This is a genomic window from Candidatus Eisenbacteria bacterium (assembly GCA_005893275.1).
GTDB lineage: Bacteria > Eisenbacteria > RBG-16-71-46 > SZUA-252 > SZUA-252 > WS-7.
The window spans coordinates 1-54,481 of record VBOW01000023.1; the positions used below are offsets into that span (position 1 = coordinate 1).

47 protein-coding genes are annotated in these 54,481 nt (G+C 66.5%); 16 read left to right on the forward strand and 31 right to left on the reverse strand.

Translation table 11 applies throughout. From position 1 onward, the window contains the following. Positions 1-1,068: 1,068 nt before the first annotated feature. The 8 genes from rsmG to E6K76_05260 are packed head-to-tail and all read right to left on the reverse strand — an operon-like array spanning position 1,069 to position 8,439. Entirely contained in the window at positions 1,069-1,806 is a 738-nt protein-coding gene (gene rsmG / locus E6K76_05225) for a 16S rRNA (guanine(527)-N(7))-methyltransferase RsmG (protein ID TMQ59250.1), read from the reverse strand. After that, on the reverse strand, positions 1,757-3,670 hold the full coding sequence (gene mnmG, locus E6K76_05230) for a tRNA uridine-5-carboxymethylaminomethyl(34) synthesis enzyme MnmG (GenBank protein TMQ59251.1): 1,914 nt from the start codon (positions 3,668-3,670) through the stop codon (positions 1,757-1,759). The genes rsmG and mnmG overlap by 50 nt, the downstream gene beginning before the upstream one ends. Then, positions 3,667-5,097, reverse strand: a complete 1,431-nt coding sequence (gene mnmE / locus E6K76_05235; protein TMQ59252.1) for a tRNA uridine-5-carboxymethylaminomethyl(34) synthesis GTPase MnmE — start codon at positions 5,095-5,097, stop codon at positions 3,667-3,669. Before mnmE ends, mnmG begins: the two co-directional genes overlap by 4 nt. 18 nt (positions 5,098-5,115) lie before the next feature. Beyond that, positions 5,116-5,928, reverse strand: a complete 813-nt coding sequence (locus E6K76_05240; protein ID TMQ59253.1) for a hypothetical protein — start codon at positions 5,926-5,928, stop codon at positions 5,116-5,118. A 30-nt stretch (positions 5,929-5,958) separates the two neighbouring features. Beyond that, the gene (locus E6K76_05245) at positions 5,959-7,671 is read right to left on the reverse strand and encodes a membrane protein insertase YidC (protein ID TMQ59254.1); all 1,713 of its coding nucleotides are present in this window, start codon (positions 7,669-7,671) and stop codon (positions 5,959-5,961) included. 18 nt (positions 7,672-7,689) lie between these two features. Beyond that, positions 7,690-7,935: a membrane protein insertion efficiency factor YidD gene (gene yidD / locus E6K76_05250; GenBank protein ID TMQ59255.1), complete on the reverse strand. Its 246-nt coding sequence runs from the start codon at positions 7,933-7,935 to the stop codon at positions 7,690-7,692. Continuing rightward, positions 7,932-8,279 carry a ribonuclease P protein component gene (rnpA, locus tag E6K76_05255; protein ID TMQ59256.1) on the reverse strand — a complete coding sequence of 116 codons (348 nt, stop codon included), beginning with the start codon at positions 8,277-8,279 and terminating at the stop codon, positions 7,932-7,934. The genes yidD and rnpA overlap by 4 nt, the downstream gene beginning before the upstream one ends. 25 nt (positions 8,280-8,304) lie before the next feature. Next, entirely contained in the window at positions 8,305-8,439 is a 135-nt protein-coding gene (locus E6K76_05260) for a 50S ribosomal protein L34 (GenBank protein TMQ59257.1), read from the reverse strand. A 407-nt stretch (positions 8,440-8,846) separates the two neighbouring features. Here E6K76_05260 and dnaA point away from each other — a divergent pair, with 407 nt between their 5' ends. The 8 genes from dnaA to E6K76_05300 all read left to right on the forward strand — a co-directional run bounded on the left by dnaA (position 8,847) and on the right by E6K76_05300 (position 19,239). Beyond that, positions 8,847-10,172 carry a chromosomal replication initiator protein DnaA gene (gene dnaA / locus E6K76_05265; GenBank protein TMQ59292.1) on the forward strand — a complete coding sequence of 442 codons (1,326 nt, stop codon included), beginning with the start codon at positions 8,847-8,849 and terminating at the stop codon, positions 10,170-10,172. 416 nt (positions 10,173-10,588) lie between these two features. Then, positions 10,589-11,746 (forward strand): DNA polymerase III subunit beta, encoded by a 1,158-nt coding sequence (gene dnaN, locus E6K76_05270; protein ID TMQ59258.1) that lies wholly within the window; start codon positions 10,589-10,591, stop codon positions 11,744-11,746. Positions 11,747-11,756: 10 nt separating this feature from the next. Next, positions 11,757-12,866, forward strand: a complete 1,110-nt coding sequence (recF, locus tag E6K76_05275; GenBank protein ID TMQ59259.1) for a DNA replication and repair protein RecF — start codon at positions 11,757-11,759, stop codon at positions 12,864-12,866. Then, on the forward strand, positions 12,710-13,222 hold the full coding sequence (locus tag E6K76_05280) for a DUF721 domain-containing protein (GenBank protein ID TMQ59260.1): 513 nt from the start codon (positions 12,710-12,712) through the stop codon (positions 13,220-13,222). Before recF ends, E6K76_05280 begins: the two co-directional genes overlap by 157 nt. A gap of 26 nt (positions 13,223-13,248) precedes the next feature. Further along, positions 13,249-15,162 (forward strand): DNA topoisomerase (ATP-hydrolyzing) subunit B, encoded by a 1,914-nt coding sequence (gyrB, locus tag E6K76_05285; protein ID TMQ59293.1) that lies wholly within the window; start codon positions 13,249-13,251, stop codon positions 15,160-15,162. A gap of 47 nt (positions 15,163-15,209) precedes the next feature. Further along, positions 15,210-17,648, forward strand: coding sequence for a DNA gyrase subunit A (gene gyrA, locus E6K76_05290; GenBank protein TMQ59261.1), 2,439 nt, complete (start codon positions 15,210-15,212; stop codon positions 17,646-17,648). Continuing rightward, on the forward strand, positions 17,649-18,302 hold the full coding sequence (locus E6K76_05295; protein ID TMQ59262.1) for a redox-sensing transcriptional repressor Rex: 654 nt from the start codon (positions 17,649-17,651) through the stop codon (positions 18,300-18,302). It abuts the gene before it with no gap. 19 nt (positions 18,303-18,321) lie between these two features. Next, positions 18,322-19,239, forward strand: coding sequence for a DMT family transporter (locus E6K76_05300; GenBank protein ID TMQ59263.1), 918 nt, complete (start codon positions 18,322-18,324; stop codon positions 19,237-19,239). Here E6K76_05300 and E6K76_05305 read toward each other — a convergent pair whose 3' ends face one another. The 8 genes from E6K76_05305 to rlmD form a co-directional block, all read right to left on the reverse strand. After that, positions 19,240-20,019, reverse strand: coding sequence for a hypothetical protein (locus tag E6K76_05305; protein ID TMQ59264.1), 780 nt, complete (start codon positions 20,017-20,019; stop codon positions 19,240-19,242). A 44-nt stretch (positions 20,020-20,063) separates the two neighbouring features. Next, complete coding sequence (locus E6K76_05310) at positions 20,064-21,350, reverse strand: aspartate aminotransferase family protein (protein ID TMQ59265.1); 1,287 nt, start codon at positions 21,348-21,350, stop codon at positions 20,064-20,066. Positions 21,351-21,371: 21 nt separating this feature from the next. Beyond that, positions 21,372-22,868, reverse strand: a complete 1,497-nt coding sequence (locus E6K76_05315; GenBank protein ID TMQ59266.1) for a M23 family metallopeptidase — start codon at positions 22,866-22,868, stop codon at positions 21,372-21,374. Between the two features lie 3 nt (positions 22,869-22,871). Beyond that, positions 22,872-23,822 (reverse strand): D-alanyl-D-alanine carboxypeptidase, encoded by a 951-nt coding sequence (locus E6K76_05320; protein ID TMQ59267.1) that lies wholly within the window; start codon positions 23,820-23,822, stop codon positions 22,872-22,874. Positions 23,823-24,172: 350 nt separating this feature from the next. Further along, positions 24,173-24,922: a PDZ domain-containing protein gene (locus E6K76_05325; protein ID TMQ59268.1), complete on the reverse strand. Its 750-nt coding sequence runs from the start codon at positions 24,920-24,922 to the stop codon at positions 24,173-24,175. Between the two features lie 104 nt (positions 24,923-25,026). Then, the gene (locus E6K76_05330; GenBank protein TMQ59269.1) at positions 25,027-26,337 is read right to left on the reverse strand and encodes a hypothetical protein; all 1,311 of its coding nucleotides are present in this window, start codon (positions 26,335-26,337) and stop codon (positions 25,027-25,029) included. Beyond that, positions 26,334-29,099 carry an insulinase family protein gene (locus tag E6K76_05335; GenBank protein TMQ59270.1) on the reverse strand — a complete coding sequence of 922 codons (2,766 nt, stop codon included), beginning with the start codon at positions 29,097-29,099 and terminating at the stop codon, positions 26,334-26,336. The genes E6K76_05330 and E6K76_05335 overlap by 4 nt, the downstream gene beginning before the upstream one ends. Then, positions 29,027-30,472, reverse strand: coding sequence for a 23S rRNA (uracil(1939)-C(5))-methyltransferase RlmD (rlmD, locus tag E6K76_05340; protein ID TMQ59271.1), 1,446 nt, complete (start codon positions 30,470-30,472; stop codon positions 29,027-29,029). Before rlmD ends, E6K76_05335 begins: the two co-directional genes overlap by 73 nt. Positions 30,473-30,622: 150 nt before the next feature. Here rlmD and E6K76_05345 point away from each other — a divergent pair, with 150 nt between their 5' ends. From E6K76_05345 to lon, 4 genes are all read left to right on the forward strand, one after another. Continuing rightward, positions 30,623-31,819 carry a hypothetical protein gene (locus tag E6K76_05345; protein ID TMQ59272.1) on the forward strand — a complete coding sequence of 399 codons (1,197 nt, stop codon included), beginning with the start codon at positions 30,623-30,625 and terminating at the stop codon, positions 31,817-31,819. Further along, positions 31,819-32,496, forward strand: a complete 678-nt coding sequence (locus E6K76_05350) for a hypothetical protein (GenBank protein ID TMQ59273.1) — start codon at positions 31,819-31,821, stop codon at positions 32,494-32,496. The genes E6K76_05345 and E6K76_05350 overlap by 1 nt, the downstream gene beginning before the upstream one ends. Further along, complete coding sequence (locus tag E6K76_05355) at positions 32,493-34,400, forward strand: HAMP domain-containing protein (GenBank protein TMQ59274.1); 1,908 nt, start codon at positions 32,493-32,495, stop codon at positions 34,398-34,400. Before E6K76_05350 ends, E6K76_05355 begins: the two co-directional genes overlap by 4 nt. A gap of 545 nt (positions 34,401-34,945) precedes the next feature. Continuing rightward, positions 34,946-37,597, forward strand: coding sequence for an endopeptidase La (gene lon, locus E6K76_05360; GenBank protein ID TMQ59275.1), 2,652 nt, complete (start codon positions 34,946-34,948; stop codon positions 37,595-37,597). Positions 37,598-37,614: 17 nt separating this feature from the next. Here lon and E6K76_05365 read toward each other — a convergent pair whose 3' ends face one another. The 3 genes from E6K76_05365 to E6K76_05375 form a co-directional block, all read right to left on the reverse strand. Further along, complete coding sequence (locus tag E6K76_05365) at positions 37,615-37,995, reverse strand: hypothetical protein (GenBank protein ID TMQ59276.1); 381 nt, start codon at positions 37,993-37,995, stop codon at positions 37,615-37,617. A 4-nt stretch (positions 37,996-37,999) separates the two neighbouring features. After that, on the reverse strand, positions 38,000-38,713 hold the full coding sequence (locus E6K76_05370) for a hypothetical protein (protein ID TMQ59277.1): 714 nt from the start codon (positions 38,711-38,713) through the stop codon (positions 38,000-38,002). 238 nt (positions 38,714-38,951) lie between these two features. Then, the gene (locus E6K76_05375) at positions 38,952-41,657 is read right to left on the reverse strand and encodes a hypothetical protein (GenBank protein TMQ59278.1); all 2,706 of its coding nucleotides are present in this window, start codon (positions 41,655-41,657) and stop codon (positions 38,952-38,954) included. Between the two features lie 72 nt (positions 41,658-41,729). Here E6K76_05375 and asd point away from each other — a divergent pair, with 72 nt between their 5' ends. Genes asd through E6K76_05395 form a run of 4 tightly spaced genes read left to right on the forward strand, consistent with a single transcriptional unit; the run spans position 41,730 to position 45,847 of the window. Further along, complete coding sequence (gene asd / locus E6K76_05380) at positions 41,730-42,839, forward strand: aspartate-semialdehyde dehydrogenase (protein TMQ59279.1); 1,110 nt, start codon at positions 41,730-41,732, stop codon at positions 42,837-42,839. Beyond that, positions 42,823-43,437 carry a histidine phosphatase family protein gene (locus E6K76_05385; GenBank protein TMQ59280.1) on the forward strand — a complete coding sequence of 205 codons (615 nt, stop codon included), beginning with the start codon at positions 42,823-42,825 and terminating at the stop codon, positions 43,435-43,437. The genes asd and E6K76_05385 overlap by 17 nt, the downstream gene beginning before the upstream one ends. 43 nt (positions 43,438-43,480) lie before the next feature. After that, a complete protein-coding gene (locus E6K76_05390) occupies positions 43,481-44,548 on the forward strand; it encodes a hypothetical protein (protein ID TMQ59281.1) in 1,068 nt (355 codons plus the stop codon). A gap of 48 nt (positions 44,549-44,596) precedes the next feature. Further along, the gene (locus E6K76_05395; GenBank protein ID TMQ59282.1) at positions 44,597-45,847 is read left to right on the forward strand and encodes a hypothetical protein; all 1,251 of its coding nucleotides are present in this window, start codon (positions 44,597-44,599) and stop codon (positions 45,845-45,847) included. A 48-nt stretch (positions 45,848-45,895) separates the two neighbouring features. Here the strand turns inward: E6K76_05395 and E6K76_05400 are convergent, their stop codons facing one another. The 12 genes from E6K76_05400 to E6K76_05455 form a co-directional block, all read right to left on the reverse strand. Continuing rightward, a complete protein-coding gene (locus E6K76_05400) occupies positions 45,896-46,360 on the reverse strand; it encodes a hypothetical protein (GenBank protein ID TMQ59283.1) in 465 nt (154 codons plus the stop codon). Next, complete coding sequence (locus tag E6K76_05405; protein TMQ59294.1) at positions 46,330-47,583, reverse strand: beta-ketoacyl-[acyl-carrier-protein] synthase II; 1,254 nt, start codon at positions 47,581-47,583, stop codon at positions 46,330-46,332. Before E6K76_05405 ends, E6K76_05400 begins: the two co-directional genes overlap by 31 nt. Positions 47,584-47,594: 11 nt before the next feature. After that, positions 47,595-48,065, reverse strand: coding sequence for a hypothetical protein (locus tag E6K76_05410; GenBank protein ID TMQ59284.1), 471 nt, complete (start codon positions 48,063-48,065; stop codon positions 47,595-47,597). Positions 48,066-48,069: 4 nt separating this feature from the next. Then, positions 48,070-48,549, reverse strand: a complete 480-nt coding sequence (locus E6K76_05415) for a hypothetical protein (protein ID TMQ59285.1) — start codon at positions 48,547-48,549, stop codon at positions 48,070-48,072. Positions 48,550-48,592: 43 nt separating this feature from the next. Continuing rightward, positions 48,593-50,344, reverse strand: coding sequence for a T9SS type A sorting domain-containing protein (locus E6K76_05420; protein ID TMQ59286.1), 1,752 nt, complete (start codon positions 50,342-50,344; stop codon positions 48,593-48,595). Positions 50,345-50,482: 138 nt separating this feature from the next. Then, positions 50,483-51,559, reverse strand: a complete 1,077-nt coding sequence (locus tag E6K76_05425) for an ABC transporter ATP-binding protein (protein ID TMQ59295.1) — start codon at positions 51,557-51,559, stop codon at positions 50,483-50,485. A 105-nt stretch (positions 51,560-51,664) separates the two neighbouring features. Further along, positions 51,665-52,222, reverse strand: a complete 558-nt coding sequence (locus E6K76_05430) for a hypothetical protein (GenBank protein TMQ59287.1) — start codon at positions 52,220-52,222, stop codon at positions 51,665-51,667. 17 nt (positions 52,223-52,239) lie between these two features. After that, a complete protein-coding gene (locus E6K76_05435) occupies positions 52,240-52,554 on the reverse strand; it encodes a cupin (GenBank protein ID TMQ59296.1) in 315 nt (104 codons plus the stop codon). 128 nt (positions 52,555-52,682) lie between these two features. Beyond that, positions 52,683-52,946, reverse strand: coding sequence for a hypothetical protein (locus tag E6K76_05440; GenBank protein TMQ59288.1), 264 nt, complete (start codon positions 52,944-52,946; stop codon positions 52,683-52,685). Beyond that, positions 52,943-53,482, reverse strand: coding sequence for a class D beta-lactamase (locus E6K76_05445; GenBank protein TMQ59289.1), 540 nt, complete (start codon positions 53,480-53,482; stop codon positions 52,943-52,945). Before E6K76_05445 ends, E6K76_05440 begins: the two co-directional genes overlap by 4 nt. A gap of 19 nt (positions 53,483-53,501) precedes the next feature. Then, the gene (locus tag E6K76_05450; GenBank protein TMQ59290.1) at positions 53,502-54,146 is read right to left on the reverse strand and encodes a dihydrofolate reductase; all 645 of its coding nucleotides are present in this window, start codon (positions 54,144-54,146) and stop codon (positions 53,502-53,504) included. Positions 54,147-54,182: 36 nt separating this feature from the next. Next, positions 54,183-54,404, reverse strand: coding sequence for a hypothetical protein (locus E6K76_05455; protein ID TMQ59291.1), 222 nt, complete (start codon positions 54,402-54,404; stop codon positions 54,183-54,185). Positions 54,405-54,481: the final 77 nt, after the last annotated feature.

Sequence of the window (54,481 nt, forward strand, 5' to 3'; positions counted from 1 at the left end):
TTGCCTAAAGCGGCGCGTGGCCCGCGCCGCAGGGCTATACATCCCTGTCGGGGTCGCGGCAGTGTACGGGATTTCTAAACTCAAAATCCATCCCCAAAATGTTTCACGTGAAACATACCTGCAACTCACTGCAAATAGGCGAATTCATCCCCCGGTAGGCAGGGAAAGCGGCTCTAGCGGGGCTTCCGCGTGAGGTGGGCCGCACAGTCCTTCCAGGGAATCGCCCCTTGCCGGGCGTCGCGGATTGTTGGCTGCCCAGGGGCACGCCTCGATGCGGGGGGCGGCGGCCAGAGGGGCCCAGATGGGGAGCGGCGGTCCGGGGCACGCCTCGAATTGGGGGACCGCTGCGGGCAGGAACCGGTCGGTGCCCCGATGGGGAGGCCGCAACGGAGAGGGCCACCCCTCGATTGGGGCGGCGGCCCAGGCAGATCTCGATGCCGCGGATCGCTTCGGCCAGGCCCAGGCCCCGATGGGGGGCAGCGGCCAGGGGCACGCCTCGAATTGGGGGACCGCGGCGGGCAGGAACCAGTCGGTGCCCCGATGGGGAGGCCGCGGCGGAGAGGGCCACCCCTCGATTGGGGCGGCGACCCAGGCAGGTCTCGATGCCGGGGATCGCTTCGGCCAGGCCCCGGGCCCCGATGGGGGGGCAGCGGCCAGGGCACGCCTCGAAGTTGGAGGCGGCGGGCAGGGTCACGTCTGGATGGGGGGGGTGGTGGCCAGGCCCAGGCCCCGATGGGGGGCAGCGCCCGGGGGCACGCCTCGCGAAGCCGGGGGCCGCAGCGGCCGGGGGTCACACCTCGAAGCCGGAGGCCGCCGCGGGCAAGGACAGGGCGGCGTCTCTCCGGCGAGCGAGCACGCCAGCCAGATTGGCCCGGAACGCGCCTAATCCACCCCCGGCACCTAGCCAAAGCCCCACGGTTTGGGAGGTCAGCACCACTTTCCTGCGGCCGATAAGATTAAGCGACGTACTTGGAGCCCATTATGGGCATGTTTCACGTGAAACATGCCCTGACGGGGGCCCGTGAGCCGGACGGGGGCCTGTGGGCCCCGCGCCCCATGATGCGTGGGTCACCTTGGCCTGCGCTGGTCTACCCCGCTGGCCGCCTGGGGTGGGCCGGGGGGGAAGTATCCCCGAAGCAACTTCCCCCCGAACGCGCCCTCATGAACGGCAGCCCACCCCCCTAGCACACCGAGCCGCGAGACGAGTCGATCGGGTGAGGTGTCCATTCCGAGGAAGTAGATCCACTGGGCGCTCGGGCTCGCCACCCGTTCCGAGGAACGGAGGATCTCGGGCAGATCCCCCAGCGCCCTGATAAGGACATTTTGGTGGGGCTCGGCGGTCCAGCTGCGCCCGTACTCTTCGAGCCGCCCGCAGGCGACGGTCACGTTTCGAAGCCCCAATTCGCGCCCCGCCCGCTCGAGGAATCCCGCCTTCTTCTCGCGCGATTCGAGGATCGTGAAGCGTGTACGAGGCCAGACGATGGCGAGCGGTATGCCTGGGAACCCGCCGCCGCTGCCGATATCCAGCGCGGACGATGGCGGCGGAGATTGAAGGTCGATGGGATTCAGCGAGTCGAGGATATGCCGGGTGAAGAGCACGGTACGATCACCTCGGGCGACGAGCGAGAGCTGGGCTACCTGCGTGTAGACCAGCTGCGCGAATCTGGCGAGGAGATGGAGGGCATCCGGCGTCAGCGCGCCGGATGCAATTCGCTCCGAGAGGCGGTCCCTGAACTCGCCGAAGTCCGGCTCGAGGTCACGCGGTAGTTGAAGGGATGTGTGCGCGGCGGCGTTCCCGTTCGGCATAAATTACGAGGACCGCGGCATCGGCCGGGGAAACTCCGGGAATTCGGGCTGCCTGAGCGACAGTCCCTGGACGAAGCTTTCGAACCTTCTCGCGTCCTTCGTTCGAAAGCTCGCGAAGCGGCTCGTCCCAGATGGAATCATCAAGGTACAAACTTTCATATTGCGCGGCCCTCTCGACCTCGCGCAGCTGTCTCTGAATGTACCCCTCATAGCGAATCTCGATCGCCGCCGACTCTACTGTGTCGCGAGCGAAATCTGCAAGCTCACTACGAGCCAGAACCGCATCGAGGCTCAACGAGCCCCTGCTGAGCAGCTGCGCGAGCGAGGGCGGCTCGGCGCAATTCTCACGAGGGGTCCTGCCGTTCTTGAGCGCCTGGGTCGAACCGGCGGCGCCATCCGTCTGATTCTCTTCGCCCAGGGTCACGCGAATGGTGCGGAGCCGCTCGGTCGCGCGCTCGCGTTCCGCGACCCGCCCTTCGAGCAATGCGATCTCATCGGCGCCATGAGATCCCAGCTCGCGTGCCCGCGGCAGCAGCCGCTCCGCCGCGTTGTCTTGGCGCAGCAGCAATCGATACTCGGCGCTCGACGTGAACATGCGATAAGGCTCCTCCGTCCCTTTGGTTACTAGATCATCAATTAACACACCGAGATAAGCTTCTTCTCTGCCCAGACGAAACTCGGGCCGGCCCTGGATCCTCGACGCGGCATTGATCCCGGCGAATAGCCCCTGAGCCGCGGCCTCTTCGTAGCCCGAGGTGCCGTTGATCTGACCCGCGAGGTAGAGCCCTCGAATCGCGCGCGTCTCCAGAGTCGGCTTGAGCTGCGTCGGCGGAAGGAAATCGTATTCGACCGCGTAACCCGGTCGGATCATCTCCGCACATTCGAGCCCGGGAACGGTTCGCAGGATCTCGCGCTGGATCTCCTCCGGGAGGCTCGTCGACAAACCATTGATGTAGTACTCGTGAGTCTCGCGCCCCTCGGGCTCGATGAAGATCTGATGGGAGGGCTTGTCGGCGAAGCGCACGACCTTGTCTTCGATCGACGGGCAATAGCGCGGGCCGATGCCGCGAATTTTCCCTGTATAGAGTGGCGAGCGTCCAAGGTTCGCCCGGATCAACGCGTGGGTCTCCCCGGTCGTGTGGGTGAGGTGGCACAGGATCTGGTTCGTCCCGAGCGCCCTCGTGAAATGGGAGAAGGGCCGCGGCGGCTCATCGCCGGGCTGCTCGAGCATCCTCGAAAAATCGATCGAATCGCGATGAATGCGAGGGGGTGTGCCGGTCTTGAGCCGAAGCACGCGAAAACCCAGCTCGGCGAGGCACTCGGAAAGCCCGCGGGACGGGGCTTCGCCGACGCGGCCGCCGGCCATCGTGCGCTCGCCGATGTGCATGAGCCCGTTCATGAAGGTCCCCGGGGTCACGATCACCGCCTCCGCCTCGATCACGCCGCCGTCTTGGAGCGCGACCCCCTGAATCCGATCCCCGGCCGCGAGGAAGGCGACGACCTGGGCCTGGATCAGGGACACGCCCGGGGTGTGCTGCAAGTGTTCGCGCACGATCGCACGGTAGAGCGCTTTGTCTTCCTGCGCGCGCGGCGACCAGACGGCCGGACCTCGGGCCCGATTCAGCATCTTGAATTGGATTCCGGCGCGGTCGGCCATGCGCGCCATGATGCCGCCCAGCACGTCGATCTCCCGAACGAGGTGTCCCTTCGCGAGCCCGCCGATCGCTGGATTGCAGGACATTTGCGCGATCGCATCGAGGCTCATGGTCACGAGGGCCGTCTCGACGCCCATCGCGGCGGCGATGCACGCGGCCTCGCACCCCGCGTGCCCGGCTCCCACGACCACGAGGGGGTAGCGGCTCATTTTCCGATGCAGAACTGCGAGAAGATGGCCGCGACCACATCCTCATCGACGCCGCGGCCTACGATTTCACCGAGCATGTGGCGGGCTTCGGTCAGGTCGACCGCGATCAAATCATAGGAGGTGCCCTCCCTGAGCCCCCGCTCCCCCCGCTCCAGAGCCTCAGCGGCCCGGCGCAGCAGCGTTTCCTGCCGGACGCTCGTCGTCGGCAGCTCCTCGCCGGCGGCATCGCCCGAGATCCGCCGGAGCGAATCGCGAAGCGCGTCGCGAAGCGGCTCCGCGCCGCCCGGACGAACGGCCACCGTCTCGACCTCCGCGAGGAGCTGATCCTCGGGAATCTCGAATCCCCGCTCGTGCGCGGCCCGAGCCGGTCGGGCGGCCCCCGCCGCTCCGGCGTCGCCGCCCGCATGGGCGCGGGCGAGGTCCGCCTTGTTCCAGGCGACCACGAGCGGGCGGTCGGCGACCACCTTCATAGCGGCACGATCTTCGTCGGCGCTGGGCTCGGACCGGTCCAGCACCAGAACCGCCAGATCGGCGCGGCGGGCGGCGTCGTTCGTGCGTTCGAGCCCGAGCCGTTCCAAGGGATCCGCGGAGGAACGGACGCCCGCGGCATCACACAAACGCACTTCGATCCCCTCCAGCCAAATCGACTCTTCGACCGTGTCGCGGGTTGTCCCGGGGATTTCGCTCACGATCGCGCGCTCGTAGCCGACGAGCGCGTTCAGGAGGCTCGACTTTCCGACGTTCGGTCTTCCCAGGAGAGCGACGCGGACGCCTTGCTCCCGCCGCCGGGCTGCCGGCAGGCGCGAGAGCCACTCCCGAAAGGACGCGGCGAGCCCGGCGCACCGGTCGGCGAGCGCCGGGCCATCGAGGGATTCGTCCACGTCGCTCGGGAAATCGATCCGCGCCTCGATCTCCGCGAGCAGCCGCACGAGATCGCGGTCCAGACCCGACACGCGCCGCGACAGCGCCCCGCCCAATGCAGCCCCCGCCGCCCGGACCGCGCGCTCGGAGCGCGCCTTGACGAGCGCCGCGACCGCTTCCGCCTGCGCGAGATCGAGCTTCCCGTTCCGGAACGCGCGTTCCGTGAATTCGCCCGGCCTCGCCGCACGCGCACCCTCCGCGATCAAAGATTCCAAGATCGCGCCCGGGATCACGTTCCCGCCGTGGGAAGAGATCTCGACCACGTCTTCACCCGTGTAGGAGCGCGGAGCGCGGAAAATCGAGAGCAAGACGGTGTCGAGCGGCGAGCGGTCTACGTCCAGGAAGCTTCCGAGGAGAATTCGGTGGGAGGCGCTACACTCCGGGGAGCGCCGGCCGCGGAACCGGCGTGTCGCGATCGGGAGGGCCGAAGGGCCGCTCATCCGCACGATCGCGACGGCGGACTCTCCGGGCGCCGTGGCCAATGCCACGATCGTGTCGTTTTCCACCTTCGGCCATGCCTCGTCTTACTCGCGCGACCCGGCGCGCTTCTCTTCTTCACGCCGGATGATGACCCGCTTGAAAAGGCCATCCCCGACGCTGACGCTCGAGAAGCCGCCGACCTCCGCCACTTCCAGGTGCACGATGCGACGCTCGATCGCGGAGAGGGGCTCCGTCGAGGCCTCGGCGCCTGTTTGCTCCACTTCCTCGATGAGCGTGCGGGCCAGCTCGCGAAGGCTTTCCACGCGGCGATCGCGATATCCCGCGACATCCACCTCCACGCGCGGAATCGCATCCTCGGGCGCGCGAGCCCGCAGCATCCGCGCGACCAGATGCTGGAGCGCGGCGAGCGTCTCGCCGTCGCGGCCGATGAGGAACTGGTCCTTCTCTCCGGATTGGATCGCAACCCGGATTCCATCGCGCGTACGTTCGGCGCTCACCGTGGACGGGAAGCCCATCTGCTCGACGATCCCCGCGGTGATCGAGCGCACCGCTTCGACGAGCTCGGGTGTGATTTTCGAAGGGTCGAGCGGGGGGGGCGGCGGGCCGTACGTCTCGGCGGGCGCGCCGCGCCGGCCGCCGCGATGAGCCTCCTCCCCCACGGCGGACGCCTGACGTCGGACCGCGCCGGCGGGAATCCGGCCCCCGTCGGGAGACGAGGCGGGATCGCGACGCCAGGCGCGTACCTTCACCGGGCGAAATCCGCCCAAGGAATTGGCCGAGCGGCCCGGATCGAGAACCTCGATCGCGAGATCCTTGGGACTGATGCCCAGCCGGTCGGCCGCCTGATGCACCGCGTCTCCGTAACTCGCAGCTTCGACCTGTATCGAATCGCCCATGTTCGCTCGGTGGTTCGCGCGCCGGCCGCCTCAGCCCTGCGCGGCGAGCTTGCGGTCTTCGGCCAGATTGACCAGATACTGCTGCAGGGCCGACAGAAGATTGTTCACGGTCCAGTACAAGATTACTCCGGACGGAAAAGTATACATGAAGAAGAGCATGAAGAGAGGCATCACATACATCATGCCCTTCTGGGCCGGGGCGACAGGCGTCTGGGCCTGCAGCAGATACGTGCTGGCCGTCATGATGATGGGCATGAGATGGATCGGGAAGCCGCCGACCCTGGCCAACACGTCGGGCGCCGAGAGATCTCGAATGTAGCCGACGAACCCCGAGGCCCGAAGCTCCACCGAGAAGAGGAGCACGTTGTAGAGCGCGATGAAGACGGGCACTTGCAAGAGCATGGGCAGGCATCCGCTCATCGGGTTGACCTTGTTTTCCTTGTAGAGAGCCATCATCGCTTGGTTCAGCTTCATCGGATCGCCCTTGTACCGCTCCTGAAGCTCTTTGATCTGGGGCTGGAGGTGGTGCATGACCTTCATCGAGCGCAGACTGGATTGCGTGAGCGGGTAGAAGAGAAACTTGGTCCCTGCGGCCAGGATGATGATCACGATTCCGTAGTTGGGGATCACCTTGTAGAGCAGGTTCAGGCACGTGAGCATGAGCACGCTGATGCCGCGCATCCACTTCCAGCCCAGGTTGGCGACTTCGTCCAAGCCGGAGCCAACCGCCGCCAGCGTCTCGTAGTGGATGGGCCCCGCGTAGATGCGCGTGTGGCGCACGACCTCGGCCCCCGGAGGAGCCGCTCCGACGAACCATGCTGTCACGAGGCCCAATCCCGCGCCGCGGAAGACGACGTCGGATACGGTTCCCGAGTCGGGGATGACCGCGGCGATGAAATACTTGCTGCGGCTCGCCACCCAACGGACGTTTCCCGGGGGGACGATCCGCTCTCCGTTGGGACCAAGCTTCCCCGAGGGCACGCTCTCGAGCTTCGTGCCGAGGAGAGCCACGGCCTGCAGCTGGTCGTGCTTGGCGGAAGTCTCCGTGATCGGAAGGGGTGTCCCCCACCCGATGCGGTACCGGACGGGCCCCAGCTCGGGCGGCGCCGAAACCCGGATGTCGCTCTCGAGGAGCCGCCGGTCCCGGCCCAGCCGATAGCTCTTCGAGACGCGGATGCCGCTCGAGTCGATCGCATCGAAGGTCAGCGCGCCGCCGAGCGGGTCGTCTTGGGCGAGCCGAAAGGGAGCGTTCGAGAAATCCATCGCGTCCGCGCCGGCCTCCACGATGACTTGGAGCGCGCGAGCGCTGGGCGGCACGAGGTCCAAGGGCGCGTTCCGGACTTGGTCTTTGAAGGGGTCCAGAATCCAGTGGGAGATGGAGCCCCCTTCGCTCGTGAACTCGACCCTGAAATGCTCGGTCCTCAGCTCGCGGGTCTGGATCGGCGCCGGTTCGACCCTGGCGCTCCTCAGGACGGTTCCCGTGGACAGGATGGCCGTGGCAGCGCCCCCGGAAGCCCCGCTCGAGGAGGCACCGGTGGAGACGCCGGCCCCGCCTCCCGCCGGAGCGGACGGCTGCGTGGTCCCTTGGGGCCCGGGGCCCGACGGGGCGGGCTGCCCCGGCGCGCGGGTCCCTTGGGAAGGGACCGGTTTTTGTCGCGGGCGGTAGAACTTGGGTGAGATCACTTGGTCCAGAAGCAGGACCATCATGATCATGACCATCGCAAGGAGGACTTTACGATCCATGGCATGGCCGCGATCCGCTCAAGGGACCGGGTCGTAACCTCCGGGATGAAACGGATGGCAGCGAAGGACGCGGCGCACGATCAGCCAGAGCGCGGTCCGCAGCGGGCGCCGGGCAATCGCTTCTTCGGCATATCCGGAGCAACTCGGCTCGAAACGGCACGAGCGCGGCAAGGAGGGTGAGATCGCCACGCGGTAGAAGCGGATCAGGCACAACAAGAGGCGTCGGAGCCCGAAGGACGTCCTCCTCCGCGCCGAGACGCTCACGCGGGCTCCCGCCTCAGAAGATCGCCCATCTCCCCCGAGACCTCTTCGAGGGTCGCGATCGAGCAGGCGCTCCGTGCGATCCAGATCCGCCAGACAGCCCGGTCGCGCACGTGAGGGGAAACCTTTCGGAACGCCTCCCTGAGGAGCCGCTTCGCGCGATTCCTCCGGACGGCGGGGCCGACCCTGCGGCCCGCCACGAAGGCAGCCCGGCCGTGGTCCGGGCACCGCGGCATGCTCACCAGTGTCATCAAGCTGCCGTGAATCGACTTCCCTGACTGATACACTTCGCGGAATTGCCAGCCTTGGTGCAGGCGGCGATCGCGCGGTCGAACCGCGCCGGGCATCCTGGCCTCGAGCCTTGGGGCGACGCTATACCGTGAGGCGTTTGCGGCCTCGATCACGGCGGCGCTTCAGAACGGCGCGGCCGCCTCGCGTGCTCATGCGCTCGCGAAAGCCGTGCACCTTCTTTCGGCGGCGATTGTGGGGCTGAAACGTGCGCTTCACGCTGATTGCCTCTGACGTTGGGAATGGGATGGACTGAACACGAGCGCCGGAGTGTAACGAAACACTCCTGATCGGTCAAATGCGAAAGCCCAGCGATCGCAGCCGATACCCTCTCGCAAAAATTTTCGTTGCGCGCCTCGAAACCGCGGGCGTACTCTGCGCGACGCGAAGGCCGAGGGCGTGAATGCTTCTGTCGCGCTCCGGGTCCTCACCACCGGGCTTCCCCCGCGCGAAGGCGGCGCGCCCCTTCACCCGGACCTAAGAGTTGTGAGTATTATTCAAGCTGAGTTCCCTTTATCGGGGCGTAACGGACACGAGCCTCGCCCGTTACGCCCCGATTCTTTTGTGGATAAATATGTGGACAAGCTGTGGACACCCTGTGTGTGGATGGGGATGACATGATGACGATGGAGACAACGGTGGCCGGAGACATCTGGCAGGGCGCGCTCGAAAAAATTCAATCCCACATCTCAAGCCAAACGTTTGAAACGTGGTTTCGCTCTCTCGGTCCCCTCGAGTTCGACGGCTCCGCGTTGGTTCTGGAAGTGCCGAGCCAGTTCTACGTCGACTGGCTGGACCACCATTACCGCAGCCTCATCGAGTCCTCGCTCGCCGCGACCGCGGGGCGTCCGCTCGCGCTTTCCTTTCACGTCCGATCCACGGAAGCCCCGGTTTTCGAGGAACGCCCGCGCGGGCCCCTACCCGGCAGGATCGAGTGTTACCTAAGCCCGCATAACACGTTCGAAACCTTCATCGTCGGCAGCGGAAACCAATTCGCCCACGCGGTGGCGCAGGCGGTCGCCCAGAGCCCGGGGGAACGCTACAACCCGCTCTTTCTCTACGGCGGGGTCGGGCTCGGTAAGACCCACCTCATGCACGCGATCGGGCATCAGGTGCGCGCCACCCGCCCCCAGGCCCGGGTCTTTTTCGTGAGCGCCGAAAAGTTCATGAACGAGATGATCTACTCGATCCAGCACGCCACCACGCTCGAGTTCAAGAGCCGCTACCGCACGGCCGACGTTCTCCTCATCGACGACATCCAGTTCCTCGCTGGGAAAGAGAGCACGCAGGAGGAGTTTTTTCATACATTCAACACGCTCCACGACGCGCATAAGCAGATCGTCCTCACGAGCGACGGCCCGCCGAATGCGATGACGGCGATCGAGGAGCGCCTCGTCTCGCGGTTCACCTGGGGCGTGGTCGCCGATCTTCAGGCGCCCGATCTCGAAACGCGCGTGGCGATCGTGAAGAAGAAGGCGGAGCTTCAGGGCAGGAACATACCGAACGAGATCGCTCTCCTCCTCGCGAGCAACATCAAGAGCAACATCCGCGACCTGGAGGGATCGCTGTCGCGCCTCCTCGCGTTCTCGGACCTGATGAGTCACGAGCTGACGATCGAATTCGCGCAGGAGGTGTTGCGCGACCAGATCAAGCCCGATCTCGCCCGAATCGACATCTCCGATATCCAAAGGCTCGTCGCGAGGCATTTCAACGTCACGGAAGAATCGATTCGCGGCAAGCGCCGCACCGACGTCATCGCCTTCCCACGTCAAGTGGGCATGTACATCGCCCGCGCGATCACCGATCTCTCCTTTCAGGAAATCGGCGCCAAATTCGGCGGCCGCGATCATTCCACCGTGCTTCACGCCTGCAATAAGATCGAAGGTCTGATGACGACCGACCGCGAGCTCAGGACCGTCGTCGAGGATCTCATGGCGAGCCTCAGCACCTAGACCTCGAGCCCGGACTTCACGACCGCGCCGATGGTCTCGCGTTTGTGGATTCGAGCTGGAACGCCGGTGGACGGACCGTGGATAATTCCGGAGAATCGCCGGCCGCGCCGCGGATGGCGCACAACTCAGGGCTTATCCACAGCAAGCCACACCCCATCAGGCGCGTAGGTTTGGTTGTATTTATTTGCCGCACAACAAATTAACTCATCTCTTGTCGCACTTATCCGCACAATCCACAGGCCCTATTACTACGGCTTCTATTCAAGGAACCTGATCTTTGTAGCCGGACACGAGAAGACCCAAAACCGGAGGGCTTTCCTATTGTGAAAATACACCTCTCCAACTATACTTTTTTGAGACTCGAGACCCTCTCCCAGACCGACTGCAAACCCTAAGCCAGTAAAGGATTAACGGAGATGATCACTGCCCAGGAAGTGGCTATGAAATTCTCGATCGCGCAGACCGAGTTGCTCGACGCTTTGCAAGTGGTTTCCAGCGCCGTTCCGACGCGGACGACACTCCCGGTCTTGTCCAACATTCTTCTCGAAGCATCCGAGGACCGGATCGAGATGCGTGCGACCGATCTGGATCTCGCGATCTCAACGCGCGCGCGCGCCAGTGTCAAAGACGTGGGCACGCTGACCGTGCCCGCGAAGAAGCTCTTCGAGCTGGTGCGAAAGCTCCCCAAGGAAGAGCTTAAGATCGAAGCGAAGGATCTGACGCTGAATGTGGAAAGCAAAGGCGGCCGGTACAAATTCCTCTGCATCCGCCCCGAGGAATTTCCCGCGATCCCGACGGTCACTCCGGACGTGGAGGCATCGCTGGATGCGGATCTCCTGGAGCGGCTGATCCGGCGCACGATCTACTCCGTCTCGACGGACGAGACCCGTCCGGCGTTGAACGGCTCGCTCTTCCAGATCCGCGACGGCGAGCTGAGGATCGTCGCCACCGACGGGCACCGCCTCTCCAAGGCTTCCTGCAAGCCCCCGGGTGGCATTCCCACACCCCCCAAAGGGGATGTGATCGTGCCCCTCAAGGCCTTGAATCAGGTCCTGCGTCTGCTCTCGGGGGCCGCCCAGCCCGTTCAGATCGGCATCTCCAAAAATCACGCGCGATTTGCGATCGGGGACACAACGCTCACGACGAAGCTGATCGAAGGGCCATTCCCGAATTACGAGCAGGTGCTTCCGAAGCAGAACAACAAACATCTAAGAGTGAAGCGGGAGAATTTCGCCCAGGCGCTCGAGCGGGTCTCGGTGTTCTCGGACAGCCTCACGCGCCAGGTGAAGCTCTCCCTTCGCCCGAACCGCCTAACGCTGATCGTGCAGACCCCCGACCAGGGAGAAGCGACCGAGGAGCTCGACGCCCAGTACGGCTCGGACGATCTCGACATCGGGTACAACGCCGCCTACTTGCTCGACATTCTCCGCACGGTGGACAGCGAAGAGGTCGACATTCGTCTCAATACGCCGGTGACGGCAGGTCTCATCGCGCCCGCTGCCCTAGGGGACAAGGGGAGCTCCGCGAAGGAAGATCTCCTCTGTCTCGTGATGCCCCTCCGCCTGGCGAGCTGACCCGGAACGCGTGCGACTTCAATCCATCGAGCTTCGCGAATTCCGGAACCACAGAGAGGCCAGGTTCGACCTGTGCGGGGATTCCGCGCTGGTCACGGGCGAAAACGCATCAGGGAAAACGAACCTGATCGAGGCGGTCGTGCTGCTCTCGATCGGAAGATCGTTCCGCGGCGCGCGGGATCCCGCCATGGCGCGGCGAGGCGCGGATCTCTTCGAGGTCCGCGGTCGGGTAGAAAGCAGGCTCGGGGTCACGAGCGAGATCGTCACGCGCGGCGGGACGGGACCGAAGGAAGTATTCGTGGACGGCTCGCCCCTCGACCGGATCACGGACCTGCTGGGACGATTCTGCACCGTCCACTTCTCGGTCGAGGATGTGGCGGTCTTGAACGGCGGGCCGGCCTCCCGCCGGCGCTTCCTGGACGTGGCCCTCTGCCAGCTCGAGTCGGCTTACGTGGGAGCGCTCCGCGAGTACACGGCGGCGCTCAAGCAGCGAAATCGCCTCTTGCTCGCGGACCGGCACGGGCCCTCCGCGGATCCCGGCGAATGGTCGGCCTGGGAAGAGATCCTTGCCCGGGCCGGCGTGGCACTCGATCGCCGCCGCCGGACGCTTTGCGCGGAAATGGACCGCAATCTGCGGGAGCTGTCCAAGCAGGTGGACAAGGCGCTCGATCCCACGCTGGAGTATCGGGACGGATTCGCGGATTCCGGGGCTTCGGAGGAAGAAGAAGTGACGTCCCGGTTCGAGGATCTCGAACGAGCCCGCTCCCGCGATCGGAGAATGGGCTGGACGATGCACGGTCCGCACCGGGCGCGCCTTTCCTGTGGCATAGGAGGAGAGGAGCTTGCGGAGGGCGCCTCCCGCGGGTATTCGAGGCTCTACTCGATTCTCCTGAGGCTCGCGCTCGCGCGGGTGTTTGAGGAACGGCAGAACGACCCGCCGGTGGTTCTCCTCGATGACCCCGAATCGGAGTTGGATCCTCGCTGGATCGGCCGGGTCCTGAAGCTCGTTCCGGAGTCGAGCCAGGTGCTCGTGACGGCGTGCCGAGAGCTTTCGGAGACGCCGGCGCGGTTCCGCCGGCTGCCGATCGACCTGGCCGCCCTTGCGTGGAGCGCCCCGTGAGGCGCCCCTTGCGACGAACCGGGGAATCGCACGGGGAGGCGCCGGGGTTCCAGCCGGTGGCCGAGGTTCTCGAACAGGTGCTCCAGGCGCTCAAGCTCGAGACGCGGTTCGCCGCGGCGGAGGCGACCGATTGCTGGGCTCTGGCCGTCGGCCCCGAAGTGCTCGCGCGGACACGCTGCGTCGGTGTGCGCGACCGGGAGCTTTTGGTTGAGGTGCAAGGCGCGGTCTGGATGGGGCACCTCGCCGTGTTGAGGCAGGGCATCCTGGATCAGATGAACCGGACGCTCCCAGCCTCGGGACGGTTGCGCGCCATACGATTCGTACCCATGAGATCCAAGGAGGAACGTACGCGGTGACAGGACCTCGCGAGGAAGCGGCCACGTTGACGCCGACCCCAGAGGGACATTCGTACGACGCCCGAAACATCCAGGTCCTGAAAGGTCTGGAAGGGGTGCGGAAGCGTCCCGCGATGTATATCGGCTCCACCGGCCAGAGCGGGCTCCATCACCTCGTCTTCGAGGTGGTGGACAACTCCGTCGACGAAGCGCTCGCGGGATATTGCACCGAGGTGGGCGTCGCGATCCACGCGGACTCGAGCGTGACGGTTGTCGACAACGGCCGTGGGATTCCCGTGGATACGCACCCCACCCAGAACAGGCCGGCGGTCGAGGTCGTGATGACGACGCTCCACGCCGGCGGGAAGTTCGACGAGAACTCCTACAAAGTGTCCGGCGGCCTCCACGGGGTGGGCGTGTCGGTCGTGAACGCGCTCTCCGAGTGGCTCGAGGTCGAGGTGCGCCGCGACGGGAAGCGGTATCAGCAGCGCTACGAGCGGGGCGAGGTCAAGTCCGATCTCCGGGTGCTGGGGGAAACGGGCGAGGCGGGGACGACCGTCCACTGGAAGCCGGACCCCACCGTTTTCGAGACGGTGGACTACAGCTTCGACACCCTTTCGCAGCGGCTCCGCGAGCTCGCGTTCTTGAACAAGGGCATCCGGATCACCTTCCTGGATGAACGGACCGGGAAGAAACACGATTTCCAGTACGAGGGAGGCATCTCCTCCTTCGTGAAATACCTGAATGAAAACAAGACCGTGCTCCATCCCGCCCCGATCTATCACACGAAGGACCGGGACCGGGCGACGGTCGAGTTCGCCGTCCAGTACAACGACGGCTACGTGGAGAATGTGTTCTCCTTCGTGAACAACATCAACACCGTCGAGGGGGGCACCCATCTGATCGGATTCCGCGCGGCCCTCACGCGCACCATCAACAACTACGCCGAGCGCGAGGGGCTCCTGAAATCGCTGAAGGAAGTCACGCTGGGCGGCGAGGACGTGCGCGAGGGGCTGACCGCGGTCGTGAGCGTGAAGCTGCCGGATCCGCAGTTTGAGGGTCAGACCAAGGCCAAGCTCGGCAACACCGAGGCGAAGGGGATAGTCGAGTCGGTCGTCGGCGAGGGGCTCCGGAACTATTTCGAGGAGAATCCCCAGGTCGCCCGGAAGATCGTCGAGAAATGTATCTCGACCGCCCGGGCGCGCGAGGCGGCCCGGAAGGCGCGCGACCTGGCGCGCCGGAAGAGCATCCTGGACTCCGGCTCGCTGCCGGGGAAGCTGGCCGATTGCCAGCTCACGGATCCCGCGCTGTGCGAGATCTACCTCGTGGAGGGGGACTCGGCCGGTGGGTCGGCCAAGATGGGCCGAGACCGGAAGAACCAGGCGATCCTCCCCCTCAAGGGGAAGATCCTGAACGTGGAGAAAGCCTCGCTCGACAAGATGCTCTCCAACGAGGAAATCCGGACCCTCATCACCGCGATCGGAACGGGGATTGCCGAGGACTTCGACGCCGACAAAGCGCGCTATCACCGGATCATCATCATGACCGACGCGGACGTGGACGGGGCGCATATTCGCACCCTCCTCCTCACCTTCTTCTTCAGGCACATGAAGCCCTTGATCGAGCGCGGCTATATCTATATCGCCATGCCGCCGCTCTATCGTGTGCAGAAGGGGAAGACGGTCCGCTACGCCTACGACGAGACAGAGCGCGACCATGCGTACGAGGAGCTGGGTCGGAAGGGAATCACGCTTCAGCGCTACAAGGGATTGGGCGAGATGAATCCCGACCAGCTCTGGGCCACGACCATGGATCCCCAAACGCGGTCCATGCTCCAGGTCAAGCTCGAGGACTTGCCCGAGGCAGAGCGGATGTTCACGGTGCTGATGGGAGATCAGGTGGAGCCGCGCCGCAAATTCATCGAGGAGTACGCCGACAGCGTCCGGAATCTGGATATCTAAGGCCGCGTCCGTCGTCGTCGGCCGAACCTTGAAGGAGATTTTGATCCATGGCCACGCGTGAGAAAGTCGTTCCGATCTACGTCGAAGACGAGATGCGGAACTCCTACATCGACTATTCGATGTCGGTCATCATCTCGCGCGCCCTTCCCGACGTCCGGGACGGCCTGAAGCCCGTCCACAGGCGGATTCTGGTGGCGATGCGCGAGCTGAATCTGCTCCACGACCGCCCGTTCCGGAAATCCGCCAAGATCACCGGCGACGTCACGGGGAACTACCACCCACATGGGACCGCGGCCGTTTACGAGACCATGGTTCGCATGGCGCAGACCTTCTCGATGCGCTACCCGCTCGTGGACGGGCAGGGAAACTTCGGTTCCGTCGACGGTGACGCCCCGGCGGCCGAGCGATACACCGAGGCACGGCTCACCGAGTTCGCGGAGGAGATGCTCCGCGACATCGAGCGCGACACGGTCGGCATGCGGCCGAACTACGACGAGTCGCGCGAGGAGCCGGTGGTGCTTCCGGCCGGGGTGCCGAACCTCCTCGTCAACGGCTCGGCCGGCATCGCGGTGGGCATGGCGACGAACGTGCCGCCGCACAATCTCCGGGAAATCGTGGATGCGATTCACCACGTCATCGATCATCCCGACTGCGAGGTGGACGAGCTCCTGTCGTTGGTGCAGGGGCCCGATTTTCCGACCGGCGGCGTGATCTACGGCCGGCAGGGGGTCCAGGATTGCTACCGCACCGGTCGGGGCCATATCACCGTGAGGTCCCGCGCCACGATCGAGGAGATCAAGAAAGACCGCGAGGCGATCATCGTCAGCGAGATTCCCTACATGGTGAGCAAGGCGGCCCTCCTCGAGAAAATCGCGGACCTGGTCAAGGATGGCCCGCTCGACGGGATCTCCGATCTTCGCGACGAGTCCGATCGCGAGGGCATGCGGATCGTGATCGAGTTGAAACGCGACGCGCAGCCCAAGGTCGTCCTGAACCAGCTCTTCAAGCACACCCAGATGCAGACGACGTTCGGCGCCAACATGCTCGCCCTCGTCGGCAACCGGCCGCTCACGCTGACCCTCAAGGAGATGATCGAGCACTACATCGCGCACCGCCGGGACGTCGTGGTCCGGCGCACGCGGTTCGATCTCGCGGAGGCGGAACGGCGCGCGCATATCCTCGAAGGGCTGAAGATCGCCCTCGACCACATCGACGAGATCGTGGCCCTGATCCGCGCGGCAGCGGACACCGACGGCGCCCGGACCGGGCTCATGAGCCGCTTCGGGCTGAGCGAGGTCCAGGCGAATGCGATCCTCGAGATGCGGCTGTCCAGGCTCACGGGCCTCGAGCGGCAGAAGGTCGAGGACGAGTACCTCGAAGTGATCCAGCTCATCGACCAGTTGAAGGCGATCCTCGAATCGCCGGCGAAGGTCCTGCAGATCATCAAGGACGAGCTGGCGGCGGTGCGGGAGCGGTTTGGAGACGAGCGCCGGACCGAGATCGTCGCGGGCTCCGGGGAGTTCGAGGCGGAGGACCTGATCGCCGAAGAGGACATGGTGATCACGATCTCCCACGCGGGGTATATCAAGCGCCTTCCGGTGACCACGTACCGAAGCCAGCGCCGCGGCGGGCGCGGCGTCACGGGTGCGGGGACCCGCGAAGAGGATTTCATTGAGCACCTGTTCATCGCCTCGACCCACAGCTACATCCTCGTGTTCACAGACCGCGGGCGCGTCTACTGGCTCAAGGTTCACGAGGTTCCGCAGGGGGGGCGCACCGCGAAGGGCAAGGCGATCGTCAACATGGTCGAGATGTCGCAGCAGGAGCGGGTCGCCTCCGTGCTCCCGGTCAAGGAGTTCCAGGACACCCACTTCATCATGATGTGCACGGCGAGGGGGACCGTGAAAAAGACGCCTCTCTCCGCCTACTCGAATCCGCGGCGCGGCGGCATCGTGGCGATCGGCGTGGAATCGGAGGATTCTCTCATCGACGCGGTCCTCACGGACGGCTCCCAGGACATCATTCTTCAAAAGAGAAACGGCAAGGCGATCCGCTTCAACGAGCAGGACGTTCGGCCGATGGGACGCACCGCCTACGGAGTGCGTGGGGTCACGCTCGAGGAGGACGACGCGGTGGTCGGCATGATCGCGGTGAAGCGGGAAGCCGCGCTCCTCGTGGCGACCGAGAACGGCTACGGCAAGCGCTCACCGATTTCCGACTACCGGATCACGGGGCGCGGCGGGAAGGGGATCATCTCCATCCAGGCGACCGAGCGCAACGGGAGGGTCGTGGCGGCCCTGGAGGTGATCCCGACCGACCAGGTCATGCTCATCACGCGCGGCGGGATCGTCATCCGCACGAAGGTCTCCGAGATATCCGAGATCGGACGCAACACCCAGGGAGTCCGGCTCATCAACTTGGAGGCGGGGGACCAGCTGATCGACGTCGCCAAGGTGGAGGAGAAGGACGAGGGAGAGGAGGTGTAGCTGGATCCGAGGATCTCGACCTCCACGGTTCGGAGGCTCTCCGATTACTACCGGGTCTTGGAGGAGCTCGAGCTGGAAGGCGTCAAGACAATTTCCTCGCAGGGGCTCGCCCATCTGAGCGGCGTCACGTCCGCGCAGGTCCGCAAAGATCTCTCCTACTTCGGCAACTTCGGAAAGCGCGGGCTCGGCTATAACGTCGCGCGGCTGAGGAAGGAGATTCGACTCATCCTGGGCTTGAACCGGCGATGGAAGGTGGCCCTGGTCGGCGCCGGGAACATCGGCTCGGCTCTCTTCTCGTACAAGGAATTCCGTCGGCAGGGATTCGATTTTGCCGCCGTCTTCGATGTGAGCCCCGACCGGGTGGGCCAGCGGTGGCGCGACCTTCACATCCTCAACGTCGAGTCTCTGCAACAGGAGACCGAGCGACTGGGGCTCGAGATCGGGGTGATCGCCGTTCCCGCGCGCGCGGCTCAAGCGGTCGCCGACCGGATGGTCCATGCGGGAATGCGTGGCATCCTGAACTTCGCCCATCGGAAGCTCTTCGTGCCCCCCCGGGTCGCCTTGAGAAACGTGAACCTCGCGGTCGAGCTCGAAAGCCTTTCGTTCTCGATCAAAGCCCTTCTCGCCCGGCCCGCGCGCCGGGCGCGCCGCTGAAGCGCGCCCTCGTCCGCCCATGACGGATCGGGCGGGCAGGTCCGCCGCCGCGACCCGCCGGATCGCCGAGGGGGCGCTGCTCCTCATCGCGGCGATCTGGGGCACGACGTTCCCGCTCCTCCGCATCACGCTTCAGAGACTCTCCCCCTACGACGTCATCGCGCTCCGGTTCACGATCGCCGCGATCGTGCTGGCCCTGATCTACCCGAGGCGGCTCAGCCGGATGGGGCCGGCCGCGGTATGGGACGGCGTCCGCACGGGCCTCTTCATGGTCGCGGGCTACCTCACCCAGGCCATCGGGCTCACCACCATCAGCACGCCGCGATCGGCGTTCCTGACCGGAACGGCCGTGGTCGTCGTGCCGCTGGTGTCCTTCCTCGTCTTGCGCCTGGGAGTGGGGCTCGGCGAGGCGGCGGGGGTCGGTCTCGCGTTCCTGGGCCTGGCGTTTTTTTACGCCGACGCGGGGCTCACGCTTCGTGCGGGGGACCTCTGGACCCTTGCCGGCGCCGCGGCGTTCGCGGCCCAAGTCGTCTACACGAATATCGCGGCCCGACGAAGCGATCCCTTCGCGGTCTCGGCGCTGCAGGCGGTGGTCGCGGCCGCCGTCGGCTGGATCTTCGTCGGGGTGCATGGCGGGCTTTCCGTTCCGATCCGCTCCGTTCCGTGGGGCACGATGCTCTACCTCGCGGCCGTCGCGACCGCCTTCATTCTCGTGCTCCAGACCTGGGCGCTTGGAAAGACAAAGCCGGTTCGGGCCGGGGTGATCTACTCGATGGAGCCTGTTTTTGCCTCGATCTTCGCGATGACCTTTTTCGGCGAGGGCATGAGCGCGCGCGAAGCGGCGGGCAGTGTCGCGATTCTCGCCGGGGTGCTCGTCGCCGAGCTCAGGAAATCCGCCCCGGGAAGCGGGGCTTCGGTAAGGAAGGCCCGGCCCTAGTCAGCGCGACCCGGCCGGCTGCGGGGGGACCGGTGGCCGGGGCGTCACCGGCAACGCCCGGGCAAAGGCGCGGAACGGCTCCTCGAGGGCCAGGGCCAGCTCCGGGGGCGGCGGGTATCCCTGACTCTCCGGCGGGACCGCCTGGGGGCCGACCTCCACGGTGACACCGGGCGGCGCGCCCGGCAGGACAGAGGCGAGAATCGGCTTCGAGTTCTCGCTCGAGCCTTCGTACGCGGCGCTCATCACGAGCTCCGACCTCGACACGTCGTAGAGATGAACCTGGACGCTCGCGTCCCTACCGGTGATCCCCATCGCGTACTCCGGTCGGATCACTCCGGTGTCGGCGGCCGAGACGCCCCGCGCCGAATTGCGTATCCGTTCTCTTGTAACCCGGGCGAGCACCACGAACCGGGCCTTCCCCCGCAGCGAATCGGCGATCTCGCGGAGCGCGGCCGAGTCCAGCGTTCCCTGGTACTCGTAGGCGAGGAGAATCCGGCGATAGCGCTCCGGTCCGAGCACGCTCCGGACGCTGTCGGCGCGGATCAGCGGGATGTCCCGACGTTCCTCGGCCAGAGTTCTCTCCAGCATGGCCACGAGGGGCGGGCGGACCTGGTCGGGCTCCTGGTATTTCACCACGCCCAGGACCGCAATCTTCCCCTGGCGCAGGTCGGCCTCCGTGAGCCCCGTGTCCAGGCGCAAGAGGGTTGATTCCGAGGCGCATCCGGCGAGGGTCCCGCAAAGAAGGAAGCCCGCGAGCGCGATGCGTTGCGGCGGCTTCATGGGACGGAGTGTACGCCATGCGGTTCGGGGCGGCGCGCCGCGGTTCACGGGAAGCCGCCGGTCACCTCGTCCAGCGCCTGCGTGAGCGCGATCGCGATCTCGGCGAAATGGTGCGGATCCGAGACGAGCGGCGGGGCCACGAGCAGGTGGTCCCCCCGCTCCCCGTCGGCCGACCCGGCTCCCGCGTAGATCAGAACCCCTCGATCGCGGCAGGCTGCCTCCATTCGCTCGGCGATCCCGAGCTCGCGCGGGAACGGGGTCCCCGACCGGTCCGCCTGAAGCTCCACCCCCCGGAGAAACCCGAGCCCGCGCACGTCGCGGACGTGGGGATGCCGCGCGAGCGGAGCGAGCGCGCCGGCGAGGAGCGTTTCTTTGCCGCGCACCCGCTCGTGGATCTTCTCCTCGCCCAGCGCCGAGAGCACGCGCCGGCCCACCGCGCACGCGATCGGATTGCCGCCGTAGGTCTGAGCGTGGACGAAGGGGCCGTCCGGCGAGGAATCGAGCGCCGTGGCCACGCGACGGGCGAGGAGAACGCCGCCGATGGGCGCGTATCCCGCACCCGCGCCCTTGCCGAAGACTACGACGTCGGGGACGGCGCCCCGGTCCTCGGCGCCCTCGGCGAGTCGCGTCCATGCGAAGAGCCCGCCGACCCGGCCGAACCCGGTCAACACCTCATCCGCGATCCATAGCGCGCGCCCCGCTTCGCAGGCGTCGCGGAGCCGGGTGATAAAGCCGGGGGGCGGCACCGGCGCGCCCAGGCCGGCCGCGGGAATGGTCTCGGCGATCAGCGCCGCGGCGCCTGCCACCTCCTCTTCGAGCGAAGCGCCGGCCCCCTCCGCGAACGCCTGCGACCCACCCCCCAGCACCGCCTCGAAGGGCGCGCGTCGGGGGCGGTAGTCGGTCACCCGCAGCGCGCCGAGGGTCGCTCCGTGATAATGGCCGCGCACGTGCGCCACGCGCGTCCGATCGGGATGCCCGATGGCGCGCTGGTAACGGAAGGCGGCCTTGAGGGCGACCTCCACCGCCTCGCTTCCGGAAGACGTGAAGAGCACGCGTGAGAAAGGAGGGCCCGCCGCCTCGAGAAGCGCCCGGGCGTACCGTTCGGATTCCTCGCTTTCGAATGCGGCAGGACGGGCGAAGGGCAGCCGCGAAGCGGACTCCGCCATCGCGCCGGCGAGGTCCGCGCGGCCGTAGCCCAGCTGCACGCAGAAGGCTCCCGAGATCGCGTCGAGGTAGCGGCGGCCCGCCGAATCCCAGACGTGCACACCTTCGGCGCGGACGAGCGTGGAGCGGGGCGATGGCGAAGCGGACTCGGCCACGCCGGCGACAATGCCAGCGCCGGAGGGGGAAGGCTAGCCCGAGTTCGTGGCGCGCGTGGCGGCGCGCTCCAGGGCCGAAAGGCTGGAGGAAGCGAGGCGTATCGCCGAGGCCAGGAGAAGGCATGCTTCGGCGCGGGAGAGGTTCTTGTTCGATTGCGCGAGCGATTCGAACCCGGGATCGAGCATCGGAGCCGGCTTGACCGGGACGACCTTGGCCTGCCGCACCCTGGCCTGGACTCCACGGGCCGCGGCCTCCTTGGCGGCCCGGGCGGCCCTTGCCGCGGCAAGCTTTCTCCGTGCTTCGGTTTCGGCGGAGGCGAGCTTCTGCGCCTCGTGCTCGGCGGCGATGGCCGCCTCGCGCCCCGCGAATTCCTCGTTGAAATCGCGCGCGAGCTGCTCGGTCGCGATCTGGGCCAGGCACTGGCCTCGGGCGGTGCGGCGGTCCAGGCACCGGAGCACCAGCTCGAGCGCGTCCGACCGGCTCAGGCGATCGCTCGCGCGCTGTCGGGAGCGCGCGGCGTCATCCAGGATTCCGGAATCCACGAGCGCGTCGAGATTGGACCCGAACTCGTCCTTGGTGAACGGGGTGCCGAGGTGGAAGACCGAAACGAGGGCCGCGCAAAAGGCTTCCCGCGAGATGGATTCGTCCGGATCGAAATGCCCTTTGGAGCCGATCATCACGCCGTCCTTGATCGCGGCCAAGGCGTAGCGGAATTGCCAGCTCCCGGGCTCCAGGTCTTCGTAGCGGATCACACGGTCCTGGAGGAAGGCGAGCGGATCGACCGTATGCGGGACGACCGTCTGCGCCGGCTCTCCATCCGCAAACTCGGCTTCCGGATCCAAATCGTCGTCGGCGTCGGCGAGATCGGTGTTTTCGTCGAGCCGGGTCGTGCGGATTTCAAGATGCAGGTGCGGGGCGGTCGCGCGCCCGGTCCGACCCACCTTGGCGATGGGTTGCCCCGCCGCGACGACCTCCCCCTTCTTGACCAGAACGGACCGCGGCATGAGATGCGCGTAGAGAGAGTAGACGATGTCTCCGTTCGGCAGCCTGTGGCGGATCACGACCCGGTTTCCCCAGCCGGTGCGCCAGCGGTAGGACATCCGGTACCGGGTTCCATAGGTGTAGATCCGCTGGCCGTTCACGATCGTCGGCAGCTTGATCCTCTGCGGCTTGCGAACTTTGATGAGGGCGTTGCCGTCGCTCACCTCGACGACCCCCGCCGCGACCGATCGGACGACATGACCGCCCGAGCCATTGGAGAGATCCACGCCGTAGTGGATCCTCTGCGGCCGGTTCTTGCGGGCGCGGCGCACGGCGAGGTAGCGATCCGAAACGTGGAATCCGTCCCGCTCCCCGGCGGCCGGTTTCGTGAAATCCTGCTCGTCTCCGATCGGATAAACGAAGGCCCGGGCGGTGGGGGTCGAGGGGTCATCAGCCCTGGCCGTCGGGGCGGGAAGGAAGGGGAAAAGGAGGGTCGCGGCAATCAGGGAGCGACACGCCCCGCGAACGATCGTGCCGCCCCCCCGCACGCGCTAGTCTTCCCCTGGAGCCGCGATGCTTTGCGGCAGTCCGAAACGGAACGTCCAGTCGAGGAGCCTTCTCGCTTCCGCGAACCGGAGCCGGTTGCTCGGCGCCCCGAGAAGGACGGCTGTTACCTCCGTTCCGGAGGGGGTCTCGACAAGCGTGGCGAGGCAGTAGCCGGCCTCGCTGATGAACCCGGTCTTCCCGCCGGTGATACGCCACTTGCTCCGGAGCAGCCTGTTCGTATTCACGAGCCGGTGGAGCTTGCGGTCCGAGGCGAACGTGTAGGTTTGTTTCTGCATGATGGAGCCGACGATCGGGTTCGAGGCGGCGGTGCGCAACAGGGCGGCGATGGCCTGGGCGGTCGCCACGTTTTGTTCGCTCAAGCCCGTGGGCTCCACGAAACGCGCCCCCGTGAGGCCCAGCGAGTCCGCGAGCAGGTTCATTCTCCGAACGAATTCCTCGGTCGGGACGCCGCAGGATCGAACGAGCGCCTTCGTGGCGACATTATCGGAGGCCATGAGGGCCGCGTGCAGCAGGTCCCGGACGGTGATCTCCTCCCGCGGGCGGATGTGCGAGCGGCTCGAGTTCTTCACGTCTTCCCGCGCAATCTCCACGACCTGATCGAATTGCGGCCCGGTCTGGAAGAAGACGAGGGCGGTCATGAGCTTGGTCAAGCTCGCGATCGGATAGAGCTCCTCCGGATTCTTCTGGAAGAGCACGCGATTGCTGGTCGCATCCACGACGTAGGCGGCCTTCGCGTGCAGCCTCGGAATGCCATCGCGTGTCACCTGGGGCAGTGAGAAGGCCGCGTGCCGGCGGAGCCCCCGCCGCACGTGCCGGCGGGTCCGGGTCCGGGAGGCTTTCGACGTCGTGCGGGCCCCCGAAGTGGACGCGAGCGTGGCCCCGTCGGAGCCGGCCGAGCGTGCGTATTGCCAGGCCGAGGCGGTCGTAGCGTGCATCGTCGATCCCAGGGTAACCAGGAGGCCACATGCCATGGAAAGTATCGTTCGGCGACGAATCATAGTTTTCCCAGCCCTTATCCTTTTGGATTCCTGCGAGTTATAGGAGGGAGACATGGGGACGTTCCCTCCGGGCTTATCGGACTGGGCACTCCGATATGTAGCAAAAACCGTACGCGCCAGGGTGCTGGAGACACCAAGCCCTCCACATGCTAGCACGCCGCCCGCCCGGGTCCAACTTCTTTTGGCTTTTGGGACTACGTCAGAAAGGGAGGGGCGGGTGGGCTTGAACAGTTCTCGATGGGCTCGAACCATCCAATGGAAACCCCCACCCGCCGGGTCGATGGCTTCTAGTTTTCGTCTTGTTTGTCGTTCCGGCCGCGGTCGTCACGACGATCGCGGTCCCTGGGCTCCAACACGCCGCCCTGCTGAAGGTCGGACCGAAGATCGCGAATTGCCCGCTCGAGGCGCGCGAGATCCTCGTCGCGCAGCTTGGACAGCTGCTCCTGAATGTCCCGGAGCTGGCGCTCGAGGTCGCCCTGACTCCTGCGCCAGATCTGCATCCGGCGCCCGCGGTCGGGTCCGCCGCCCGGACCTTCCCAGCCCGGAATCGGCGCCGGCCCAGGCATGTCCCCGCCCTCCGGGCGCGAGCCGACCTTGAGTGTCACCGTCCTCCGCATGCCGTCCCGCCAAATCAGCACCGGCACCCTCGAGCCCGGCTCCAAGTCTTGCACGAGCCGGACAAGCTCCGAGGGATCGGGGGTCGCTTCGTGATTGACCTCCAGGATCACGTCCCCGCGCTTGATTCCGCCGTCGTCCGCGGGGCTGCCGTCCTCGACTGAGTTCACGAGCGTTCCCTCGGTGGACTCGGGAATTCCCTTCGCCCGGCGAAGCGCGGCCGTCAGCCGCTGCACCTGGACGCCCAGGTACCCGGCCGAATCGCGCTCCTCGCCCTCGGGCGTGATGCGGATGACTTTCTTTTCGGCTCCACTCCTGGTGTCCTCGTCATCCGCGCGAGGGGCGGAGAGGGCGACCGAGGAGAGGCCCAGCCCCACAGCGAACAGGGCTGCGCCCAAAGGAATCCACTTGACCAGCTTCATTTTCACGACCTCCTTGCGGGACTGAAACTTACACGGCCACCTTCGCCTCACCCAAACACTACCGCCCGAAGTCTCCTAAAGTTCCCGCAAGGGGAGGGGGCTTCTTATTGGCTTGGGACCATGCGGAAGGAGGTGCAGCCCGCGCCGAGGGCGCCGATCTTTCCACACGAAGCTCCCAGGGCCGGGCTCAGATCCTTGAGGTTGAAATTACCCCCCTCGGCGTCGCAGAAAGAGGGGTTCCCGACGATCGTGTTCGCGGATGGACGGTTCCCGGTCCCGTCCATCGTGTAGATCAAGTTGCACTGGTAGCGCGGGGTGCCTTTGATGTTGAGCACCGCTTTGTTCTTGGCCGTACTGTCGACGACGAAGATGTTGCGCGTGATTTCGGGGGAGACGTCCTGAGCGAAGATTGCGGCTCCCTCGTCCGCATCGACTCCGTTCCGATAGAACGTGTTGCTGATCAGGACCGGGTTCACCCCCGCGGTGCGGCGGCCCAGCATCTGGATCGCGGCGCCGGCGGCGGTCGCGCGGTTCTTGTTGAAGATGGAGAGTTGGACGTCGAGCAAGGAGTGGTCCGCGAGCACCGCCCCGCCCGTCGCGGCGCGGTTCGCGGTAAAGAACGTGGAGCGGATACGAACGTCGGTCTTGCCCATGCCGGCCACCGCACCGCCCGCGACCGCCGATGTATTTTCGTTGAAATTGCAGTGCGCGAACCAGGCTCTGGAATCCTCCACGGAGACGCCCCCTCCCACGCTGCCGTCCGCGCGGTTCCCCTCGAAGCGGCACTCGCTCGCATAGGCCAGCTCGGACGAGACAAGCGAAATGCCCCCGCCGCTCACCCCGTGGTTTTTCCGGAAGTTTACATGGGTGAGCTGAAGCTTGGAATCGCTCGCCCGGAGCCCGCTGCCTTGGTTTTCGGAGATATCGGTATCGGAGATCTGGATCAGGGCGCACTGCCAGGCCGAGACCCCCGCTTCCCAGTTCGATCGGATATCGCAGCTTCCGATCGCGAAGGCGGTGTCGTGCAGACAGTAGATCCCTCCACCCCCCGGGGCCTTCCCGCGTTGGATCCGAAATCCATAGATCCCGCCCCGCGCGACGCCTTCCACGTGGAGGACCCTCACGCTGTCCCGGCCGTCCAAGACCGTTTCGGCCGGGCCCCCGTCGCCGAAGAGCAGGAGGCGCTTCTTGAGGATGAAGGGTCCGTAATAGGTTCCGGCGGAAACCCAGATCGTGTCCCCCACCTCGGCCGCGTCGATGGCGGCTTGGAGATGCTGGTGTTGACGCGGCACGAAAATGCGCTTGGCCCGCGCCGAATCAGGCGCGAGGAGGCCGAGGAGAAGGAGCGTCGCAAGCACGGCGGGCGCCGGACGACTCCCGCGGAGCCTGGGAATACCCTTCCAGACCGGACTCATCCGCCTCCCGGCACCGGGTCCGGGTGGCTTCCCGCGGTCACCAGCGCATAGCCGCTCGGGCCAAGATACTTCTTCGCGGCCGCGCGCACATCCTCGAGCGAGACGCTGTTGATGATGGACGAGTAGCGCGCGAGGTAGTCCATGCCGAGCCCATAGAGCTCGGCTCCAAGCAGCTGGCCCGCGACCCCGGAATTTGCTTCGAGCCTGACCGGGTACACCCCGGTCAGGAAACTCTTCGCCTCCTCGAGCTCCGTCGCCGTCGGCCCCTGTTCGTGCAGGCGCTTTACCTGGCTCCAGATCTCCGCCGCCGTCCGGTCCGCATTACCGGGATTCGTTCCCGCCCTGATCTGGATCGGCCCGGCTCCAATTCCCGCGTTCAAATTCGAATAGACACCGTAGACGAGCCCCTGCATATCGCGAAGATGATCCATGAGGCGGCTGGAGAGCGAGCTTCCACCCAGGATGTAGGTCATGATCATCGCCGCGTAGTAGTCCGGCTCGGTTCGGGACAACCCCGGCAGGGCGTAGACGACGTCCACCTGGGACTTCCCCTCCATGCGCACGATCCGCCGCGTCACGCCCTTAGGGAGAGCGGTGCGCGGGATCTCGAACGGGGCGGGGCTTTCGAGCTTCCGCCAGTCGCCTAACGACCGCCTCACATGCTCGAGCGTCGTATTCGGATCGACGTCTCCGACGAGGACCAACTGGACGGCGCCGGGCCCATAGTGCGCGGCGTGGAACGAAACCAGATCGTCGCGCGCGATCGACCCGAGCGAGGCTTCGGTCCCGATGGGCGAATCGTGAAACGGGTGCCCGGGAGGGAAGAGAATCTCGTTCGCGGTCCTGGAGGCGACGAAGGCCGTATTCTCCTCGGCGATCTTGACCCGGATGATTTGCTCGTCACGGCCCTTCTCGATCTGCTCCGGGGTAAAGGCCGGATTCCGAAGCGCGTCGGCCAGGACGCCGAGCACCGTGTCGATGTCTTCTGAGAGCGCGTTGCCGGAGAAGGTGACGGTCTCCGGGCCCGAATCGAAGCCCAGGCTCGCTCCGAGGCTCTCGAGCGCTTCGGCCTGCTCGAGCGCCGTGCGATTCAGGGTGCCCCGGTCGAGCATCGCCGCCACGAAGCTCGAGAGTCCGCTCTTCCCGGGCGGGTCGTACATCGCGCCCGCCTTCACGAGCCCCTGGATCGCGACGGTCGGGTTCGCATGATTCTCCCGGAACAGGACGACGAGGCCGTTGGGGAGCTCGAATCGGAGAGGCTGGATGGCGGGCGACGAGGGTTTGGTCGCCGCGGCCTCACCGATGCCGTGCTCCCGGTACCGGTTCTCCGCCCGCCCGCGCAAGGCGTCCCCGACGGGACGGCCGTCCCCTCCGGCGGAGCCCGGAACGTCCAAGGTCGGGACCGGGTCGTAGTGGCCGACGGTCCGTGAGTCCTCGACGAGGTACTCACGCGCCACCCGCCGGACGTCCTGGGCAGTCACCTTCGCGATCAGGTCGAGGTAGGTATCCAGGTATCGGTAGGACGCCACGGTTTCGTAGTACCCCATCTGGTGCGCCAGACTCCGGACCGAATCCCTGGAATATGTGAACGATGCTTGGATCTGCTTCTTCGCGCGGCCGAGCTCGATCGGAGAGGGAAGCTCCTCTCTCATCCGGTCCGCCTCCGCCAGCAGCGCCTCTTCAAGGCGGCCGAGCGAGACGCCGGGTGCCGCTGTGGCCTCGGCGATCAGGAGGAAGGGATCGCGCGCCGTTTCGTTCCCGGCCTCGGCCTCCGTCGCGAGCTTTCCCTCCACGAGGGCCTGATAAAGGCGAGACGCCTTGCCGTGGCCCAGGATCATGCCCAGCACGTCGAGGGCATAGGTGTCCGGATGCAAGAGCGCGGGGGCCCTGTACGCTACCATGAGGTAGCGCGTGTCCCCGGGCTTTCGAATCTTGAACCGGCGCTCTCCCATCTGGGGTGGCTCGATCGTCACCACGGGGGGAGCCTCGGGGCCTCTCTCGATCCGGCCGAAATGATCCCTCACGAGCCCGAGCGCTCCGTCGCGCTCCACGTCGCCCACGATGACGACCGTGGCGTTGTTGGGCATGTAATGCTTTCGGTAGTAATCGCGAATCTCGCTCGTCCGGACCGCCTCAACGTCGCTGCGCCAACCGATCGTCGGCCAGTGATAGGGGTGCGCCTTGAAGGCCTGGGCGAAGGTCTCGGTGTAGAGCGTCCGGTGAGGATTGTCCTCGTTCCGCTCGAGCTCCGAGCGAACGACGGTCATCTCGAGCCGATGCTCCTCCTCCTGGATCAGCGCGTTCGCCATGCGGTCGGCTTCGATCTCGACCGCCAGCTCAAGCCGGTCCGATGCGAGCACCTCGAAATAGTTCGTATAGTCGAGCGAAGTGGCCGCGTTGAACGAAGCGCCGTTTCGCTGCAGAAGCCGCGCGATCTCGCCTTTGCCGTGCTTCGGCGTTCCCTTGAACATCATGTGCTCGAGCAGGTGGGAGATGCCGGTGGTGCCGGCGCTCTCGTTCCGGGAGCCGACCTTGTACCAGACCATGAACGAGACCACGGGGGCTCCGCGGACCTCTTGGATCAAGACCTTCAAACCGTTATCGAGGACGGACTCGAAGACCAGGCTCTCCAGCTTCCAAGGCCCTCGAGTCGTCGGGGCGGCGGATGGGCTCACGGAGGCCGGCCCTTTCATCGCGCCCGCAGCGCGGCGACGCATTCGATGTGGGGCGTGTGAGGGAACATGTCCACCGGCTGGATCCATTCCAGCGCGAACCGCGATTCGCAGAGGAGCGACAAGTCGCGGCCGAGCGTGCCAGGATTGCACGAGATATAGACCAGCCGCGGCGCGCCGAGGCGGATGAGCCGGCTCACCACGCCGGGATGCAGCCCCGCGCGCGGCGGATCCACGAGCACCGCGTGGATCTCCGGCCGACCGGAGGAGGCATCTCGAGGCCCCGAGTCGAAGCGGTCGCGCAGCACCTCCATCGCCTCCCCCTTCCAGAAACGAGCGTTCGCGATGCCGTTCCGCTCGGCATTTCGTTCCGCGTCCCGCACCGCGATCTCGGAAGATTCGATCCCGATCGCTTCGGCCGATCGGGTCGCGATGGGCAGGGTGAACGTGCCCGTACCCGCGTACACGTCCAGAACGCGCTCCGTCCCGGTCAGGGCGAGGGCTTCGAGCGCGGAGTCCAGAAGGCGATCCGCCTGCTCGGTGTTCGTCTGAAAGAATGAGTTGGAGGAGATCTCGAAGGTGAGGCCGCCCAAGCGTTCCAGAATCGTCGGCTGGCCCGCGAGCACGTGCTCCTCTTCTCCGAGGGCGACCTGCGCCTTCCGCCGCGTGAGGTTCAAGATCACGCTTGCGACGGCGGGGAATGCGCCCCGCAAGGCCACCGCGAGCCGGTCGAGCGCCGGATGCGTGCCGCTCGCGACGATGTTGACCATCACCTGGCCCGTGCGCATCCCTTCGCGCACGACGAGGAATCGAAGAAGGCCCGTGTGGTTCCTCAGATCGTAGGGCGGGAGCGCTTCCCGGACCGCGAAATCACGCACGAAGGCGACGATCTCGCTCGAGACCGGCGTCGCGATATGGCAGCGATCGAGATCGAACGGTCTGTCGTAGAGCCCGCGCCGGTGGAGACCCAGCGTCAGCCGGGCCCTCTCGTCCCGGCCGAACGAGTACTCCATCTTGTTCCGGTAATGGAAGAGCTTCGGGGCCGGCAAGACCGATCGAGCGGCCACGGGGAGCCCGCCCAGGTGGGCCAGGCATGCCTCGACCTGCCGCTGCTTGTGTCGAAGCTGCTCCGAATAGTCGAAGTCCTGGAACCGGCATCCCCCGCAGATGGGAACGTGGCTGCACGGGGCCGGCACCCGGAAGGGGGTGGAGGCAAGGATCTCGACGGCCCGCGCTTCGGCGTATTGGCGCCGCCGTCGGGTCACCGTGGCCAGCACCCGGTCTCCCGGCAGGGCGTTCTCCACGAAGAGGACGAACCGATCGACCTTGGCCAGAGCTTTTCCGCCGTAGGCGAGGTCGGAGACCGTCAGCTCAAGGGTCTGACCGCGCCGGACTTCCACCAAGGTTTCGGCGGCGGCCACGGCCGGCGAAAGCCCCGCCGGGATCGGTTCGGTCGAATCCATCCTCTGATTCTACACCATCGTTTCCACTCAGGATCGGGGTCTCCGTTACCGACAGTTACGTAGGCGCGGCTTGTCCCCGGAACCGTGGGACGTACGGCCCCTGGCGGGGTGGGATGGGTGATCGCGAAATCCGTTCAAGGAGGAACCGGAGTGCGATTCGTGGGTCTGCTTCTGATGCTCGGGTTCGCGCTTGGCCTGGGGCGGGCTGAGCCGGGGGAATGCGCGTCGCTCGGCCAGGTGAATTTCCAGGGCGATCTCGACCTGGTCGGCTTGAGTCGTACCGAGCAGGAGGACATCAACTCCCTCAACTTCGGCGAGAACCCGTTCCACACGGCCCGGATCCGCCTCTTCGCGGACGCACCCGTCCAGGATCACGTCCATGTCTTCACGGAGTTTCTCTACGACGACGGCACCATGCTCGCGCGTCTCTTCGGAGGGTTCGTGCGTTTGTCGGACCCGAAAGGGCGCGACATCCATATCGAGGTGGGGAAGATCCCGCTCCACCTGGGAGCCTACCCGAACCGGTCGTACGCGCCCCAAAACAACCTGATCGGCGCGCCGCTCATGTACCAGTACCACACCGATCTCCGCACCGACCAAGCACCCGTCCGCGGCGAGGACATCGTGGCGAACCGAGGAAACGGCTACCGCTCGAGCTACCTCGCGCCGGGGCTCACCGGCGTCGGTGATTTCGAGGGGCACGCGATTCCCGTGCTCTACGAGAACTGCTGGGACTTCGGGGCCGTGTTGATCGGCACGGCCGCCCCGCTCGAGTTCGCGGTGGGGGTGACGAACGGGAGCGCCGCGGAGCCGGTGATGGGCGACACGAACAACGGGAAACAGATTCTCGCGCGGCTCGGGTTCGTGCCGGCCCCGTGGATCCGGGCGGGGATTTCCGGATCGCGGGCCCCCTACCTGTACGAGGACCTGAATGAGGATCTGCCTCCCGGGCAAACCGTGGATCAATTCATGCAAAAGCTCGCGGCCGCCGATCTGGAGCTTTCCCACGGTCGCGGCGTCCTCTACTCGGAGCTCCTCTTCAGCCGATTCGAATCGCCGTTCGTCGGCGATCTGGACGTGCGCGCGTGGTACGTCGAAGGCAAGTGGACGGTCCTGCCGGGTTGGTACATCGCGGGGCGTTTCGACCGCATGATCTTCGGAGACGTCACGCTCTCGGGAGGGGGCGTCGCGGCCTGGGACGCCGACCTGTGGAAACGCGAGGTGGGGATCGGGTTCAAGCCGTCGAAGCGGCTGGTCGCGAAGCTCGTGCATCAGCAGTCCCAGATCAACGTGACGCCTCCCCTCGTACGCGCCTTCGCGGCCGCTCAGCTCTCGGTGGTGTTCTGATGGTCGCCGCGACCGCGCGCGCGCGCGCCGCCCTGATTCTTCTGGCGCTGCTCGGCGCGGCCCGCGCCTCGGCCGGCGCGATCGAGGGGGAGGTCTTGGTCGAACCCGCCGATCTCGCCATCCGCGACACATCGAAGCCGAATCCCTACGTGGGCCAGCTCAGCGCCTCCGCGCGAGCGGAGACCGCCGCCACCGTCGATACCGCCTACGGGGTCGCCTGGGTTGCCGATCCCGCCTCCGACCGGGAGCTGCCGCCTCCGCCCGCGCGGATGGACCAGGTCGGCCAGCGGTTCGTCCCTCGCATCCTCGCGGTAGTGGCCGGGCAGACCGTCGAGTTCCACAACAGCGATAACGTCTATCACAACATCTTCTCCTACTCGCCCCCGAAGCGCTTTGACCTGGGACGCTATCCGAAAGGGAAGTCAAGGAGCGTGACGTTCGTGAAGCCGGGCGCGGTCCAGGTCTATTGCGACATCCATTCCGACATGCGCGCCGACATCATCGTCGCACCGAGCCGGCGGTTCGCGCTGATCGGGCGCAGCGGCCGGTTCCGCATCGAGGGCGTCCCGGCGGGGACCCACACGGTCAAGGTGTGGCTGCCCAGCTCGGGCGAACGCGTCGCCAGCATCGACGTGTCCGAACGGGGCGCCGTTTCCCTACTCCCTCTCGGTCCATGAAGCCGTTTCGGCTTTCCTGGATTCGACCCTCGCTCGCCGCCAAGATCGCGGCGGCCACCTCGCTGCCCATTTTGGCGGTCATGGTGGCCGCGCTCCTCGCCGTGAACTTCCGGGTCGCCGCGCAGCAGGACCGTACCGTCACCGCCGATCTATCGCGGGCCGCCCTGTCCTTCGAGAAGCAAATGGTGCACCAGGGCGAGGAGCTGAAGCGTATCGGGATCGTCATCGCGCGCGATCCGAAGTTTTTCGCGATGCTCACCCTTCCCCGGACGGATCGCGGGACCGAGTACTTCCAGGCGACGCTCGCCGGCGTCGCCGGCGATTTCCAGCATGATACCGACGCCGCGATCTTCGACGTCACCGACGAGCACGGGGTCGTTCTGGTCCGGGGCGGGCGGCCCGACGAGTACGGCATCAACATCTCCGGGTCGAAGCTCATTCGGGGAGCGCTCTCGGGACGTCCCGTCAGCGGCTACACGGTGGAGGGGCGGAACGCCTACCGGGTCGCGGTCGTTCCGATTGTGGTCGGGGGCGCTCTGGTGGGGACTCTGACGCTGGGACAAAGTCTCGACGCCGCGCTCGCGCAGGCCCTCAAGGAAACGACGCGCAGCGATGTCGTGTTCACGGTGGACGGGGAAATCGCCTTGAGCACCGTTGCCGAATCCATGCTCCGGAGCATGCTGCAAAAGAAGATTCGCGAATGGCGGAACCCGGACTCGCGCCGCGAGGCGGGCACGACGCTCGAGGTGGTGCCGGTGCAGGGGGAGCGCTTTCTCGCGCTTCGCGGCGAGGTGGAGGGGCCCGAGGTCGGGGGCCACCTGGGTTACGTGCTCGTGCGCTCGCTGGACCAGGAAACGCTGGTGGTGAGGCGGATCGGAGGGGATCTCTTCCTCGCGGGAGCCACGGTCGCGCTCCTGGCGCTTCTGCTCGGCCTCGGGGTCGCGGCCGGAATCACGCGGCCGATTCGACATCTCGTGGAGGCCGCCAACGAGATGCGGGTTGGGAACTACGACTTTCCGCTGAACGTCCGATCGCGCGATGAGATGGGGCGGCTCGCGGAGGATTTTGGAGCCATGCGCGAGACCCAGCGCCACGAGATCGAGCGGCTCGGCGAGATCGACCGGATGAAATCAAATTTCATCACCATCGCCTCCCACGAAATCATTACCCCCGTCACCATGATCCGCGCGTACGCGGATATCTTGGGGGACGGCTCGCTCGGGGAGGTCACGCCGCCCCAGCGCGAAGGTCTCTTCGCGATACGCCGGGGAACGGACACGCTGACCCGCTTGGCGCGCGACCTGACCAACATGTCTTTGATCGACCGCAACCAGCTCCCCGCCCATTTCGCCCCCTGTGACATCGGCGAGGTTCTGGAGGAGGTCGCGGTGCAGGTCGCGCCCTTCGTGACGCAGCGAGATCAGCAGCTCTCGATCGGGGCGGAGGCGGGGCTCGTCCATCCCCGCATCGATCGCGACTATCTGAACCAGGCGATCCTGAACGTCGCCATGAACGCGGTGCGCTTTACGCCAGATGGGGGCACGATCGACCTGGGAGCCCGGAGGGTCGGGGACGCGGTGGAAATCGAGGTGAGCGACACGGGAATCGGGATCGCCGAAGAGGACCAGGAGCGGATCTTCTCGAGGCTCGTTGAGCTCAAGGACATCAACCTCCACTCCTCGGGGCTGGCGGAGTTCAACTCGTCGGGCCTCGGTCTCGGCCTCTCGATCGCGCGGGGTATCGTGGAGGCCCACGGAGGGACGATCCGCGTGGAAAGCCACGTGGGCAAGGGAAGCACCTTTCGGATTCGGCTCCCCCTCGCCGGTCCACCCTCCTACCGTCCAGAAGAGACAACCGCTTCAGACAGCCGCAGTAAAGCCGACACGACACATTCAAGCAGCTGATTTTAAATAGCTTATACCATTCCATTCAAATAGTCGTCATGTGTTGACTGCTTCGGCGTCCGCCCACGGGCCGGATCACGCATTTTGCCCGTCGGCCACTCCTCTGTAAGACAATCACTTACATGGTATCGGCGAGATGGAAGTGCAAATGGCACGACGGCTGCTCTTACATCCCGGCGTGGTCAGTACGGAAGGTGCGCAGCAAACCCCAAATCAAGTGAGGTGTGTGATGGCAGCTCTTCTCGCGATTCTCGTGATCCTGTCGTTGGCTGGCCCAGGTCCCGACGGTAAGGCTGGCTGGTAAGCGGCAAGACGAAACCCGACACCGTTCCAAACCATCGACCCGAACCGGAAAATCCGAAAGGAGGTGAAAACGAAATGACCGCACTCATCCTGACCGCGCTGATCGTCGCCTACGGCACGATTAATCCTCCGGACGGCAAGGCCGGCTGGTAAGCGGTGAGTAGTTACGGCTTCGCGGGTAGGGCGAACCCCTGCGAGCCGGAGTAAGGCGGATCGATGGGCCATCAGCAAGGCTTCCCCTGATGGCCCTTCGATTTTGGGCGAAATGGGGGCGGGGGGCGACTGGTCAGCGGCAGGGAAGCTGTGATACCGTTGGCTCTCGTACCCTCGCCCTCGTTCCGTCCTTGGCGGAAAGGATCGCCTGCATGAGCAAGCGACCGATGTCCGAGATCGGCCGGATGCTCGAATGCGACGTGCCCCCAGTCATGCCGGTGCTCCCCCTCATGAGCACCGTCGTTTTCCCGCTTGGGGTTACCTCGATCCAGATCCGCCTCGAGCAGTCCAAAGCGCTTCTCCGCGACTACGCCGAGCCCGACGAGCTGATCGCGCTCGTGTACAGCCCAGCCAAGAGCGAGCGGGACCTTAAGCCCGAACAGCTAAGCAGGATAGGCCTCGCCGCCCGCGTGATCCGGATTCTGAACATGCCCAACGGCAACGTCCAGGTCACGCTCGAGGGGTTGCGACGCGTCGGCGTCGAGGAGATCCTCCGTGCCGAGCCCTACATCGAGGCCCGCGTCTCCTGTCCGGTCGAACCCACGGTAGACCCGGAGCGCGTGAACTCCCTCGCGACCCGCATCTTGCAGCTCCTCAAGACGATCTCGCAGCTCGACCATTCCTACCCCCCCGAGATGGACAACATCTTCAGCATGAACCTCGGGGATCCTGGCCTCTTTGCCGACACGGTGGCTTCGATCGTACGGCTTCCCGTCGAGGCCAAGCAGCGCGTGATCGAAACGCTGGATATAGGCGAGCGCCTGGTCCTGCTGGCCGAAGCCCTCGATAGCGAGGTGGCCCGGCTCAGCGTGGCCGAGGACGTCGTGCGCCGCGCGAGCGCCCAGGTCGAGAAGAATCAGAGGGAATTTTTCCTCCGCCAGCAGCTCGCCGAGATCCGCCGCCAGCTCGGGGAAGAGGATCCCCAGGAAATGCTCGTCCGGCAGATCCTGGACCGCGCGGATACCTTGGGCCTGCCCCAGCACGTCCGCTCGGTCGTGTACGAAGAGACCAACCGGCTTCGCTACCTGGCGCCCACTTCACAGGAGTCCGGCGTGATCCGCAACTACATCGAGTGGCTGCTCGCCCTGCCTTGGGGCAAGCCGGTGCGCCATCCGATCGATCTGGACGAGGTCACGAAAAGGCTCAACGCGGAGCACTTCGGTTTGGACAAGGTGAAGGAGCGGATTCTCGAGTACCTCGCTGTCCTCAAGCTCAAGAACGATCTCAGGGGTCCCATCCTCTGCTTCGCCGGCCCGCCCGGCACGGGCAAGACTTCGCTCGGGAGCTCCATCGCGCGCGCCATGGGGCGCGATTTCGTCAGGATAAGCGTGGGGGGCGTTCGCGACGAGGCGGAGATCCGCGGCCATCGCCGCACGTATATCGGCTCGCGGCCCGGGAAGATCATTCGAAGCCTGCGAGACGTTCACAGCTCCAATCCGGTGTTCATGATCGACGAGATCGACAAGCTCGGCCACGACTCTCAGGGGGATCCGGCCTCGGCGCTCCTCGAGGTGCTGGATCACGAGCAGAACGCGCATTTCGTGGACCATTACATCGAGATCCCGTTCGACCTCTCCGAGACGCTCTTCATCACCACGGCGAACGTGCTCGATTTCATTCCCGCGCCGCTGCTCGATCGGATGGAAGTGATCCAGATCCCCGGCTACATGGACGCGGAGAAGATCGAGATCGCAAGACGCCACCTGATCCCGCGGGCGGCCCGCGAGCACGGGCTCCTCGAAGGAGACATCACGTTCGACGACGCCGCGATCACGAAGATGATTCGCGAGTACTCGCGGGAGGCCGGCGTCCGGCAGCTCGAGCGCGCGATCGAAACCGTGTGCCGCAAGTGCGCGCGGCAAAGGACCACCGGATACACCGGGCAATGGAGCTTCGGCGAGGCGGACATCGAAAAGCTTCTGGGCCCTCCCTACGTGCTTCCCGAAATGGCGGAGGGACACGCCGAGGTCGGGGTCGCGACGGGGCTCGCCTGGACCACGACCGGCGGGGACCTTCTTCTCATCGAGGCGCTCAAGATGCGCGGCGCGGGGCGCGTCATCGTCACGGGGCAGCTCGGGGACGTCATGAAGGAATCGGTTCAGGCGGCGCACAGCTACGTCCGCGCCCGGGCGGAGCTTCTCGGGATCGACCCGGAGGTCTTCGATGATTTCGATCTTCACATCCACTTTCCCGAGGGCGCGGTCCCGAAAGACGGTCCCTCCGCCGGGATCACGATCGTGATGGCGATCGCCTCGGCGCTCGCCGAGGCCCCGATCCGAAACGACGTCGCGATGACGGGGGAAGTGACCCTCCGCGGGAAGGTGATCGCGGTGGGCGGCCTGAAGGAGAAGATCATGGCCGCGCACCGTGCCGGCATCAAGACCGTCGTGTTCCCCTCGGATAATCAGAAGGACGTTGTCGAGGTCCCCGAATCGGTGCGCTCGAGCATGACCCTGGTTCCGGTGAGCGCCGTCGATGAGGTCTTCCGCTACGCCTTCGTCGGGGTCGCGGAGCGAATCGCCGAGCTGGAGGCGCGCAAGGCCGCCGTCGATATCCGCCGGGCCCGGAAGCGGCGGGCGAAACGCGGAAACGCGCGCAGGAAAACCCGACGCCCCGAGCCAGCGCCGCGTCAGAAAGCAGCGCGGGAGCGCTCCCCCGGCGCTCCCAAGGGGAGACGGTAGCCCCACGGCTCGGCCCCTCACGGTTTCGCCTCTCCCCGCGAGTTGAGAATCGAGTCCGCCAGGCCCCACGCAGCGAGGATCAAGAGCGGCCACGTGATGTCGAAGAAGAGGCGCCTGTCGAAATACACGTAGGCGAGCGCGACCAGGATGAGAAGAAACCCGAGCACCCGATAGAGAACCCCCGGAAGGAGTCCTCCCGAGCCGAGCAGCCGGACCCCCTCCACGGCTACCTTCGAGCGCGCGAGGGAGGGGCGCCGGGTGAACCCGACGAAGTACATGGCCATTCCGGCGAGGATGCCGTGCGAGAGATCGGGGGACCACCGCATCGGGAATAAGGCGAAGGCGCCGCAGCCGATTCCTATCAGGGCGGCGAAAATGGGAATCCAGGAAGGTCGCATGGCGCTATCCCCGGAAAGCCTGGATCGCGCAGTAGAGAGCCGCGCCCAGGATCGCCGCGCCCGAGCCGACCGTAACGCAGCCTGGAAAGTTTCCCATCGAGTTGCAGGCGTCATCTACTCTCCGGAGAAGCATGTCGGCGAGGGGGATGAAACACACGCCGAACCTCGCCCAGTTGAAACGCTCCGGGGCGCGGACCGCCGTTCCAGCCGCGGAGAGCGCATAGAGGGCGCCTTCCTTGAGCCAGAGATTGTGCTCTCCGGAGTTGACTGGCTGAAAGCCCGCCTCGAGCAAGCTCGGATCACGCCGGCGGATCAGCTCGAAGCTCTGCACTTGAGCCTTGGAGCTCACCTCGAGGAGCGCGAAGTAGACGGCGCGGGTGAGATCGTCGCGATATTGATATGGAAGGATCGTGATCCGAACCCGCCGCCCATCCGCCATCGTTCCGAGCGCGCCCACGATGCCGGTCCGAAGAAGCTCGAGCCCGGGATCTGAAGCCCGGTCCGCGATCGCGCGCACCATGAGCGGGCTCTTCGCCGCCCGGGTCGTCGCCTCGCGAATCTCGTTCTCTCCCGCGATCCATCGTGCCTCCCGGAACTCGGAGAGCCTCGGCTCAGGAGAGGAGGCGGGATCGGTGAGGCGCCGCGGGTTTTGATTCGTGCATCCGGAGCTTCCGATGGCGAGCGCGGAGACGATGAGGAACATCTCGAGACGTTTCATATCGGCACCCCTCCTGGAATTTGCGCGGCCACGGCCGCGCCGTTGGGCGCCGAGGAGCGAGGGCACGCATGGAGCGGAGCACGATCCGTTCCAGGGAGAGCACCAACGCATGATTCCGTCGGGCGCGCGAACGGGCTGCCCTCGCGGTGATTGGAGCGGCTAGGGTGCGGGCGCGCCTGGAAGCGGGCGCCGGCCCGCGCGTCGAAGACCCGACGGCGTTAAGCCGGGAGCGAGGAGATCATTTCGCGCCGCCGATACCGATTCGCTGGCCCACGGCGATCTGCACCGACCCGTCGAGATCCTTCGGCGCCGCGGGCGTGAGGTGCTGCACGCGATCGAGGCGTCCTTCCACGGACACGGCATTCTCCCCGAGGCCCGCGACACGCAGCAAGGCGACTTGAAGCCGCGCCGAGTACCGGTCTTCTCTCAGGCCGTGGAGGTCGTAGGTCCGGGAGGACCCGGCGAGGAAGGGGGTGATGAGGAGGCGGCCCGGGACCGTTTCCCACCGCGCCTCGAAGGAACCCTGGAATGTCGTATCGGTGAGATGGAGATCGCCCGAATGGTTCTGCTCCAGCCCCAGCGCGAGGGTGCTCACGACGCGCCCCGGATGACGCCGGGTGGCCACGAGCGATCCCGAGATGATTCGCCGCCTGGTCCCGGCCCTCAACGCGTCCTTGAGGAAGGTGATGTCGAAGCGCGCGGTCGTCCGGCCTCCGAGCGGCTCGGCGGCCGTGTACTCCGTCGCGATCCTGTGCTCCGCGAAGTCGGTGTTCGCGCCCCGGTGCGTCACGCGGACGAGAGACGGGGTCACCCAGCTGTCCTCGCTAAGCACGAGCCTCCCGCCGAACGCCCCGCTCTGGACGCGCACGACCGGCTCGAGCCCGCTTCGCGCGGCGGGCTCTTCGGAGCGGAAGCTGCCGAAGAGGTCCCACCTCCAAATGCTGCGCTTCACCTGAGCGAATCCGCCGCGCCGGTCCGACAGCGCATACGGATTCAGCGCGGTCGCGAGCGCGGGCTGGAAGGAAAATGCCTGCGCGAGGGCATCGAATCCGGCGGCGGCGCCCGTGAGCTCCCCGCGCCACGCCGTGCGCGAGCGTCCCTCCTCGACCCCCCCGATCCTCCGGTGGCGCACCGTGGCCCCGTCGCCGACGATCGCCCAGGTCCCGGGAAGATCGACGCGGCCCATGCCGCCGTAGATGGCGCGGGTGCGCGTCCGCGTCTCGACCCCGCCCGGGGTCGGGTCCTCGTGCGTGTAGCCTCCGTAGAGCGTCGCCTGGAAACGGCCGCGCAGTAACGATCGCCGGAGCCGCGCGGCGTAAAGATCGGATTCCGCCTCGCGGACGGGGCCGCCGGAGGAGATCGGATGCGACGCGAGCGCCACGTAGCCGTCGAGGTCCCCGAGCGGAGAGGCGTGCCACGCCGCTTGGGCGCTCCTTCGAGGCACGGGGCTCATGAGGAGCGGGGTCTCGCCCGCGCCCGCCGGCGCGGCGTCGCTCCACTCGAGCGCCGCGTTCCGCGCCGCGTAGCGAAGCTTCATGTGCTGGGGGGTTCCCCGGCCGTTCCCGAGGTCGTCGAACCTGAGCCGCATCGATAGCTCCGCCTCGAGCCGGCCCGACGCGGAGAGATCGTATCCCGCGCTCCACGCCCCCCATCCCGTCGCCGAGCGATTCAGCTCGCGGAAGCTCGAGCGCCCTTCGGCGAGCCACGTCGCCGATCCCCTGAGCCGCCGCGGGGTTTCGGGCGGCGGTTGAGGGGTTCGCCACGACGGAGATTCGAGCCCGCGGGCGGGCGGAGCGCAGAGGAAGGAGACCGGGTTCGCGGCGAGGGGCTGCGGGGCCTCGACCTGGAATTGGAGCCGGTGTTCCCCGAGCCTCCGCGTGGGGAGCGGTCCCCGCATCGCGACCTCGACCGGGCGCCCCGCCTGCATGTAGCCCTCCTCGATCGAGACGAGATCCCCATCCATATAGAAGGCGGCGCGAAACGCGCCTGTGCCGTTCCCGGTCACCACGGCGCGTGGGAGGATCGTATCGCCCATGGCGAACACGGTGCCATGGACCGGCCACTCCAAGGTCGCCGAGCGGACGAGCAGGTCGGAGCCGATCGCCGGCAGCACGCTCGCTGGGTGGCACACGACGCTCGTCGGATCGGTGCGGAAGCATGCGTCCACGACGACCGAGGAGGATGTCTCGTCCGTACCGTAGAAGGTCAGCCGCACGCCCAGCACCCCCTGGGGGATGGTGCGCGCGACGGTCTCGGGCAGCGTGACGGGCGCGACGAGGTCCGCGACCCCGCTCCGTCGAAGGAAAACCGAGATCGGAATGGTGTACTCGTAGATCGGCGTGACGGAAGCATCGAGCGGCGTGGGCTCGGTATTGGTGACGGCGGCGGAGGGCAGGAGCTGCACGCGCGCCGACGTGAACGAGACGTCCGTGCCCGCCAGCTCGCGCACCGGGATCGGGACGGGCAAGGCGACATCCGGCGTCAGCGCGAGGTTCACGTCGCCGGCCTGCACCCGCTCCACGCGTGCCTGGGCCACGGTCGTGAAAGTATAGATCTCCGAATACCTTCCGGGCGGCGGTTCCTCGGTCCAGTTCGTGCCGGTCGTGTCCTGGACCAAGTTGAGCTTCATCGCGAAGAGGTGCCCGAAGGCGAGCGGCGAAAGCGGCGTGATGTAGAGCGTGTCTCCCAGCGTGGACCAGCGGTCTGGCAGGGTTGTAATGAGCCCGCCGCCGGAGCTCGGATCGAGATCCGCGACGGAGTAGGCGGCGTGCTTGCCGGTCGGCTGATCGAAGACGAATTGCAAGATGGCGTTGGACGGAACGCGCGGGGCTCCGTTCGGTGGGTAAGTGGCCACGACCCTCGGCTGGCCGAGGCACGTGCCTGCGAGAAACAGAAGCGCCGCGGGGATGCCGAACGCGGTACGGCATCCTAAACGCGAGCTCAAGAGGGAAAGCCTTTCACGGGGAGGGGATTGGGATTGCGGAGGGCGGCGGCGCAAACGTATCATGAGCCCTCTATGCTAACAAAATCGCGCGGCGCCGCAACGACTTCGAAGCGTTCCCCTTCAAGAGGAACACGAAACGGCACCGGGCCGAGGGCGGTCGCGGTCCTCGGCGCGACGGGGACGGTAGGGCAGCGCTTCATCCAGCTCCTCGAGAGCCATCCGTGGTTTTTCGTGGCGGAGGTCATGGCCTCGGATCAGAGCGCGGGGAAGACCTACGCCGAGGCCGTGGGGGAGCGCTGGAAGCTTTCCACCCGTATCCCGGAGCGTGTCGCGGGGCTCAAGGTGAGAGGGCCGGGCGAAAGGCTCCGCTCGCCGATTCTATTTTCGGCTCTCGATGCCTCGGTCGCGGGGGATCTGGAGGAGCGCTACGCGCGCCAGGGGCATCTCGTGTCCTCGAACTCGCGGAGCCACAGGCTCGACCCCTTGGTGCCGCTCGTCATCCCCGAGGTGAACCGCGACCACATCGAGCTCCTGGACAAGCAGAGGTACAACGGCGGCGGAATCCTCACGAATCCGAACTGCTCGGCGATCGTGCTCGTGATGGCGCTCGCGCCGCTGCACCGTGCCTTCGGCGTCGAGTCGGTGATCGTCACGACCTTTCAGGCTACGAGCGGCGCCGGCTACCCGGGCGTTCCGTCCCTCGACATTCTCGGAAACGTGATTCCGTTTATCGCGGGCGAGGAGCCCAAGATGGAAACCGAGACGAACAAGATCCTGGGGCGCATCGGCGCGCGAGGGATCGAATCGGCCGGGATCGCCGTGAGCGCCCAGTGCCATCGCGTGCCAGTTCTGGACGGGCACCTGGAGGCGGTGAGCGTGAAGCTCAAGCGGAGGGCCTCCTTGAAGCAGCTGCTCGGCGCGCTACGCGGATTCCGCCCGCTCGACCGGCTCCCGCTTCCTTCCGCGCCGGCGGAGCCGCTCTTCGTGCGCGATGAAGACGATCGCCCCCAGCCGCGCCTCGACGTGGACCGTGCGTCGGGAATGGGCGTCACGGTCGGGCGAATTCGCCCCTGCGCGGTCCTCGATTGGAAATTCGACGCCCTGGGCCACAACACCATCCGCGGCGCCGCGGGCGCCGCCATCCTGAACGCGGAGCTTCTCGCGCATGCGGGCAGAGTCTAGCGCCGCGCCCGTGAGCCTGACGCGCGACTTCATCCTCGTGCGCCACGGGGAGACCGACTGGAATCGCGAGCGGCGCGTGCAGGGCGTGAAGGGCGCGTCGATGAACGAGGCGGGGCACGAGCAAGCGAAGGCCCTGGCTCGCGTGTTGTGGGAGGTGCCGCTCCAGGCGGTCTATTCGAGCGCGCTCCCCAGGGCGGTCGAGACCGCCTCTTACGTCGCCGGTCCGCACCGGCTGAACGTCATCACGGACCCGAGGCTCAACGAAATCGATCACGGTGAGTGGGAAGGGCTCAGCGAATTGGAGCTGCCCGATATCGATCTCTACCGGAGGTGGCGCGAAGATCCCACATCGTGCGCGCTTCCGGGCGCGGAGCCTTTGGCCGCGGTTCACGAGCGCGCCGTGCAGGCGATGCGCGATATCGCAGCGCGACACCCGGCTTCCGACGGGCTCGTGGCGGTCGTCTCGCACCAGATCGTGCTGGCGCTCCTCAAGTGCCACATCCTCGATCGGCCGTGGAGCCAGATCCGCCGCCACGCGCTGGGCGTCGCGTCCTACGAGGTCCTGACGGCGGGAGAAGGTTTTGCGCCACGGCCCTGATCGCGGGGAACCTGGCGGCCCAGGGAGGGGTAAACGTAAGGCAATGACAGGGCTTCAGTTCCCGGTAAGATTTTGGCTGTTTCCGGCCTGCCTTCTCGTGGTGTTCGGCCCCGGGAGCGCCCGCGCGACCTCGTTCACCCAGATCACCGCGGACACGACGCGCGAGACCGATCCGGCGCCGTCGCCGGACGGCAAGTGGATCGCGTTCACGTCGGATCGAGGCGGCCACGGCGCGACCCAGATCTACCTCATGCCCGCGGAAGGGGGCGAGCCGCGCCAGCTCACCCATGAGCCCGACAGCGTTCGCACGGGCACGCCGAGCTGGGCGCCGGACGGCAAATCGCTCCTTTACGTTTCGACCCGGGGCAAGCGCTACAACGTCTATTCGATCCCGATCGATGGCGGTGAGCCGCGCCAGATGACCCATGCTCCCGGGAGCCACCGGTTCGCCAGCTATTCGGCGGACGGGAAGAAGATCGCTTTCTACTCCAACCGGGTTCGTCCGGGGGACCTCTTCGGCTTCAACATCTTCGTCATGGATTCCTCCGGCGAGGAGGAAACCGCGATGGCAGCGCAGGTGACGAACAGCATGGGCAACCCGGGGCATCCGACCTGGTCGCCCGACGGCAAATGGGTCGCGTTCGTCGCGAAGGAATACGACTCTCTGAGACAACATACGATGGAAGGCAACATCCTGTTCACGAGGTATCACCTCTACAAGGTGCGGGCCGAGGGCGGAAAGGGAATCCGCCTCACCCACGGCACGATCGGCGGGGAGCAGTTCGAGGACACCTGGCCGTCCTGGTCGCCGGACGGCAAGTGGATCGCCTTCGGAAGGGTGATCGGAGGGAAGCGGGACATCTGGGTCTTGGACGTGGAGACCAACAAGACATTCGCGCTGACGACCGCCGGGAACTGCATCAAGCCCACGTGGGGCTATGACTCCAAGTCGCTCTACTACGCCACGGTCACCGATAGTAACGAGGACCTCTGGGTCGCCCGAGACCTCACGCTGAAAGCTCCCGCTCCCGCGCGTAAGCCGGCGGCCAAGAAGTCGAGGGCCAAAGCCCCCCCGGCAGCGTCCAGCTCCACCACGGCAACCCACAGATAGCGGGGACGGGTTACGTCGCGCATCATCGTCGCGCTCCTGGGTGCGATCGTGATCGTCGGCGCCGCACCGGCCTCGGCGCCACGCGCCACGCGGTCGGCGCGCCCGTCGGCGGGCCGCCCGGGGCCCGTTCCCCAGGCATTGCTCGCCGGCGTAGGGCCGCTGGCTTGGAACGCTGCCGTCAGCCGCGACCGCGGAACCGGGTCCGGCGGCGCGGCTCCGCTCTGGCCCGCCGTGCGCGTGCTGGCCCCGCTCGGCACCGAGTCTCTGTACGTGTTCCCGGCGCGGGCCCCGGCGCCGATCCTTCTCGCGTCCTGGCCACGCCAGGATGTGATGACCCACTCCGTTCGAATCTTCCCCGGATACCGCTGGATCGTCCTCGAAGCGCCGGCAGCGGATTCGAGCGGGGTCGTGGGCGAAGGGCGTCTGGCGCGCTTCTTCACCGCGGATGGCACGCTCCGCTGGGAAACACGATCGAAGCTCGTGCCCGCCGCCCTGGGGAGGGACCTCGTGCTCGCGCCGCGTCCATCCCCGGACGACTCGATCCCGCCGCTCGTGAGAGTGATTCTACTTCCGAAAGGAGAGCCCCGAGCCTCCTGGCCGGCGGTCGCCGGCTGGGGATCGTCCTCGCCGCTCGAGAATTTCCTCGCCGCGAATACGATCGGAATGTTCGACTCAACGGGGATCAGGCAGGACGAGCTCAGGCTCTTGAACCTCGAGGGTACGATTCTCTGGGCGCGGAGCCTCGCGGCGGATCAGCGCGAGTTTGCGGTCAGCAACTTCGGAGACGTTTCGATCGCCAGGGAAAAGCAGCTCTTCGTTTTCGACCGCTCGGGGGGAGAAAAGCTCCGCGTCCCCCTGCCGCGAAACATCGTCGGCCGGACGGCGATCACCCCCGACGGGCGCTTCACCTTGGTCGCGGTGACCTCCCCCGTGGCCCGCCGCGCCGAGGGCGACCTGTGGGTCGGTCTCTACGAAACCTCACGAAGGGCGCCGGTCTGGACCCGGCGCGACCTCGCGGCTCAAGCCGGAAGGGGCGCGGACGCCCTCGAGCTCTCCCTCTCGGACGACGGCCAGCGCGCGTTGGTTCGCCTCTCGACCGGCCCGGTGCTCCTCTTGGGGAGCGATGGACGGCTTCTCGCGCGGTGGCCGCTGGAGCGCGCCTCCCGAGGGGAATACGACCCGGGTCTCGTGCCGCGGCGGACCTGGCTCTCCTCCGACGGCACGCTCGTCGCGCTCACCACGCCGGTGGCGCGATCCCTCGCGGACGCTCGCGGCTGGCTCTTTCGGGTACCCCGGTAGCGTCGGCTCCGCGGCGGGGCCGGTAGCGTCGGCTCCGCGGCAGGGCCGCTAGCGCACGACGAGGGTCCCCTTCATTCCCTTCTTGGCGTGGCCGTCGACGTGGCAGAAGAACTCGTACTCCCCCGGCTTCGCCGGGGTGAACCTGGCGTGCTTCGTTCGATGGAAGCTCAAGAACCCCGCGCCCCTGCTCACGGAAATCCCGGCGTCCCCGTCCATGCAGGTGAAATTGTGCGGCACGAAGAGGCTCTTGAAATGGAGGGTCAGCTCCACCGGCTTCCCCGATTCCACGATGATGCGGCTCGGTTTGAAATAGAAGGAGTGCACGTCGACCTCGACGACTTGAACCCCCTCCGCGTTGGTCCTCGCCGTCATCTCGCTCACCGAAAGCTTGCTTCCGGATGTGCCGCATCCGTTCAGGAGGGGGAACGAGAAGAGAACGAGGAGAGCCAGCCGTCGTGCGGGAAGGAATATGCAGGCCCTGCTCAGACCGGGATCGACTTGAACACGAGACACGCGTTGGTTCCTCCGAAGCCAAAGGAATTTGAAATGACGGTTCGTATCGAGATCGAGCGGCCCACCCGCGGAACATAGTCGAGATCGCACTCGGGGTCCGGATGATCGAGGTTGGCGGTCGCGGGGACGAACCCTTCCGACACCGTCAGCGACGCGATCGCCGCTTCCATCGCCCCGGAAGCCCCGAGCGCGTGCGCGTGGAGCCCCTTGGTGCCGCTCACCGGTACGCGCCGCGCCCTGTCGCCGAGGACTTCCTTGATCGCGAGCGTTTCGATGCGGTCGTTCAGCACCGTGGAAGATCCGTGCGCATTCACCGCCTCGATCTCCCCCGGCAAGAGGCCGGCATCCCGGATCGCGATCCGCATCGCGCGCGCGGCGTCCCGCCCCTGCGGCTGCGGCGCGGTCATGTGGAAGGCGTCGTTGGTGGTCGCGAACCCGACGAGCTCGGCATAGATACGGGCGTCGCGTTTCAGGGCGTGCGCCAGATCTTCGAGGATCAGGATCGCGGCGCCTTCCGCCATCACGAATCCATCCCGCCGGGCGTCGAAGGGGCGTGAGGCGCGGGCGGGCTCGTCGTTGGCGGTCGACATCGCCTTGATCACGGTGAACGCCGCGAAGGTGAGCGGCGCGAGCGGCGCCTCGACCCCGCCGGCGATCATCGCCGTGGCCTGACCGTCGCGAATCATCCGGAAGGCTTCTCCGATCGCGATCGCCCCGGAGGCGCAGGAGTTGGAATTCCCGAGCACCGGGCCCCTCGCGCCGAAGGCGATCGCGACGTTGCACGCCCCGGCCCCCGCGAAAACCCGGATCGCGAGACTCGCGGGGACGGAGCGGAGGCCCGATTCGAGAAACGCCGCGTGGTCCGCTTCCGCGCTCGGGACGCCGCCGAGCGCCGAGCCGATCGTGACGCCCAGATCGGTTTCCGGCACCGCGTGGAGCCCCTCGCCGATCGCGAGGCCGGCGTCTTCGAGGGCCATCTGCGCCGCGGCGATCGAAAGGTGGCCGAAGCGGTCCATGCGGCCCGCGCGCTTGGGACTGAAGAAAGCGGCCGGATCGAAGGCCTGGATCTCTCCCGCGATCCGGGTCCGCAGAGCGGACGCATCGAACCGTGTCAGGGGCCCGACGCCGCGCCGGCCTGTGCGAACCCCTTCCCAGAACTCCCGGCGCCCGGTCCCGATCGGCGTGATGGCGCCGATCCCGGTCAGCGCGACGCGGCGCTTGATCGTTGGGGCAATCACGACGCGGCGCTCCCGATCGATCCCCTCGCGCGCTCTTCGGCGAGGGCCCGGAAGCAGCGGAGCGTTTTCTCCACGATGGGCTCGATGAACCCGCGCGCGATGACCCGCTCGGCGAACCAGCGGCCCACGACGGGAACCTTGAAGTCGAGATCGTGGTCCACCCGGGCGCGCGTGCCTCCCCGTTCGTCCGTGAAGCTCCAGAGCACCTCCATGCCCCGCGTGATTCCGCGGACGTGCCGAAAACGGATCGTGCGCGTCTCGGGATCGGCCGTCTGGAGGGCCTCCCAGAAAACCGGGATGGGTCCGCGGCGGGCGCTCATCGCGGCGTGCGTCGTTCCTTCGCGGCGGCTCAAAATACGTACGTAGCGATAGTGGGGCAGGAAGCTCTTCCAGCGGCCGAGGTCCGAGACGAGATCGAACAGGTCTCGCGAGGGCGCCTCGATCCAGATGGAGGTCTCCGAATGCACGGTCTCAACGTGGCTTCGGTGAGGAAACGTGGCGCTTCATCCGGCTCGCGACTTGATCGACCTTGACCCCGAGATCCTTCGCGATGTCGAGCCACCCGTTCCCGGCGGCCCGCATCGCGACCACGTCGGCTGGCGCCTTCCCCTTCCTGCTCGCCTTGGCGAAGCCGTAGGCCATCGCAAGCTCGCCGTATCCCAGGCCCCACGTCTCATGCTGGTATCTCAGGGAATCCTCGCTCGCGCCGAGCTGGGCGCTCAAGCGCGTCAATACGGCCGCCTCTCCCTCGGGGGTCTTGGCTTCCGCGTCGATTCTCGCCACCGTCCGCTGGATGCGGTGGAGCGCGGACTCCGGAGTGCTCTTGGTCCCCGCCGTCGCGGCGGATTTTCCAGCCACGGCACGCGCCGGAACGAGGGTCCCCGCCAGGAGGCATGCGGTCAGGGACGCGAGAGATATTCGTAGGGCTGCCTGAATGGGGCGAAGGGCCATGGCTCGATCCTCCCTGGATTCAACCCGAGCGCTGGGCGACGCGTCAGCGCAGGATAGCGATCCTCTGCGTTTCGATGCCGTCCGGCGTCTCGATGCGAAAGAAATAAACGCCGCTACCTACCGGAACACCGCGGTCGTCTTGGCCGTTCCATCGCACGACCCGCTCGCCGGCCGGGTATCTTCCCTCCTCGATCGTGCGCACCAGCCGCCCGTGCACGTCGAAGAGCCGGACGCGCACGTCTCCCGGACGCGAGGTTCTGAGCGCAAGCCCGGCACCGCGCGGCGACGGATTCTTCGTCGTGAGGCGCGCCCCCGGTCCCTGCGCCGCCCCGAGCGCGACCTTGAGGGATGGCCCCGAGGCCGCCAGCAGGACCGCTTTGTCGATTTGCAGGAGACCCGATCCGTAGACCGGATCGTGGGAGCCCGAGGTCCCGAACTGGTTCACGGCCGTCGCGCTGAGCGCCTCCTCGATCGAGCTCTGCTTTTTCATCCCGAGCGACATGAGGAGCGCCACGGCGCCCGAGACGTGGGGCGCCGCCGCCGAGGTTCCGAAGAAGGGGAACACGCCGAAGGAGTCCGGATTCGCGAGCGATCCCGAAGATCGAAACGGCTTGATGCCCAGATTGAAGACGGCGTCCTGGACGTGGTCCTCGTTCAAGTCGGTGAAGTCGCCCCCGGGAGCCACGCAAGACAACCCCTTCCCGAACGAGGAATACGAGGCGATTCGGTTGTCCTCTCCGGTCGCGCCCACCGAGATGACCCCGGGATATCCTGCCGGCAAGCTCACCTCGGGGTAGGCGAAATTTCCGGCCGCGGCAACGAGGATCACCCCGCGCCGTTGCGCGTAGTGGACCGCGTCCTTTAGCGGATGAAACATGTGCGCCAGGACATTCGGCGTGGCGCCCCTGTCGCGAAGCAGCCCCAGCGGGGGAAACCCCAGGCTCAGGTTCGCGATATCGGCGCCCTGGTCGGCCGCGTAACGAATTCCCAGGACGATATTCGCCAGCGTGCCCTTGGTCTCGAAATCGAGCACCTTGATCGGCAGGATGGTGACCCCGAACGCGATCCCGGCGCTGCCTGCGATATTGTTGGCCTGCCCGGCGGCAATCGTTGCGGTCATCGTGCCGTGGCCGTTGTCGTCGTTCGGGTGCACGTCGTCATTGACGAAATCGTGCCCGGGCAGGAAGGGGCCGGGCAGCTCCGGCGACCGGCGGTACATCGTCACCCCCGGCTTCACGTTGGGAAGCTCGTAGGGCGGGATCGGGTAATCCTCGAAGGCCACGCCGGTGTCGATCATCGCGAGGATGACCTTGGGATCTCCGGTCACAATGTCCCACGCGTCGTACGCATCGACGCTGCGCAGGTTCCAGGCCAGATCGAATTTCCCGATGACCGAATCGTTTGGGACGAAAAACCCCTGCGCGTACACGTTGGGCGCCGCGTATTCCACGTCCGGGAGAGCGCTCCAGCCATCGATCGCGTCGGACACCGACGATCCCGGCGGAAGCTCGACCTCGATCAGTCCATCGGGTGTCAGCATGCGCCGCGCGGTGGCTCCCTTCTTGCGGATCGCTTCCATCGCGCCGGTGGTGCCGACGCCCTCCTTGAATTTCACCAGCAGCTCGTTGGGGACGTAGCCGGGCTCACGCCATTGGAACTCGGTTTCGGAGGGGATGACGTTCGTATGGGCGCGGGCGGCCGGCGAGAGCAGGGGGACCGCGAGAAGAGTCAGCGCAAGAGCCGCCGCGCGGAAAAGGCGGGGCCCGGATGAGCTGGACGGAAGAGCCGGGATCACAGAACCCCCATTGAGAGTGCGGAGCCCGAACTGGGGACCGCCGGCGAGGAGAAGCGCCAGTCCAGGAAAGGGGGGAGGCGCGGATCGGCTCGCTTCCTACTCTATATGGTACCACAGCGTGGCTGCCCGCACCGCCGGTCAGTCGAGACGAATCCGGGGTCCCCCGGGCTCGAAGAAGAGCGCGCGGGCTGGGTCGACGGCGAGCCCCACGATTTCGCCGGGGGCCGGAAGGGCCCCGTGGGGCTCGGCCTTGAGGACGTGGCGCCCCGCTTCGGTTTGCAAATGGATCAAGGTGTCCCCGCCGAGGCGCTCCACGCGCTCGACCGTGCCGCTGGCCCCCGAATCGGAGGCCTTCGCGAGGGCCGCGGCCTCCGGACGAAAGCCCAGGATCACGCGGCCCGCGCGCGCCCCCTTCGCGGCGAGCGTGAAGGAGAGGCCCCGGGAGCGAAACGCGACCCGTCCGCCGTCCGCCGCGAGCTCTCCTTGGATAAGGTTGATCGCGGGATCTCCCACGAACCGGGCGACGAAGAGGTCGCACGGGTCGCGATAGATCGCGTCTGGGGTTCCGATCTGGCGGACGCGCCCGCGCTCGAACACCGCGACCCGATTCCCGAGGGAGAGCGCCTCTTTTTGATCGTGCGTGACGAAGATCGAAGTCGTGCGCGTCAGGCGATGAAGGCGCGCCAGCTCCTCGCGCAGCTCCTGCCTCAGCTGGGCGTCGAGGCTCGAGAGGGGCTCATCGAAGAGAAAGATCCGCGGCCTCCGGACGAGCGCACGGCCGAGCGCCACCCGCTGGCGCTCGCCGCCCGATAGCTCCCGCGGGCGTTTGTGAAGATGCTCCGCGAGCCCCAGGGTCACCGCCGCCTCGCGAACGCGCTGATCGGTCTCGCCCGCGGGAGTCTTCCGCGCGAGAAGCCCGAAGCCCATGTTCTCGCGGACGCTCATGTGCGGATAGAGCGCGAGCCCCTGAAACACCATCGCGACGTCGCGGTCCTTGGGCTCGAGGGTGGTGACCTCGTGGCCATCCATGTGGATCGTTCCCGAGGTCGGCGATTCGAGCCCCGCGACGAGGCGGAGGAGCGAGGATTTCCCGCAGCCGGACGGCCCGAGAACGGCCAGGAACTCGCCGTCCGCGATCTCGAGGTCGACTTTGTCGAGCGCGCGGGTGCCGTTGGGGTAGGTGAGCGAGAGGTTCTTTAACGAGAGGGAAGCCATACGGGCGAAACGTACCACGAACCCGCCGGCCGCCGGTATCCGACCCGGCGGCGCCGGGGCTCCATGCGGATCAGGTCAATTCGTCTTCCGCCGCGGCGCCGGGGCCTATCGATCATACAAACGACCTTTCTGATAGTGTCGGTGAGCCTCGAACAACGCCCTCTCGATGTCTCGCGCCTTGACGCCGTGCTTTTTGGCGAAGGATCGAACGATCGACAGAAACTCGTTCCAATGGTCGTAGGTAAACCCGACCCCGTTGGGTTTTCTGGTTACCGCTCCGACCCCGTGAAGCAGCTGCCAGACGCGGATGTCGATGACGCCATACCTTCGTGGATAGAGGAGCGTGAGGATCGCGGACGCCATGGGAACCGAGACGCCCCTGAGGCTGAGGAGAGCCTGAAGGCGGATCCTCTCGCTGCGTGTGCGGAGGGCCATTTTCGTGGCTCGTCGCACCCGAGCGGGACTGTTCGCCGCCATCTGCCCGATGGCTCTTGCGGATTTCCATCTGCCGATCGCGCGAAGCTCGGTCCTCGTGAGATGGCCCCGGGCACGCGCGCTCCTGAGGCGGCGAATCAGAGCGCTCGTGGACTCCTCCTCGGTCGTCGAGAGATGTTGTCGAATCAGCGACTCGAGACTCGCGAAGGAGAGATCTTCGAGCGGCATCTCTATGCGCCATCCTGTTAGGCGGGTTCTTTCGCGTATCGATCCGCGCCGAGGAAGTGAAGCGAGACATAAGGCGAGGCGCCGACCACCCAGGAATCGTGTGGGATGGGCGGGATGTGGAAAAGCTCACCCGTGTGCAATTCGATGACCCGGCCATCGTCAAAGGCCGCCGTCGCGGTTCCGGCGAGGACCAGGCCCACATGCTCGATCGTGCATCGCTTCGCTCCGAGGGCCGGCCCGACGTGTTGGGACCAGCGCCACCCGGGCTCGTAGGTCGCCCGTCCGATCGTGAGCCCTCCGATGTGGACCAGCTCGAATCGGCCCTTCACCATGTGGCGGATTTCATCGGGGGTCTCGAACCGCTTCAAGATGACGTCGATGGTTCCCACGCATACCCCTCCGGGCGCCCGATGAGTCTGCCACGAACCGCTCCGCTCGGACGAAATACCTTCTCGCGCCGTCAATACAGCCCCATCCCCCCGAGGATCTTCGTCGTGATCGCGCGCGCGACCCACCCTGGAGGGCGATCATCCGCGGCCGGGGGGCGATCCGCGTAGTTGGTCACGAAAACGTAGTCGCGGTCTCCTCGGGCGACGTGTCCGACGAACCACCCCATGCCGCCGATCGGTCGGCCGTCCCGCCCGCGGATCGCGCCCGAGCCGGTCTTGCCGTGGAGCGTCCACCCCGAAGGAGACGTTGCGACGAACGTGATCTTCTTCGTCATGTCATATGCATGCTTCGACACCGGAGATCTTCACGCCAGAACCGCTCCCAGAAGCGCAGCTGCTCGTCGGGCGAGATCAAGAGGGACGACTGGAGCCAGGCCTTCGTCAAGCCTCCCGACATGTCCTCGTTGCCGTAGTGGAAGCGCGAGAGATAGCCCTTCACCCTCTGCATTCCGAGCTGGGGCGTGAGACGCTGGGAGAACCACACGACCGAATTCTTGATCCAGCTCGCGGCGGTCTGATCGCGATTCCACTCCTCGCGGGCCGTCCGGGTGCCGTCCCACTTCATCACCGAGCTCTCGTCCCCCAGGATGCCCGCGTCAAAAGCCATGAGCGCGAGCGGCACCTTGAAGGTCGAGCACGGCGAGATTCGCTTGGCGCAGCGACCGGGATTGAGGCGCACGAGGAGCTTGTTCGCTTTGAGGTCGTAGAGCTCGAAACAGCCGTCGCGCCCCGCGAACGCTCGCGCGAAGTTCGCCTTTGCGTGGGCCGTCGATGGGAGGAGGAGCGCGATGACGACCGCCATAATGCGCATGCGGAGCCTCCCAGGATTGTCAGCGCCTTCCGAACTTGAGGTGCGTCACCTTGGGCGCGGCGACGGTCCGTTCGAGCTCGAGCCCATGCAGATTGTCGCCGAGGCCATCGAACAGCCGCTCCCCGCTGCCGAGGAGGTTCGGTACGAGGTTGATCTCCATCTCGTCCACGAGGCCGGCCGCGAGGTACTGTTGCGCGGCCTTCGCTCCGCCGGCCAAGGACACATCCTTGCCGACGGCGGCCCGCCGCGCTTGCTCGAGCGCCGCTTCGATGCCGCCGGTGACGAACGTGAAGGTCGTTCCGCCTTCGAGCGTGAGCGGAGCGCGTGGGTGGTGCGTGAGCACGAACACGGGGTGATGGAACGGCGGATTGGCTCCCCACCAACCGCCCCAGGGCTTCTTGGCATCCCAAGGACCTGGGTGGCCACCGAACATGTTGCGTCCCATGATCGTCGCTCCGACGTTGGCAAGCGACTCCTCCACGACCGGCGTGCTCTCGTTGATCTCTCCGCCCTGGAGCCCGTGCATCCGTCTCCAGACCGCGAGCGGAATTACCCACTCGTGCAGGCGCGTTCCGCCGATCCCGAGCGGGTTGTCCACGCTCTGGTTGGGCCCGGCAACGAAGCCGTCGAGCGACATCGAAATCGTGAAGCGCAGCTTGGGCACGGCACTACACCTCGGCCAGGTACATACGAACCGGTCTCACCGCTTCCGACTCGGCGGAACCCACGTTGACGGCGCTTCGGGCCAGGCTACGTCGGGGCTGACCGGGTCGGCCTGGTCCGGGCCAAGCCGCGCGCCCTCGATGTCGGCAACGATGAAGTTCTCGGGCGGCACGGGAGCGCCCGCGAGACGTCGCAGCATCGCAAGCTGGCCCACATGGGTCATCGCATCGGAGAGCGGTCCTTGGAGTAGCCGTTCCACCGTCATGCCCTCCCGTAGCTCGGCGCCGGCCTCGATGTTACCCGCAAGATGGTGCAACATGTCGTGAAACCGAACGA

What these genes read in the sequence shown, in the direction of transcription:
- rsmG (TMQ59250.1), bottom strand. Translation starts at nt 1,806, where the DNA reads ATGCCGAACGGGAACGCCGCCGCGCACACATCCCTTCAACTACCGCGT.
- mnmG (TMQ59251.1), bottom strand. Translation starts at nt 3,670, where the DNA reads ATGAGCCGCTACCCCCTCGTGGTCGTGGGAGCCGGGCACGCGGGGTGC.
- E6K76_05240 (TMQ59253.1), bottom strand. Translation starts at nt 5,928, where the DNA reads ATGGGCGATTCGATACAGGTCGAAGCTGCGAGTTACGGAGACGCGGTG.
- E6K76_05245 (TMQ59254.1), bottom strand. Translation starts at nt 7,671, where the DNA reads ATGGATCGTAAAGTCCTCCTTGCGATGGTCATGATCATGATGGTCCTG.
- rnpA (TMQ59256.1), bottom strand. Translation starts at nt 8,279, where the DNA reads ATGCCCGGCGCGGTTCGACCGCGCGATCGCCGCCTGCACCAAGGCTGG.
- dnaA (TMQ59292.1), top strand. Translation starts at nt 8,847, where the DNA reads ATGGAGACAACGGTGGCCGGAGACATCTGGCAGGGCGCGCTCGAAAAA.
- dnaN (TMQ59258.1), top strand. Translation starts at nt 10,589, where the DNA reads ATGATCACTGCCCAGGAAGTGGCTATGAAATTCTCGATCGCGCAGACC.
- gyrA (TMQ59261.1), top strand. Translation starts at nt 15,210, where the DNA reads ATGGCCACGCGTGAGAAAGTCGTTCCGATCTACGTCGAAGACGAGATG.
- E6K76_05300 (TMQ59263.1), top strand. Translation starts at nt 18,322, where the DNA reads ATGACGGATCGGGCGGGCAGGTCCGCCGCCGCGACCCGCCGGATCGCC.
- E6K76_05305 (TMQ59264.1), bottom strand. Translation starts at nt 20,019, where the DNA reads ATGAAGCCGCCGCAACGCATCGCGCTCGCGGGCTTCCTTCTTTGCGGG.
- E6K76_05320 (TMQ59267.1), bottom strand. Translation starts at nt 23,822, where the DNA reads ATGCACGCTACGACCGCCTCGGCCTGGCAATACGCACGCTCGGCCGGC.
- E6K76_05325 (TMQ59268.1), bottom strand. Translation starts at nt 24,922, where the DNA reads ATGAAGCTGGTCAAGTGGATTCCTTTGGGCGCAGCCCTGTTCGCTGTG.
- E6K76_05330 (TMQ59269.1), bottom strand. Translation starts at nt 26,337, where the DNA reads ATGAGTCCGGTCTGGAAGGGTATTCCCAGGCTCCGCGGGAGTCGTCCG.
- E6K76_05335 (TMQ59270.1), bottom strand. Translation starts at nt 29,099, where the DNA reads ATGGATCCAGCCGGTGGACATGTTCCCTCACACGCCCCACATCGAATG.
- rlmD (TMQ59271.1), bottom strand. Translation starts at nt 30,472, where the DNA reads ATGGATTCGACCGAACCGATCCCGGCGGGGCTTTCGCCGGCCGTGGCC.
- E6K76_05350 (TMQ59273.1), top strand. Translation starts at nt 31,819, where the DNA reads ATGGTCGCCGCGACCGCGCGCGCGCGCGCCGCCCTGATTCTTCTGGCG.
- E6K76_05355 (TMQ59274.1), top strand. Translation starts at nt 32,493, where the DNA reads ATGAAGCCGTTTCGGCTTTCCTGGATTCGACCCTCGCTCGCCGCCAAG.
- lon (TMQ59275.1), top strand. Translation starts at nt 34,946, where the DNA reads ATGGCCCTTCGATTTTGGGCGAAATGGGGGCGGGGGGCGACTGGTCAG.
- E6K76_05365 (TMQ59276.1), bottom strand. Translation starts at nt 37,995, where the DNA reads ATGCGACCTTCCTGGATTCCCATTTTCGCCGCCCTGATAGGAATCGGC.
- E6K76_05370 (TMQ59277.1), bottom strand. Translation starts at nt 38,713, where the DNA reads ATGAAACGTCTCGAGATGTTCCTCATCGTCTCCGCGCTCGCCATCGGA.
- asd (TMQ59279.1), top strand. Translation starts at nt 41,730, where the DNA reads ATGCTAACAAAATCGCGCGGCGCCGCAACGACTTCGAAGCGTTCCCCT.
- E6K76_05385 (TMQ59280.1), top strand. Translation starts at nt 42,823, where the DNA reads ATGCGGGCAGAGTCTAGCGCCGCGCCCGTGAGCCTGACGCGCGACTTC.
- E6K76_05390 (TMQ59281.1), top strand. Translation starts at nt 43,481, where the DNA reads ATGACAGGGCTTCAGTTCCCGGTAAGATTTTGGCTGTTTCCGGCCTGC.
- E6K76_05415 (TMQ59285.1), bottom strand. Translation starts at nt 48,549, where the DNA reads ATGGCCCTTCGCCCCATTCAGGCAGCCCTACGAATATCTCTCGCGTCC.
- E6K76_05425 (TMQ59295.1), bottom strand. Translation starts at nt 51,559, where the DNA reads ATGGCTTCCCTCTCGTTAAAGAACCTCTCGCTCACCTACCCCAACGGC.
- E6K76_05430 (TMQ59287.1), bottom strand. Translation starts at nt 52,222, where the DNA reads ATGCCGCTCGAAGATCTCTCCTTCGCGAGTCTCGAGTCGCTGATTCGA.
- E6K76_05435 (TMQ59296.1), bottom strand. Translation starts at nt 52,554, where the DNA reads ATGGTGAAGGGCCGATTCGAGCTGGTCCACATCGGAGGGCTCACGATC.
- E6K76_05440 (TMQ59288.1), bottom strand. Translation starts at nt 52,946, where the DNA reads ATGACGAAGAAGATCACGTTCGTCGCAACGTCTCCTTCGGGGTGGACG.
- E6K76_05445 (TMQ59289.1), bottom strand. Translation starts at nt 53,482, where the DNA reads ATGCGCATTATGGCGGTCGTCATCGCGCTCCTCCTCCCATCGACGGCC.